The organism is Myxococcus sp. MxC21-1, assembly GCF_032612255.1.
Lineage (GTDB): Bacteria > Myxococcota > Myxococcia > Myxococcales > Myxococcaceae > Myxococcus > Myxococcus virescens.
Genome location: NZ_CP123278.1, coordinates 5,328,710 through 5,385,894, shown reverse-complemented (window position 1 = coordinate 5,385,894; position 57,185 = coordinate 5,328,710). Strand labels below are relative to the sequence as shown.

Genomic DNA, 57,185 nt, shown 5'->3' with positions numbered 1-57,185 from the left:
CTTCGAGAGAGTCGGGCCTAGAAGACGCCCATCCACCGGGCGAGCGCGGCGGTCGAGAGGCTGAAGGGCCTCAGGTCATTGTCGACGTAGACATTCCCCTGCCGCGTGGGCCGCACCTCCGTGCCGCGCACGTCCTCCACGTCCGTTGCGCCGATGACGACGCGCGCGAGGAAGACCCACGCGGGATCCCTCATCTTCAGGTCGGGTTGGGTCGGGTCCGTCAGCAGCGAGGCCGGGATGAAGGTGTCGCTCCACAGCTTCGCCAGCTCCTGCTCGCGGCTGCCTCGCCAGGCGCTGAAGATGGCCTGCCGAAGCTTGATGCGCCGCTGCACCGGGTCTGGCTCGTCCACGGGGTCCGGGAAGGGGCTCTTGGGGACCTCTGGAGGGGGATACGCCGTGGAGCGCGGCACCAGCCGCAGCTCGTAGCCGTCGCGAATGCGCGAGGCGACCACGGCGTCCATCGCGTCGAAGGGCCCCGTCGCGAAGGCAGGCGTCTTGCCGCGCTCGCACTGGAGGAAACGCAGGAAGAGGTCCGCCACCACTCCGGTGGGCGGAAATCCTGCGGCATCGGGGCTCAGCCGGTACTCGGCGGGCGTGAAGACGCCGAAGTCGGCCATCGCCAGCGGCTCCTGCCAGTACCAGCGGTCCAGCTTGAGACACGCGTCCGTGGGCACTTCCACCAACCGGCCGAAGGGGTCCAACGCGAGCCCGGCGGACACCCGGAGCTCCTCATGCTCCGGCTCGGTGCCTTCGTGGTGACTCACCTTGAGCCCGGCCACCGTTCCGACGCCGTGGAGGTACGCCAGGGCCCGGGTGAGCCGGCCTCGGTGATAGGTCTGCTCGGCGGTGAAGTCTCCCGCGTCCAGGAGCACGCCGGTGTCGTAGTGGAGCCGGTCTCGCGTCTCCGCGTCGAGCAAGGCGTCATTCGGGGGCGACATGGTCATCAACCTCCTTCCAATCTGGGGTCCAGGCTCGACGGACGTTCGATGACGTCCGCGAGCCCCAGCACGCTGTGGCCCACTCGCACCGAGGTGGGGGCGGGGGCGGGCCCGACGTAGGTGTCCACGCCCACCAGCGACGCGACGCCGACGAGCAGCGGACGGCTCGCGGTGATGACGGAGACCTGCACGTGCGCGGGGGCCTCCTGCTCCGCCACCTTCCGGATGAGGCCCAGAGTCCGCGTGTCCGTGCCCTGGTGCACCAGCACCGTGAGCCGGTGTGCCAGCCGCTCCAGGAGCTGCTCCACCGCCTCCGCCTCCGCCCGGCTCTGCAGCGTTTCGTCCCCGAAGACGGCCAGGAACTCCTTGCGCGTCTCATCCCCGAGGAAGAGCGTGTCGCCCACGTAGGAGTTCCCGCTCCGGGCCAGGCCCGGCAGCAACGGGTCCTCCGCGTCCGCGAGGTCCGCGCCGAGGATGGTCGCCAGCGTGCGCCGAAGCCGGAAGTCCTCCACCACCACCACGGCGCCTCGGTTCACCGCGCCGTCGGTGACGAGGTCCAGCGCCAGGCGCAGGCCCTCGACGCAGCCGCGCCGCCGGGCGAGCGCGGGCGCGGACCGGAGCATCGCGCGCCGCTGGCTCTCGCCCACCACGGGGTCGAAGGAGAGGCCTACCCAGCTCGCGAGCCACTCCAGCGAATCACCAGGCACGTGCCCCGGGTCGGTGAGCACGTGCGCATGGGCGATGCGGTCTTCGATGGGCGTCAGCACACCCTCGACGATGCCGAGGAAACGCTCCAGGAAGTCCGCGGGAGTCGCCCGGCCGGCGGCGTCCGCGTCCTCGCCGAAGAGCTCCTCGCGATAGAGGGACGGCAGGTAGTTGTCCACGTAGGAGAAGCGGGATGCATACGCGCGCAGCGCTCCCACTTCGGGCGTCCGGCGTCCGTCGCCGAACAGCTCCACCCGCACCCACAGGTACCGTCCGGAGAGCGCACGCACCTTCGCGTGGGCGCGCTGGATGAGGACGGTGAACAGGCCACTCTCGCCTGGGGCCGGCGGCGCGGGCAGCATCCCTGGCTGGAACGGCACCTCCGACGGCAGCGGTACCCAGCTCCCGTGCGGGACGTCTGGATGAACAGGGGCTTCCGGGATGAGGCCCAGGCGATGCTCGTGCCAGTGCGGCGAGGCGCTTGGCGGAGCCAGGGGTTCGTCGGTGGCGGCGAGCCAGACGCGCACCCCGGTGCGTGGGGGCAGCAGCGCTTCCACGTACAGGCGGTGCCACACCGTGCGCCCGTCGCCCGAGTCGAAGGGCCGGTTCGGCGGGTTGGCGGCGCGGCCCCGCTCGGCGCACCGGGGCAGCGACAGGGCTTGAAGCGGCACTGGCGCCATGTGGGCCAGCCCTGGGGTGACGGCGTGGTGCGGAGGCTGCGCCCCCTGGAGAAAGGGCCCCCGTCATGGCCGGGCAGGGGAAAGTAGTCTCCCTGGGGAATCGCCTCTGACGCACCGGCCGGGAGCGCGTAGGCCACCGCCTCCACCTTGCCGTCGTCGAGCAGTGACAGCACCGCGGCGCGGCCGTCCGGAAGGATGGCGAGACTGAAGGGCCGCAGCACGCCCGGGAGCGCGACGGGCGTGGAGAAGCGGCCCGTGTAGAAGCGCAGCCGCGCGTGCGCCGCATCTGGGGGCACACCCGCGAGCGCCGGGTCCATGACCCAGCTCAGCACCGCCAGCCGTCCCTCGGTGTCACAGGCGAGCGCCACCGGCACTTCGCCAGGCCACGCGAGCGTCTCCAGCACCCGGGTCCGAGGCGGGTCCGGGTTCTCTTCCATCGGGCGGAACAAGCCAGCACCGGAGGGAATGGACAGGACGTCCGGAAGCGGCTGCCCGTCCACCCTTCCGAGCACGGCGGGAGGCGCGTTGGGTGCGAAGGAAGGCGGACCGCTCAGGACGTAGGCGCCACCCCGCGGGTCCGCGGCGATGCGGTGCGCGGCGATGCCTTCGGCCGGGAACACCACGGCGGACCACACCTTGCGCAGGTGGAGCGCCACCACGCGCTGGGCCACCGCGAGGTAGAGGATGCCGCCAGATCCAGGCGACAGGTCTGTCACCGCGCCGGACAGCCCTACCTGGGCGGGCTCGAATCGCAGGGTGGTGCCTGCGCCTCCGCCCGCCGCGCGCACCTGCCCGGCCACGTCGTCCCACCAGGCCCACGTGCCGAAGGCGTCCACTGCGCCCGGCACGCGAGCGAGCCTGGGCTCCAGCACCGCGAGGTCGAGTGCTTCATCGAAGGTGCGGCTCTCTCCCAGGCTCCCCAGCCGGAGCGTCCTGCGCTTCGCGTCGTAGAGACACACCTCGCCCGCGGAGACCGAGCTCTCCGTGACCCAGTCCGGCGCGTCCGCCAGCATGTAGAACCGGAGGCGGTTGGCGTCCATCAGCAGACCTCGGGGACCATGGGCACCGCCACGCCCGCCTGCGAGGAGTCCATGCCGCCGCTTCCCTCATCGCCGATGCCGTGGAGCATCGTCGGCACCTCTCCGTCGGCATTCACCGCCACCTTGAGCAGCTCCGGGAGCTGCCAGTCCGCGATGGACAGCTCCACCGGTGTCGTCGCGGTGCTGCCCTTGAGCTGGAGCCAGCTCGGGTTGACCGGGCCCTCGGCCTGCCGGACGGACGGGGCAGGGGGCTCCACCGTGAAGCGCGCCACGTCGGCCGAGGCTCCGGCGCGGCGAGGGTCTCTCAGCACGCGCGTCACCGTTCCCCAGGCGAAGAGGCTCACCCCGGCGATGCTGGCCACCCCGGGGACCTGCGCCACCGCGACATAGAGCTCCCGGTCCTGGACGTCCCGGCCCAGCGGCCAGCCCTCTCCGGTGGGACCTCCCGCCGGCAGCGGGAAGATGAAGCGGCGCACGGCTTGCCGCACCGCCTGCACCACCGTCTCCCTGCCAAAGCCCTCGCGCACGGTGATGCCCACGCCGAGCCCCAGTGGGACGTACTCGCAGCCAATCACGTAGAGCTCGGTGGTGAGCGGCCGGCGCGCATCCAGGTAGGCATGGACGGCTTCCAGCAGCGGCCGGTCCGCCCGCGGGTAGGGCGGCTCCAGCCGCGTGGCCGTGGGCAACACCATGACGGAGACGACACCGGGAACACCGTCTCGCCGTCGCCTTGGCTCGAAGCGGGGCAGCACCTCCACGCGCCCCAGTTGCACGCCGGGGTGCTCGCCGCGAGCCGCCGGTAGTCCTCCTCCGTCACGGCCCGGTCTACGTGGCGCAGCAGCGCGGGGATGCGGCGCTCGGCCTCCGCCAGCGTCTCCGCGTCCCGGCCACCCAGCGTGGGCTCCGGCTGTTGCACCCGCAGCCCCGGCGCGGGGCTTCCATCGACCCGGAAGGCGCTGATGTCCTTCAAGCTGCCAGGCGGGAGGTTTCCCGCGGCGCCGCCGCCGCTGCGCATCCGGGCCACCAGCACCTGGGCACCCGCGGGAGGCACGCGTCCGCGCACGCCGTCTCCACAGCGGGCGGCGCCCGCCTCGGAGTCCAGGGCGTAGACGGGCTCGTCGCGGCGGGCCAGCGCGAGGTCTTCGATGAGCCGCCACTCGCGGTAGCCCGCCCCTGGCTCTTCGATGAAGAGCTGGAACGTTGCACGCTCCACGGAGCCGGAGGGCAGGCGAAACTCCTGCTCCGCGTTGCCGTCGCTCTGTCCAATCAGGCGTCCGCCGGTCGTCTCGCGTTGGTCCACTTCGACCGCGTTGATGTCCACCCAGCCCAGCGCGAAGCGCTCCGGTTTTCCGCTGGGACGCAGGCGCAGCCAGGTCACCAATCGCGCCGCTACCCTCGGGTCATCCAGGCGGGGCGGCCGGTCGCCCAGGCCGGCGCGCGCGTCCGCCCTCACGTCATTGACCGGCGCGCCCAGGTCGGATGGCAACAGCAGCCGCACGACGCCCCGGCGGGACAGCTCCTGCGTCGAGTCCGCCACGACGGTGAGCCGGTGGTACACCGGCAACCCGTCCGCGGCGGGCGTGCCCGTCACCTCCCAGACGTGCGGCAGCCGGCCGCGCGCCCCGAGCAGCTCGGACAGGGCGGGGACCTCCATGACGGGGGAGACGCCCACGCTCAGGACGCGAGGCCCTTGTCCGTTCCCCTTCGTCAGGTCCTCACGGAGGGCCGCCACGTGTTCCGCCTTGGGGGCGAGCAGCGCGAGCCACAGGCTTCCGTCCACCGTCTCCGTCACCAGGTCCAGCCCGCGCGGGTCAGCGGCGCCGAGGGGGAACACGGGCGTCGTCGCGTAGAAGCCGTGCTGGGCCTTGGGGTCCAGGCCGTAGACCTGCGCGAGCCGGGGCAACATCGACGCGTGCTGCTGACGCTCCGTCTCCGTGAGCGGGCGCTTTCGGTACGCCTCGGCGGTGAGGTGCACCACGGTCAGCTCATCCAGCGTTTCGAAGGGCACGGGCTTGCGCAGCGAGGCGAAGGCCCGCAGCGACACGGAAGGCTGGAGCACCTCGGAGTCGAAGTGCACGCTCACCACGCCGGTGGCGGCCTCGGCGGGGCGCAGGCTCGCGCCCAGCAGCCGAAGGAAGGCCAGTCGCTGGCGCTCGGGGATGAGGTTGGCGCGGTAGAGGATGGAGTCCGCCAGCCAGGCGAAGAGCTCCAGCAGGGTGCGCCCCGGGTCGCCCACGCGGGCATGGGTCCACTCCGGGGTATGGCCCGGGATGCGGGAGAGCAGCTCCTCGACGAGGTCCGGGAAGCTCCTGTCGTCGAGTCGGGGAGGAACGATGGGCATCTAGCCTCCGAGGTCCATGGCGAGCCCGAGCTGCTGCACGTCACCCGTGCGGCGCAGGCGGTAGACGATTTCCACGCGGACCTGGGCGGGCAGGTCCGCCATCTCCAGTACGTCCACGCGAATGAGTTCCAGGCGCGGCTCCCACTCGGTGAGCGCGCGCTGCACCAGCTCCTGGATGCGCCGGCGGGTGGACACGGTGTTGGGCTGCCCCACCATCCGCTCCAGCCCGGCGCCGAAGCCCTGCCGCATGAGCTGCTCGCCGGGGCGCGTGCGGAGGATGACCTCGATGGACTGACGCACGCTGGCTTCTAGCGAAGGAAACGCCAGCTCACCGCGTTCGTCCGGCACGAGCCGCAGCGGAAAGCCCACGGGAGGGCGCCTGTCGGGAGGCTTCGGGCTCATGGCGCGGTCAGTCCTCGAACCGCTCGCGCAGCGAGGCGGGAATGGGGATGCAGATCTTGATGAGGGCAATCCAGAAGAAGACGATGTTCAGCATCGACAGGAAGAGGTTGAGGACGATGAAGGCGCAGAGGGTGATGATGGGAATGTTGAACCCACAGAGCCACCCGATGCCCTGACCCGCGGGGGGACTGGCTGAGCCTTCGAGGAAGTCCTTCGGCGAGTTCTTGTTCAGCAGCTCGTTCATCCCCGGCGGCACCTGGAAGGTGACGTTGGGCTTGAAGGCGCTCAGGTCCTTGAGCGACGGAAGGGGGATGAGGACGGGCGGCCGTTTTCCGCGCTCGTGCCAGGCGGCGATGGTGAAGGGGGCGCTCTCCTCGCTCCAGACGATGGCGGGTGGGCAGCCATCCTCGCGGCGGACCCGGACGAAGGCCCTGGCCACATAGCGCGAGCCACGCCGCTCGAAGCGCCGCTCGGGAGGGATGAGGTCCCGCATCCTGGGCGCGGTGGCGGCCTTCGCCGCCTGGAGGAGCTGGGCCGCCTCCGAGGCACTGGGATGCGTCCACGAACGAGGCAACACCACCGTGCCCGTCTTCCCCTGGACGAGGACGTCCGCCAGCCCGGAGAGCGCCGTGCCAGCGGGCCGCTTCTGGCCATTGCCATAGTCGAGCTGCACGCGGTTCATCGCCGTCATGAGCGCGGGCACTTGGAAGGCGTCGAACACCGCGACCAGTCCACGCAGGAAGTCGATGAACAGGGCGAGCTTGTCGTGCTTCGCCTGCGGCAATCTGCGCTGGGCGACGTCCTGGTAGGTGACCGACAGGCCTTCGAGCCCTGTCCAGTCCACCGTCTTTCCCGCGGCGAAGTAAGGGGACAGCAGGCTTCGCACCTGCGCGTCATCGAAAGCGGGCGCTGTGCTGGATGCGCCCTCCGGTGCTTCACCGCTCGCCACCTGGAGGAGCCCGTACAGCACGGTGCGCTTCGCCGCGGCGCACGCGTCGGGTGGCGCGATGAAGAGCGATGTCACGGTCTCCTGGTCCCGGCTGGTGGCCCGCATGAGGCGCAGCAGCTCGCGCCGGACGTCCGCGGGACCGGGGCCCGCGGGCCCTTCGCGCCGTCCAGGGTCTGGGTCGCGCTCCTGTTCCTCACCGTCGAGCGTGACCCAGCCGGCGACCTTGCCGTCCCGCCGCACCCAGGCCTCGCGCGTATTGCCCGCGCCCACACGTCGGATGACGAGCCCCGCGCTGTCGATGCGGGTCGCCTCGACCCGAGGCTCACCGAACACGTCGCAGCAGGCCTCCAGCAAGGCCACGTTGAACACCCCGTGAACGGGCTGGAGCAGCTTGAGCCCCTGGGGGGAGGGCGTCCCATCGGAGATGAGGGTGCCCGCCAGCGCCTTGCGGCCTTCCTCGGACCTGAGCTCTCCGAAGATGGCTTGAACGAACTCCTGGTCCTGCCGCTCGATGAACGCGGGGGCGCCGCGCTGGGCCGCCAGCGGGGCTCCGGTGGCTCCGTCGAAAACGAGCCCGCGCAGCTTGACGGGGTGGCTCACCATACGTTGCCCGCCCCTGGCGTGTACGTCACGCCCATCACCGAGTTGGTCTGCAGCACGTCGCACTTCACGACGCCCGAGAAGGACGACATCGCCGAGTTGACCGTGACCTGCCCGGCGCTCACCTCCACCTGACTGGCGGTGACGGACACCGTGGTCGCGGCCCGGACGGTGACGCCCTGCTGGGCGAGCGTGACGGTGTTGCCCGCTGCCTCCAGCGTGAGCTCGCCTCCGTTGGCCTGCTTCAGCGTGGCGCTCACGCCACCGGGGACTTCCAGGGTGATTTGCGCGGTGCCCTCGCTCGCTTCGACGATGGCGATGCGGCTGCCATTCCGGGCCTTGATGACGTAGCGGTCCACGCGATTTCCACCGGGCGTCTCCGGCGGACGGGCGCGCCCGTTCCACAGGCCGCCTACGACCAGCGGCTGGCGCGGGTCCCCTCCGGCGAAGACCACGGCCACCTCGTCATCCTTGTCCGGGAGGAAGAGCGCGCCCCAGCCACTGCCGGAGAACGGAACGGCGACCCGCGCCCACAAGGCCACGTCCGCATCGGCCAGGCCCTCGGGCGCGGTGAGCAGGCGGACCTTGACGCGCGCCAGGTGGTCGGGGTCCTCCACGGACACGACCTTCGCCAGATAAGTGCCGAGCATGGCGCCCAGCAGGCGGTGCTCCTGAGCGTGTGCGGTGTCAGTCATGGCTCTCCCAGGAAGGCGCACTCGGCTTCGAAGTCCGTCTCGTAGCCGTGGAGGGTGTCGTAGCGGTGGCTGGCACGGACCACGTAGTAGGTGTTGTCGAAGCGAGCGCTCATGCCGCTGAGCCTCACGTGGGTCCCCACACGGAGCGCGGGGGTGCCCTCCGCGGTGGCGTCGATGCGGACGAAGCGCCGGGCGCGCGTATCGAAGGCGGCCCTGGCGATGGCGGTGGCCTCGTCGCTGGTGGACACGGGCAGCGAGCCGAGGTGCTCTGTCCGAGGGCCCAGCGTCTGCTGGAGCAGCTCCGCGCCGGTACGCCCCGCGCCCGGGCCGGGTCGCGAGCCGGAGCTCTGGCCGGAGACCCTGGCGCCCTGGATGGCGTTCCATCCGGCGCAAGTCACCTGAGTGGCCTGATGCGCCAGGTCCGCCGTGACGCGCACCCGGCGAAGCTCCGAGTAGAGGGTCAGCTCCAGGAGGCCCCGGCGCACCGCGCTCCGTGCGGAGACGTGGAGCTCGTCACCCGTCACCTGCAGGTCCGCATCCCGTGTGGCCAGCAATCGCCGCACGAAGGCCAGGTCGCTTTCGTTCCACTGGACCTGGAGGCCCAGGGACTCTCGAAGGCCAGTGATGATGGGCGTCAGGCCCAGGTCCCGGGCGAGCTTCTCCGCCAGCTCGGCCAGCTTGAGGTCGCTGTGGACGTGCGTGCGCCGCGCGAGCCTTGCTTTCTGCAGTGCGTCCTCTGCGAGCACGACGAACTCCGGCGCGGAGTCGTGCGAGAACACGGCTTCGATTCCGGTGATGACGCCGCGAAAAATCTCCTGAGGGGCGCTCTCGGGACCGGTGTAGATGCTGATGGGGGCCCCGAGCCTGAGCAGCTGCTCGTCCTCGAAGACCTGCTCGGCCACGGTGTCGGCGTAGCGGGCGATTGCCTCGAAGCGCAGCTCGAGCGAGCACAGGCCGCCTTCGGCTTCCTCGACCCGCATGCTGCTGACCAGACCGGTGACGCGTGCGTCGGCCTTGCCGAAGATGCGCACCGTGGGGCGGTGATGTTCTGGCTGTGACGTGGCGTCAGTCATGGAGAACGGGGAACGGATTCAGTCGGCGAGGAGTCGGGCCTTGCGTTGCGTGATGAGCCGGATGGCGCGGGCAATCGATGTCGGGTCCACGGGAGGCGGTGTGAGCGCTGGCTCCGCGGCCGGGCGTTGGCTCGCGTCTGGCGTGGAACTCGAGACGACGGACCCCTGGACCTCGTCGAAGACGATGGACATGGCTCAATCTCCCTCGAAGCGGAGGCGGCCCCGGGGCGGCAGGGTCGCGCCGAAGCGGGGCCTGGTGACTCGGGCACGTCCTCCGAGCTCGAAGAGGCCGTCTCCGGTGGTTTCGTAGGTGTAGGTGTCCACGTGCCCGGTGGAGCGCACGGTCTCCAGTCGGACGGAGGTGCGTGGAGGTCCTGCACGCAGTCCCACGAACGCTCCTGCTGTGGCCGAGACGCCCGCGGAGGCCTGCGCGCCAGCCCAGGCATTCGCGGTCCAGCCCGAGGCGGATGCCCCCGTGGTCGCGGGGAAGTTGGCTCCAGCGGAGAATGACGCTCCCGCGGAGAAGATGGGGCTCGATGCGGACGCACCCACGCCGAATGGGGCTGAGCCTCCCGCGACTGCCCCCGCGGTGAAGGTGGCGCTGCCTCCGAACGAGGCGCCGGCTGAAAAGGCGCCACCGGCGGAAACGCCCGCACCCGCTGAGAAGGCTCCGCCGGCCGAAAAGCCACCACCCGCTGAAAAGCCACCACCGGCCGAGAAGCCACCGCCGGTCGAGAATCCACCGCCGGCAGCGAATACGCCGCTCGCGCCGATTCCACCGCCAACGCCGAGCCCCGCCCCCGCGCTGAACCCACCTCCAACGCCAATTCCCACTCCCGCCCCGAACCCACCGCCAATGCCGAGTCCCGCCCCCGCGCTGAATCCACCTCCAACGCCGAACCCCGCCCCCGCTCCGATTCTCCCTCCTAGGCCAGCGCTCAGGGCTCCGCCTGTTGCAAACGCTGTGGGCGGGGCCAGTGGCACGGACGGGTCGACGGTCATCACGTCCTGGCTGGGGAAGCGCGGATTGTCTTCACTGTTCTGCTCCGCGACGGCGCGCGAGATGGGCTGGTTGCGCGCAGCGGCCATCTGCCGCGAACTTTCGCCTTCGGCTCCCCTGGAGAAGACGCGTTGCTGCCGCGTCAGGCCCACCGAGACGGTCGACCGCAGGGGGATGCCATCGGATGCGAAGAAGTCGATGGTCTCCCGATAGGTGTCCACGAGACCGGTGAATTCGAAGGCGCCCCACCGGAAGGTGACGTCCGGAGGAATCTGGCTCTTGGCGCCCATGAACTGCGCAATGCGTATCGTGTGGTCGCAAACGTTGGCGCCCGTGCCGGTGGTGTCGAAGACCAGCTCCATGGTGAGCTTCGCGCTGCTCTCCGAGACGAACTGCTGGTTCTCCTGGCCCTGGGCGTTCTGGAGCTTGTTGGTGACGGTGTACTGGAGCGAGCTCGGGTTGAAGTGCACCAGCACCTCTTCGCCGTTGCTCTCGTTGATGAAGCTCGCGCTCTCGGGAGTCGTGTCTGGCATGGCGCGCTAGTCCTCGAGGGACAGTCCTTCGTGCACGAGGTGCAGCTCTTCGATACCGACGTCCGTCGCGCGGGCGTTGAAGTCGGCCGCCTTGAACTTCACCGGCATGGCGCGCTCCAGCTTGTAGGTGAGCACCGTCTGGGTTCCTCCGTCCTCAGACGGGGCCTTGAGGCGGATTCGCACGGTGCACCGGTACCCGTAGTCGCCTCCCGTCACCCGCATGAACCAGCGAGCCAGTCGCTCGCCCGACGAGAGGCCTCGCTTGAGCACCACGGTGCCAAAGCTCACCGGCCCGGCGCGCTGCACGGCGCCCAGGTTGTGGCCGCCCACGCGAATGGCCTTGGGCTCCATGGTGGCTTCCAGGCCCGTGCACTCGGAGAAGGCCCCGTCCACGGGTGCCTCTTCCGGGCCACTGCCCGACAGCGGCTCGGGCTGGAAGGTGAGTTCGAAGCGGAAGGTGTGCAGCGGCCAGAGGTCTCCGCTCATGCGGCTTCCTCCTGCTGGAGCGACACGTCACCCTCCAACGCGGAAAGAAGGACCTGCACCCGTTCGATTGCCGCCGCGGGAGCCAATTCCACCAGCGCGATGAGCCGCCCGTTATCGAGGTCGTCCTGCGTCATGGTCGTCCGGTCACACCGCACGGAGAACGCCTCGCGCGGCGTCGCTCCTCGCAGTGCGCCCTCCGCGAAGAACCGGCCGAGCACGGACTCCATCCGGTAGCGCAGCGCCAACCACGTGTCCTCGTTGGAAGGTGAGAACGTCAGGTCCGCGCCGAGTTGCCTCGCCGCTCGCAGCACCGAGGAGATGAGCCGGCTCACCGGAGCCTGACGGTGGCCGACCCTCTGGCTGGACGTCACGTCGGACAACACCTGCATCCCGCGCGGCGTGGGCCCCAGCAGCGCGACGCGCTCGCCCAGTGCGCGCAGCGGCGAACCCTGCTCGCGCGGCTCCTGGTCCAGGCGTGTTGGGATGGGGAAGACCTCCCGTACCTCCGCGAGCCCCAGTCCCAGGGCGCTTCGGAAAGTGCCGCGAAGCAGTGCGTTGCGTGCCAGCACCCCCGCCAGCGCCCCGTCAGGGGCCGCCAGCCGCTCCGGAAGCCCCTCCGAGGACGCGGTCCTCAGCCACGGATAGGCGAGCTGGATGAACGAGCTCTGGAATGGGGTGAGCACTCCGCTGGCATGGAGGAACGCGCCCAGGTCCTGCGTCGCGGCGCGCTTGCCCGCGGGAGTGTCGGAGACCAGGCTTGTCGAGGGCAGCGGCAGCGCCGCGACCAGGTGCGTCTCTCGCAGGCGCCTGTCACGGAGGAGTTCGGCCAGCACGGCGAGAAAGGCCGCCCAGTCCAGGTAGGCGGTGAGTCCGCAGCGAGGCGCCGCGCGCTCTGGCGTCTTCCACTCGGGCCCGGTGGCCGCTCCATGCGTGGCGCATTCCACGAACCCCGGGGCACCTGCGGGTGGCAGGCGGGGGATGGGGAGTGGCTCGGGCGCATCCGCCACCAACTCGGGCAGGTCTGGAAGGCAGAGGAAGGACACATCCTGCAGGCCGAACAGGTGGGCCGCGCCGTGCCACGTCGTGCGGTCCGAGGCGGAGGCGGGGTGCTCCATGCCGGGAGGCGCCGGCAGTCTGCTGCCCGGCAGCAGCAGGTTCAGCCGCCCGAGCCGCGTGGCGCGCTCCGCCTCTGGAGTGAGCGGGTCCGCCATGCGCACCACGTAGCACTTGCGACCGCCCTGGACGAAGAAGGACTGCACCGCCGCCCCCAGGGCGGTGAACTCGTCGGGAGCGGTTCCGGTGCGGGCTCGCCAGTCGAAGAGTCGCTCGAAGGCGGCGAAGCTGCCGAAGGGCAGGGGAACGTCGGTGAGCGGGGCCTGCGGGTCGTTGGGGTCCACGCGGAGCGTGGGGGCGGTCATCCACCCCTGCTCGAACAGGTAGCGCGACAGCGCGGTGGGCACGGACGCGCCCGGCCGACGGCGGACGAAGCCCACGAAGAGGGCAACGTCCATCCGCTCGGGCGCGGTGGGCGCCACGCGTTCTGTGACTTCGAAGGTCAGTCGCCGCATGGCCCGGGAGCCCCCCAGATGCTCCGCTCAGTCCACGTCCGGGAAGCCCATCCGCACCGTTTCCGCGGCGAGGACGAGCTCTTCCATGGCCACGTCTCCGCCACCCTTGGCGGCCAGCGTGGGGCCGGTGAACTTCATGGGCGTGACGTTCACCAGCTTCCAGGACTGCACGGGGTTGCGCGCCTCGTCGAGCAAGCGGATGGTGACGGCGGCCTTGCGGCCCAGCGGGCCGTTGCGGCGGACGTCCTCCACCCACGTCCAGATGGCCCGCGAGTCGACGACGCCACGCTTGAGGGTGACGTCACCCGTCTTGAAGGCGCCGGGCACCTTGCGCACGTGGTTCTCCGGGTCGCTGCCCTCGCGGTACTCGGAGAGGGTGACTTCGGTGCTGAGTCCGGACACGTCGGAGAACCCACCGAAGGACGTGCCGTCGAAGCTGATTTCGAAATTGAAGGCGCCGTAGGGCGTGGGGCGGGTAGGCATGGCGGCGAGTCCTTTGCGTTAGGTCCGGGCATCCGCCGTCTTCTGGCCGATGCGGAAGATGACGAACTCAGCGGGCTTCACCACCGCCACGCCGATGAGGCAGACGAGCCGGCCGTTATCGAGGTCGTTCTGGTCCATGGTGGTGCGGTCACACCGGACGAAGAACGCCTGCTTCGGGTCCGTCCCCAACAGCGCGCCGGTGCGCCACTGGTTCTCCAGGAAGCTGCCAATCGTCTCGCGGATGTTGGCCCACAGGCGCTCGCCGTTGGGCTCGAACACGGCCCACTGAGTGCCCTCGTCCACGGAGCGCTCCAGGAAGTTGAAGTAGCGCCGCACGTTCACGTACTTCCATTCCGGGTCGGAGCTGACGGTGCGCGCGCCCCACACGCGGTAGCCGCGTCCCGGGAAGAAGCGCAGGCAGTTGACGCCCTGTGGGTTGAGCGTCTCCTGCTGCGCGAAGTGGATGTCGTGCTCGAAGCGCAGCGCGCCACGGACCACTTCATTCGCGGGCGCCTTGAACACGCCGCGTTCGATGTCGCTGCGGGCGTAGATGCCGCACAGGAAGGCGGACGGCGGCAGCGCGATTTCACGCGGGACATCGGCCGCCTCGGACCCAGCCAGCGGGTTGGCGACGACGACCCAGGGGTAGTAGAGCGCGGCCTTGGTCGAGTCCACCTGCGCGCGAAGTGCCAGCGCGTCCTGCGGCCCGTATCCGCGCGGCGTGTCCAGCACCGCGATGCGATAGGCACGGCGTCGCTCCGCGGCGCTGATGAGCCCGAGCCTCACGGCCTGCGCCGACGCATACGCCGAGGAGCCCGGCGCGGCGATGATGGAGATGTCCTCCACGCCGCCCAGTCGCTCGAACGCGTCTTCGTACGAGGCTGCGCTCGGCTCGCTCCCGTCGGAACCACCGGTGAGCGTGAAGGGGCCCGCGGCCAGCGCCGTGCGAAGGGCGAACGCGGACACGCCGTTGCCCGCCTCGAACGCGTACATCCGCTCCATCTGCTCGGAGAGCGTGGCGGGCGAAGGGGTGAGCACGTGGCCCAGGTAACGGGGATGGGCGCGGTCCACGCCCAGCCCTTCATACAGCCGCTCCTGCCCATCACCGTCCTGCGTGGTGACGGTGAGCGTGACGAACTGGCTGTCCCCGGGCAGCTGCTGGAACTGCGACGCGGTGTCGTTCGGTAGCGGCAACGTGTCACTGCCGTTGGACCAGGTGCCGTTCGCCTGCTTCAACCACCAGGTCACCCCCGCCGTGCCGTCCGTCCCGGGCTCCGAGGTGGCCGCGTCCAGGCCCAGCGCGCTGGAGCTCACCGAGGCCACCTCCAACGAATGGCTGGCACCGGGGAGCGGGTGGCTGATGACGAGCTTGTTGTCATCGACGGACGCCGTGGCGTTGGCACCCAGGAGTGCCTGGATGTCCGCGAGGGACACCGCGCCCAGGTCGCTCACGTTGCTCTGCGGGTCCGCCGCGTTGTCGACCGTCTGTGCAGCGAGCTTGAGCTGCGGGTTGGCCGAGACCTGGATGAGGGCCCCGGTACCGCGGGCATCGGTGCCCAGGAGGAGACGGCCGACGGGCGCGGCGTCATCGGCGCCGCTGAGCCGGGCGTAACCACCCCGAAGCTGCCGGTTGAGAGTGTCCACGACCTCCGCGGGCGTCAACGGCGCATCGGTGGGCAGGGTGAGGGTCTGCGCCTGTCCGCCCAGGGTGACGGTGAGCGTCTGGTTGGCTTCGAGGAACGTCGTCGAAGGGTCGAGCTCCGCCGTCGCCGCGGCTTCGGCATTGCGCCCGGAGAAGGTGACGGTGACGTCGGTGTTCCCGTCGAACGTCAGCGTGAGCGTGGTGCCATCGGGGACGCTGAAGGGCGGGGGCAGGGTGCCGACGACGCGCGCGGCCGAGGCGGCGGTCTGATTCAGCCGGACCAGGCTGCCCGTGGGCGCGCGCCGCATGGCGCCGACCGTGGCGGGCGCGAGCACCTCCCGGACGCTGATGCTCCCGTTGCCCGCACGGCCGGGGAACCTCGCGGTGAAGCGCGCGCGCAGGTTCGCGTCCGCGTTGGGGATGACGTCCGCGCCAGCGGTGGCATTGGCCGGCGTCCCCGAGAAGACGCGAGCCACGTAGAGGCGGGAGCCGCCCTCGTTGAAGTAGGCGCGGACCGAATGCGCCAGGTAGTTGGTCGTCTCCTGGGTGCCGGTGAGGTCCAGGTCCGCGAGGCCACCAAAGAGCCGGACGAATTCGGGGAAGCTCGTCACCAGCGACGGGGGGCCGGAAACGGGGCCCTTGCGTGCCGGGCCCGCGAAGCCGCTGGTGCTGGTGCTGACGCCCTCGATGGACCTGGCTCGGAAACTCGTCTCTTCGACGTAGACACCGGGTGCGAGATATTCAGGCACGCGAGCCCCCACTTTCTCGTTACGTGGCGCGCGGTCGCGCCGTCATTGGTCTGCGTTCAGAGCTCGACCCAATCGAGCTTGATGGTGGTGGTGACCTCTTCGCCGGCGGCGACGTCGAGGGTGCTGCTCAAGGGGTGGAAGTCCTGGGAGAGTGCGTCGGGGTCCGGAGGCTGCGGCAATGCCGCCCAGGCAGCGGCCAGGCTGAAGGTGAAGTGGACGGGGGCTTCGGGATTGCCCCAGTCCGCGATGGGAATGCCGGGCACGAGGATGAGCGCGTCACCCCGCTCGTTCGACAGGCCCCAGCGCGTGATTTCCGGGTCGGCCAGCGCGAGCGACACCAGCGCGCCGGGCAGGGGCGTGTCGTGGGCGTCCACGACACGGAGCCGCACCACGGCACTGCGCGCGGACGGGCGCATCAGCGGCGACGGGTAGAGCGTGACGTCGACCGGGCGAAAGACGGAGTCTGGCGGGAGCGGCTGGCCCGTGGGCGGAGCCGTCGCGTCTCGTGGCAATTCGAGCGTGAAGCTCCGGGCAAGATAGTGGCGTGTGGGGTCGCTCGCCACCAGGGTGAAGGCGGCTGCGGCGGGAAGCGGGTCCGGCAACTCGAAGCTCGCCGCGTAGTCGGAGAAGCCCGGCGCGTCCGTCACCACGTGCAGCCCGCGGACGTTGCGAGCGAAGCGGAGGCCATGCCCCGCGACGGTGATGGGCTCCGTGAGGGGGCGTTGCGTCTCCGCGTCGAGGAATCGGATGGCGGCCAGGGCGCGGCTCTCGGTGCGTTCAAGAATCATCGCCTGGGCACCTCGTCAGTGAAGTCGAAGCGCCGCGCGACGACGGGCCGTCCAGCGGGTTTGCCCTGCACGTCGATGCAGACGACACGGGCGACGTATGTGACGGAAGGGCGATAAGGGCGTCGCAAGGCGTCCCACATCCGCAAGATGTCTTCCTGAGGAATTTCCGCCGGGACGATTTGCACCAGCTCGTCCGGGCGCCAGACGCCCACGGGGGACAGGTCAGAGGCGCTCAACGCGTTGTGCGTGTGAAGCTGCAACATGACCCAGGCCATGATGCGGTGCTCGTCGTCGACGTTTTCAGCCCAGACCGTGAGCAGGTAATGCAGGTCCAGCGCGAGCGGCGGAGGCGCTTCCGCGCGTGGCTCATTGCGCAAGTGCTCGTTGACGGCGACGCGGTAGAGGAAGAGGGTGACGCCTGGGACTTCGACCGGAGGGGTGTTTGTCTCGCTTCCAGCCATCTTTCCGCTTGGGACGAGCTCGAAACGGCACGTGGGCAGGCCTTCGGGCTCGTGAGACAACTCGTAGGCGTGTCTCAGATATGAGACCAGCGAATCGCCTACCGAATAGATGGCGGAAAAGCCGGCCACGTTGGTCCCCCCAAGTGCACCGCGTGTATGTTCTAAAGGTGAATGAGATTCGCCTTCGAGTATGGATATGGTGTCGAAACATCCACCTTGAGTCAAGTCACCTCATGCGGTGGGTGAATTGTTTGAGACCTGTTGAGACGGTGGGAGATGCCTATCGAGGTGCCTGAAGCCGGGCGAGCAGCGCGCGGACGATGTCTTCGGCGCTCGCGTCACGCCCCTCGGTTCCCGTGGGGGTGAGCGCTTCGAGCAAGGCCTTCCATTCCTCGGGCGGCTCATCGCCACGCTGTTCCAGGGCGGAGAGCAGCGGTTGGACGCGTGCGGTCAGGTCCGGGAGTTCAACGCCACGGGCGCCGAGGTCCTGCTGCAGCGAGCCGAGGAGCTGTAACAACTCGGCGGGTGTCTCAGGGCCTCGTGTGGCTGCGCCGTGCACGCTGCCTGGCGCGGAGCGCAGCGCGTGCTCCATCAGGTTTCCGAGCCAGGTGGCCATCGCTGGGGCATCGAAGTTCTCGGGAGCGCTGGGCGGGATGCCCGTATCGCTGGGCTGGGAGCGCGGCGGGGTGGCGTCCTCCGCATCGAAGCGGGCGCCGGTGCGGTCGCACCCGATCCACTGCACGCCGTCCACGATGGCGCCTCGGAAGTCCGCGTGACGGAAGCTTCCGCCTGACACGTTGGCACCCGTCAGGTCGGCGCCGCGAAAGTCCGCCTCGTCCAGCCGCACGTCCACGAGTGACGCGCCTGTGAGGTCTGCGCCCCGTAACTCCACGCCGACGCCTTCCGCGCCGTCGAGCACGGCTTCGCGGAGGATGGCGCGTGAGAACGATGTCTCCGAGAGCCGAGCCTTTCGCAGGTCGGCTTGGGATAGGTCCGTGCCGCGCGCGGAGCTGTCCTCGAGGCGAGCCTCGAGGAGCCGAGCCCGTCGCAGGTCGGCGCCATCGAGCCGGCACTGCCGGAGCGTCGCACCTTCCAGTACAGCGCCTTCGAGCACTGCCCGTTCCAGCGAACAGGCGGTGAGCCGCGCACCGCGGAGGCTGGCGCCACGCAGGCTGGCCTGGCTCAGCTCGAGTTTGTCTCCGCGCAGGTCGTCGCACTGGGCGCCCGCGAGGTCGGCACCATGGAACAGAAGGTCACGCGCGCGGGCCTTTCTCTGTTGAAGGGCCTGAAGGGTGTCGCGCGCGTTGGAGGTCATGCCTGCCTCCGACCCATGAGGCCGAGCGCATGGAGCTTCTCATGGAGCCGGACGATGAGCGCCGCGGCGCCATCATCGCCAGGGGCGGCGGTGTCGAACGCTTCGACGAAGACACTGGCGACCTCGTGCGCTTCCTCCGGTGTCAGCGAAGGGGGAACGAGCCGTCGAGCGACGGGGCGGCTCTCATATTCGTCTCTCAGTCGAGTCGTCTCATGGGCCAGGGCCTTGCTGAGGAGGGGCGCCAAGGCGCTGGCGGCCTTCCCCCGGGACTCGTGCTTGGGGCGCCAGAACGACCAGTCGAAGAGCATTCCCTGCAGGGCCTCGACGAGGTGCTCCCATTCATAGCTCCGGACCTTGATGGGCCCTGGCAGGGCCGTAACGAGCCAGATTGCGAACCAGCTTGCGAAGCTCCGAGTGAGCTCCTCGGTTGTCATCGTCGGAGGACTTGGGCGCGTGAGCACGTTTTCACCCGCGACCAACTTCGGGTCGAATGGTCGCATGACATCGCTGCTCATCGCCTCAAACAGGTCGAGCGGCGTGAGTGTGTCATCGACGTCTACTGCTTGCCCTCGGTACCCTGGAGCCTTTCCGAGCGCTCTTCGGACCTCTGCCACGAGTGGCGTTGGGCCTTCGAACTGCAGGCGAGCACTCTGATCTCGATATTCGACCTCGAGCCAGACGGCGATTTCCTTCTTGAAGCGCGCGAACGGCGATGAGAGCGGGGTCATCAATCGGTAACGGAACATTGCTTAATTTCCAGGCGTGCTTGCGGTGGTGGGCATCGGGAGGCCGGCTCGGGCCCTCGTCCGCTGGACAACACCTAGCACGTAAAAGAAATGCTCCGGGTCTTGACGATAGAGTTGCGCCATTTCCATTGGATTGTTGAAGCGCTCAAGGCCCATCGTGACGACCTCGGTCGCCGGGCTGTCGTAGACCTTCCCAACGTACTTGTCGATGAACCCGCCTTCGTAGGCATGTTCGTAGGGTTTGTAGGATTCGATGCCGGTGAGCGTACTCAACGGTTTCGTCTCGATGGGTTGCCCCGGTTGGACGAACCGCCGGGCGCGGGCTTCGACGAAGGACTTGGATGCGGAAGAGATCTCGGGATCGACGTGCTCGATGCGGTGGGAGAGTTCGTGATGCATCGTCGTCGATGAGGGCTTGTTTCCGACGTTGATGTATCGCGCGGCATGAAAGTACTCCGCACGGTTGTCGTCAGTCCTGGGCCCCTTGGTCAAGAAGAATCCTTCTGGCGGCGCATTGCCCGTCATCCGGTAGTGCTCGGCAATGTCTGCGCGAACCTCCGCCTCTGTTCGGTGATGGGAATGGATGGCCTTCAGGCCCTCCGGTGTGATGGCCGGAGCATCTGCAATCGCCGCTGCAGGCGGGGTTGCTTCTCCCAGGAGGGCATTGCGCAATTCGGTCATGATCTCCGCGGCCTTCGCCTTGTTTGCGGAGGAGCGACTCTCCATTGACGTCAGCAGCCAGTCTCGGGCGTTCTTGTACCGGTTGTACTCATGAGTGAGGTCCGCTTGTTGGGCCTCGATACGTTCGATTTCTGCCTTGTTCGCCACGTAGTCCTTCCGGAGGTCTCCGAGGCCTTTCTGCATGATCGGATCGTTGGAGATCTCCTGCATTCGAGTGTTGAACTCTGCCAACGCGGCGGTGTCGCCCGGATAGACTTTATGGACCAATTCGTCCAGTCGGCTCCGCATTCCCTTGGAGATGCTCTCCATGAAGTCGATGCCGTTCTTGATGAATTCGAGGTGAGGCGCGCTCGCGGACGGAGCGTCGATGTTGCCAGACCAGCCCACCGTCTGACGTGCTCGCCCATCTGGATTGATCTCAATGTCGTCAAAAGTGCCGGGCTTGTCCTTGGGCTTCGTGCCGGTGGTGCTGGACGCGGCTGCCCGGCCGTCCAACTCCGCCTCTGCGTTGGCGCGCGGATTCTTACCAACAAGGGATTCGGGACTTAGGGCGGGCTCTGTCTCGGTCTTCGAGTGAAGCGTTGCGGTGGGGGCCGACTGGGCTTCGGGGCGCGGAGTCGCGGTGCTCGCTACTTCTGCCTCAGGCCGTGGGGGCGTGGAGACGTCTGCCTCCACCTGGGGGCGTGGGGGCGTGGCGACGTCTGTTTCCGCCGTGGGACGTGGCGTCGTGACGTCGGCCTCGGCCTCGGGACGTGGCGTCGTCGTGACGTCGGCCTCGGCCTCGGGGCGGGGGCTTACGGTCGTCACGGCCTCGCTCTCCGCTGGAGGCCGGGGAGCGATGGACTCGCGGAAGGCACGGGCCCTCGAGCCGGGCACGACACCCGCGCCGCGAGCCATCCACCGTTGCTGGACGCGCTTGATGCGAGGGACTTCGCCGAAGCCGCCGGTGACGACAGACATCAGCACCGACATTCCCAGCGCGTGCCAGGAGAACTCACCCGTGATGAGCTGGGTGGCGACTTCAAGCACCGCATCGGCGGCGATATTGGCCACGAACTGAAGGGCCACGCTCTTGACGGCGTTCTGGATGAGGGCGCCCGCGCCCGCGCCGAACACGCCGCCAATCGCACCCATCAGCGCGGCCTTGCCCACGCCCGCCATGAATCGCTCGCCCGATGCCCAGTTGTTGAGGACCTGGATGGCGGCCGACGTCGCCGCGCCGACAATGGCACCGCCCACGATGGTGCCAATGGTCGCGGCTGCCGCTCCGGCGCCCAGCGCGCTCGCCGCCGCGCCTACCGCGCCGATGACCGCCGGGCCAGCGACCAGTGCCACCACGATGACGATGGCGATGATGAGCACCACCGCCAGCACGCCCTTCCAGGCGGGCTGTTCCTTCGACGCCGCCTCTTGGGCCTGGATGGGAATGTCACAGTCGAGCTGCGCCTTGGAGGCGCGGAGGCTCTGTTCCAGCGCGTCCGCGGAGTCCACCAGTGCACTCTCGACATGGGTGAGAATCGTCGTGCAGGTCGTCTGGAAGCCGGTGGCCACGGTCTCCAGGCCGGTGGCTCCGTCCGAAGCCACCTGTTGTGCTTGCGTGGTGAACGCGTCGCGCTGCTGGCCGAAGCTTGTGGTCGCTCCTGCCGCCAATGCGCCCATGGAAGCCGTGAAGGAATCAACCAGGGCCGCTGTCGCTTCCTCGGAGGACTGGCCCAGCCGCAGCATGGCCTCCAGCCCTTGGTTCCCCACGCCGTCCACGCGCTCCAGGGCGCCGGCGGCTCCATGCTCCACCTGGGAGACGAGGCCATCCAGCCCGCCTTCGAGCCCGCCCATGGCTTGCCCGAGGATGCGCTCCAGTTGTTCGCCCTCTGGAGCGGACTGCGTGGAGAACAGGTCGCGCACGCCCGTGAGCGCCTGCACCAGGGTGTCGATGGCGCCCGTCACGGCATTCTGGATGGACGTCGCAGAGGCGAAGGCCGCCAGCTCGATGAGGACCTGTTGTAGGTAGCCCGTGTCGTTGACGGACTGGCGCTGGTCGTGCTCGTGGCGGTCCAGCCGGGCCAACTCGGCGATGAATGCCGAGTCGACGGAGGCCATCATCGAGTCGCGCGTGGTCTCCGCCTGCGTCAGGGCTTGTGTCCGGCTGCTTTCGAGCGCGGCGGCGAGTTGCTCGTACTGCGTGTCGAGCGTCTCGCGGGCACGGCGGGCCGCGGCGATGACGCCGCAGCGGTCCCGCTGGCGCCCCTTCATCGCCTCGCCGGCCTGCTTCGTGGCCGTGTCCACCAGGCTCTTGCGATAGCCCTTGGCCGTCTCGCGCGCGGCCTTCATCTGGGCCTCGGCGCGGCGGTCGGTCAGGTAGCCCGCGAAGAAGCTGTCCTTCTTGTTGATCTTGCAGCCTTCGTATTCCTCCGCGTACTCCTCGCCGAGCTGGACGCACTCATCGCCCACTGTCGGGCCGAGTGCTTCGTGGGCAATGCGGGCCTGGGCGTAGAGGGAGTTGACGCTGTCCAGCGTGCCGGACTCCTGCTCGTCAACGAGCATCAGGCTGGAGTCGTAGACGGCCCGGAGCGACTCGATCGCACTGTCGGTCTCCGAGTGGATGGTGGAGACGGTGGTGGAATGCTCGGACAGGACTTGCTGGCGGGCTCCTTCGGCCTGGGCGGTGGCGGCGACGCGTGCCTGCTCCACGCTGGCGCTGATGGCCGCCTTCTGTTCCTCCATGGAGGCGGAGATCGCGCTCTTGTACGTCTCGGCGAGCGCGCCGATGCGGGCTGGAACATCATCCAACGTCAGGAGAACCGCGTCCTCGATTCGATTGGCCGCCTGAAGGAAGAACGCGTCCGCGCGTGAGTTCGCGTCAACACGTCGCGCGTCGTCCGCCGACGTCGCACCTGGCGCCGGGACGAACTGCACGCCGCCCCGGAGCGAAATGGCACCGGCCCCGGCATTGGCGAGCGAGGCGGACGCACTGCCATGTGCTGCCACGGCATCCCACCGCTGGACTTCGGTCGTGTCGATGGCTTCGTCCAGCGGCGTACGAGCGGCCTCATTCGCGGCGTCTTCCGCCGGGGCTCCGCCGTTGCCCCCAGATGCCTCCGAGGACGGTGCGGCCGCAGCGTCACCCGTGGGGGCCCCTTCCGCGGAAGCTCCAGCGGCTTCAGGGGTGGAAGCGTTGCTGTCCAGCGTGGACTGCGCGGGCGCCGCGGCTTCCGTGGAGGAGGGCGCCTGCTCGGAGATGGCTTCCTCAATGGGGCAGTTGTCTCGCTCCTCGGCATCGGGACTGACGCTGGACGCGGCTTCCTGTGACTCCGTGGGCGCTGGCTCGGGAGGCTCTTGTTCGGGCTCCTCCTCGGGCTCTTCAATGGCCTCCGTGTAGCAGGTTGCGTTCTGGGGGCCGCCGCCCGCGCAGGTCTGTGCGCCCTCGGTGCCGCCAGGAGGGGCGGCCGTGTCGCTCGTGGGCTCTGCTGGACCGGAAGTCAGTGCATCCGTCGCGGGGCCCGCCGCGGCGCCAAGCGCGCTTCCAGCGGCCCCCGAGCCGCTGTCAGTAGACTCTCCATCCTCGGCCGAGCGGGCTTCGGTCGATTCGCGCGAACCTCCGTTGGTGGTGCCTCCGCCACCTCGTGGCCTGGGCATTCGGGAGGGGGCCGCGGGCGGTTCGAAGAGGCGGTGGACGTTGGCTGCGAGGAAGGGCTGGACGGGCGCTGCGCTCGGAGACGTTCCCGTCACCGGAGGACCGGAGGGGCCCACCGCGCGGTCGAGGATGGGCTCGGCGGTTTCGCCTCGGACCACGGCGTCAGCGGCCTCATCCGCTTGGCGCTCGTAGGGGTCTCCTGGGTGGCCGACGCCGTCATGGAGTTGTACGCCGGAGCGCTGCTGAACAGCATGCGCCGCTTCGTGTGCTGCCAGTCTCAGGTCAGGTGGGCCACGAAAGGCGATGCGATTGCCCATTGTGAATGCATGGGCCCCCATCCGGTCGCTCGCGAGCGCGGCCTCACCGCCCACACGGGCCGTGACGTTCGACAGGTCATGGCGGCCGAACGCCTGTTGAACCTGTGCGAAGTGGGGAAGGGGAGCGCTGGCATCCTTCACACCTGCATGGGCCTCGCGCCGGATGGCCGCGGGCCGTGACTCCACGGTGCCTCCGGCTGCCTGAGGCTGCACCGCGTCCTTCTCCCCGCACGCCGCGCACGGGCCACCTCCGGATTCACATGCCGCGCACTTCGCCTGGACCGGAGTCCCGAGGGGGGACGCCAATCCACCTCGCATGTAACGCGGGACACCCGATGCGGAGTTGGGGCGGGCGCGTGCGCCAGGGCCGCTCTCGCCGGACCGCCCGCGCAGGAAGGCGGGAACGCCAGGAGCAGATCGCTCCGACGGCGCGCTCTCAGGACGTCTGGATGAATCCGAAGGCCGGGTCGACTCACTCCGGCGTACCGACTTTGACGTCGCTCGGCTCACGGATGCGCGCCCCCTGGTGATTCATACCGGAGGAGTCCACGTGTTCACTGTCAGTGTCAATGGGCGGCACTGTGGTGAACTGAAGCCGACTGTGAGAGCCCGGTGGGGCCGGAGATTTCGCCGGCGCGAATCCCAATCCGACCTGGGAGGTTTGGAATTGACGCAGCCGGGTCAAGCTGAGGCGCGGGTGGGACGTGTTCAAGCAGACGCGGTTTGGAGCATGTCTCAGGAAGGCCGAGCCGGCGGTCGTGGACGCGCATCGAGGCTCACGACCGCCGCCCGCCCTGGGGGCTCCAGCGGCGGGCCGCCGTCGGGTCAGCTCAGTCGTTCCAGGCCCGGTAGTGACCCCTGAGGATGGCGGGGGTGCGGCGTCAGTCGCGCCCCCGTTGTCGTTACGGCTCGTCGAGCGCGTCTAGCTGAACCTGGGCAAGCTCGCGGTAGAACGGGACGACTTCAACATTGAGCAGTTCCAGGAAGGGCGTGCGTGCGGCGTCAAGGTCGCCTGCCTCCTGGTGCTTGATTGCTTCGGTGATGGCACGCGACAGGCGCCGCGAGCCCACCCGGATACGCTTCGCAATCTCTTTGAGCAGCGCGGCGGCGCTCACATCGTCCTGGAGTGCCTCGGTGACTTCCTGTGGCGCTATGGCTACTTCGGAAGCGGTATTGGTCAGGAGCGCGCGGTTTTCATCCGTGAGAACGAGCGGTTCTACAAGGTCGGTAACGCGGCGGTTCAACTCCCTGATTTCGTGCCAAGTGCGGTGTTCCGGCATCGAAAGCCCCTATCGACTTCTACGGCTTCAAAGGGTCAAGTCCCGAATCGTGTGTAGGAGGGGGGGCGGGGGAGGAATGCGCCTCGGAGGCATCAAGCAGCGGCGGGGGCAGGGGGGATCTCAGCAGGAACATGTCGAGGTAGCGGCGGTCATCCCAGATGCCGGCGACCTCAAGCGCGACGACGTCTACCTGGCTCGCCTGGCCAGCGCCGAGGGGGGGCCTCCGATGCGGGCTACTCCGGATCAAGTGCCCAGGTTCCGTTCTCCCAGTGCCTCAGGGTCATGATTGCGTCGAGGGCGCCGATGCCCCCTTCCTTCGCCGCAGCCTCCAACACGGCCTTGGCTTCCGCCGTCCGGTAGCGGAGCAAGAATCCAGCCGCCATGGCGCGAATGTCCGTACGGGGATGTGTTAGCAGCACGGCGAGGGCTTCCCGGCCTGCATCCCCGTACGCCCGGAGTTGCTGAAGCGCCGCGATGTACTGCTTGGCGTGGCGATTCCCCGTCTTGGCATCTCCTCGCCGGATGGCATCGGTCTGGGCCGCGACGTTCCGCGCGAATTGATCGACCAGTTCCTCCAGCGTCATCACCAGAACCCCTTCGTCACGTTCTCAATGGCCAGCAGCCCAAACTCGCGTTGGGCCTCGTAGGACTGCGTGCTCAACCACTGCCTCACGGTCTGTGTATACGACTGCGTGATGGAATGGCGAATCGATGAGTAGAAGGCACTGACATCCGTGTGCAGGCGCTTGTCCAGCGAGATGATGTTGGCGGTGTTGTGGAGGGCCTGGGGGCCGAAGCGCTTCACGTTGCCCGGGGTCTGCTCGACGATGTGGTGCCACTCCTTGTTCTTGCCCGCCGGGCCCATGGCCTTCTTGAAGCCACTGAACGAGCCCCAGGCCCTGTAACCCGTGGGACGCGCCTTGGCGGAGGCGCCGCCGCCCGTGCCCCTGGCCGCCATGGCCACCGCGCCGGGCGCAAGGGCGATGGTGACGTTCTCCGCGCTCACGGCCACCGTTCCCACGCCCGCGACCGCCGCGAGCCTGATGCCCACCTGCGCTTCGGCCTGCACCGCCGCCTGCGCGGCACCGGGAAGCCTTGGCACCTTCGACCCCAGCCCTGCCGCCGTGTTCCCAATGGCGGCCGTGGCCAACATGGCGAACGCGCGCGCCGCGTTGCGGCCCATGACCTTGCCGTAGCGCTCCCCCGCCTCGCGCAGCTCGTCAAACGTGGTGGCCCGTTCCGCCTCCTCCACCAGCCGCTTGAAGCCCAAGATGAGGCTCCAGAACGTATCGACCCCCACGTAGGCAATGAGGGAGGCGGTCATCACGGCGGCCACGCCCTTCGAGAAAGGCTCGGGCACCGCGAGCAAGATGCAGTACGTGGTCCACGTCCAAAGAACCGCCGCCATCATGGCCTGGGGGTCGGCCATGTCCTTGAAGGCGTCCATCATCTCGTCCAACACGACGCCCTGGGCCAGGGCCATGGCCAGGGCGTAACGGCCATCCCCGGTGACCGTGGGGTTCTCCACCAGGAGGCGCAGGCAATCGCCGGGCCTGTCCGTGCGCTCGCACCAGCGCAGGTAGGCGCGCGTCAACTCCACCTCTGTCGCGGGTGGTTCGCCCGCCAGGTGTTCGCCCGGTCCCAGCGGGATGACACGGTGGCCGCGCGGCTCATACAGGTACGAGCCGCTGCGCGAATCCACCTCGAACAACCGCCGGGCCGTTTCCTGGGGACGAGTGGACGGCCGCACGCTCTGTGCGAGCGCTTCTACGGCTTCAACGAAGTCGTCTTCGTCGAGCTCCACCGGCGCGGCATCGCCGCTGCGTGGGGTGAGGACGATGGGCTCGCCGTGGCCCGTGTGCAGGCGCACGGACTTCGTGGTGCCGCTGCATCCGACCAGCATCGCGAGCAGTAGGGGAATCGACCATCGCGGCAGCATGCGGAGCCCTCCTGGCGCTGGCCCCCGTTCGCTGGGAGCCCAGTGTCGAGGCGAGGTCTTGCAATACCAGATAGACCTGACAGGTGCTTCGGGCTGGAGCGGCGCTGGGTCGCGTGCGTAAGGCTGTGGGCGTGCCTACGGGAACGTCACGCCGGAGAGCATGATGGCGCGCAGCCCGCCCGGCCCCCACAGCTTCAGGGTGTACGTGCCTCGGGCCGCATCCGGCGTCGCTTCCGCCTCCACCACGACGCGCCCGCGCGGATCACGAGAGATGGGGGCCTTCTGCCAGACCGTCAATATCTTCAGCGATGCGCCCGTCCTGCTCACCAGCGATGCGCCTTCCGCAGACCAGGGATTGGCAGCATCCAGGTTCTCAAACTCGATCGAGATGGCCACGCGGGCAGGGGCGCGATAGCTCCATGCACGCAATGTCCGGGCCGCATTGCCTGGATGTTGGTGGAGCTCCTTGTTGACCAGGAGGAACTTCGCATCGACGCCTTCCTCCTTGATGATGCCGGTGGCGAGGAGACCCGCGATGCCGCCTGGACCTTCGTGCTCCACGCGTAGCCGCGCGTTCTCCTCGTGGCATTGCTGGGTCTCCGCGCGGGCCGCCATCGCCTCCTGCTGGTAGGACTCCGCCGTACGTGGCTGACGCCACACCTCGATGAGTCGCTCGGCACGCGCGGGGTGGGTGACGAGGACAAAGGCGGCACCGCGGGGGACCGAACCGTCCTGGAAGAGCACCGTCAGCCGCAGGCGCTCGCCGGGCAAGACTTGCTCCGAGGGCACCAGCCGGAGCGTGCTCCGCCCGAGGTCCACGAGCGAGAATCGCTTTTCGCCCTCGAGTACGACCTTCGCCGGATCGAGGGCGGCATCGAACTCGAAGGTGGTGGACACCCGCGGACTTATCTGGACCTCGGTGGGCGGCATCGCCTCGGATGGCTCCGCCAAGAGTTCGACACGGCGCACCTCGGGGCTCGCGGCCGTGGAAGACGGTTGGGCGGTCGCGGCTCCAGATAGGAGCATGAGCACCGCGAGAAGGGCGACAGGTGACGCGGGCACGGTCGGTCCTCACTCGAAGCGGCGCACGGCCTTCAAGTCCAGGCTGAAGTAGACGATGGCGCTGCTGGGGTCACTTACGGGCTCTCGCTTCAGGAGCCCGATGCGGGCGTCCTGTGCCTCGACGAACTGCACACAGACGGGGATGCGCTCATTCTCGGGAGTACGCGCCTCGGTGAGCCGTCCGTAGACCCGCTCCGGGCCGACGAGGAGCTGCCCGGAGAACAGGGTCTGCGAAGGCATGCGTCCCCAAGGGGCTACCATGCGAACCGTCGTCACGCCCTCGCGGACCTTGACGAACCCCGCGTCTTTGCCGGGGCTCAGGGCGAAGGTGGTCAAAGGACGCTCAAGTCCGGGGGCGAAAAGTCCGAGCTGTTCCATGGCCTCAACGGCCCCGGGAGGACAGTCCTCGGGAGGCGGCGTCGGGCGCACCTGGGAACCAGGACACGCCATCGAAAGGCAGGCCGCGACACCCAGGCCAATCGCCTTGCCAGCGGCTGTGCCCCGGAGGCGCTGCGGCTCGGGCTGGGGGAGCATGCCGGTGTCCTTCTTCATCTTCACGGAGGCCTTCTCCTTGGAATACGTCGCGGGAACGGCGACGGCCGCAAGGGTGGATGCTCCATTGAGCGGGCCTGCGGCCTCGTCAGCTTCCAGTGGCCTCCAGGGTGCCGCCACTTCCTGACCGGGACTCCAGGACGTGGGAACGAACGCGGAACCGCCGGGGCCCGAGCCCACGGTGACATGGGAATGGGGCGCCATCCCGTGACGTGCGGCAGGAGGGGAGGAGGGCATCAGTCCGCGCGCGAGCACCAGCCCGCCCACAATCAAGACCACCACGAGCGCCATCCAGGCCGCCACGCGCAGGGCCTTGGAATGGCCGGCGAGTGCCGCGGGCGGCGGCTCGAACGGGATGGCCACTGCGTTTGCATCGGGTTCGTACGCGTCCCCGGCTTGTGGCGGACGAGGCCCGCGACGAGGCCGGGCCTTGCGCCGCTTCAGCCACTGCGCCAACTCGTCTTCGACCGCTTGCGGCGCCTCCGCGAGCGTGGTGGCGGTGTCCGCGCCATGGGCGTCACAGAGCTTCACGTCCCAGGCTTCGTCCGCCTGGGCCAGCAGGGCCTCCAGCTCCGCGCACAGCGTGTCGGCGTCGGGGTGCCGCTCCTCGGGCGTCTTGGCCAGCAGGCGCATGCACACGTCGCCGAGGGCCCCGGGGACGCGCGGGTTGAGCGCCTGGGGCGGTCTGGGGGCGCGGTTGAGCACGGCCTCCACGCCCTCGGCCTCGTCCGGCAGGAAGGGCTGCCTGCCCGTCAGGAGCCAATAGAGCACGACGCCCAGCGCGTACAGGTCATCCGAGGGGCCGGGCTGGTAGGAGCGGCCACGCTCGTCGCCGTGCTCCTGCTGGAAGCGCCAGGCCTCGGGCGCGCGGTACTCCAGGGTGCCCGGCGGGAGCACGCCGCCGGTGATGCTGGGGGCGCTCTCGTACCCGCCCGCGCCGAAGTCCACCACCACCGCCTCGCCGTCCGAGTCGCGCACGACGACGTTGCTCTCCTTCAAGTCCCGGTGCACCACCTTCGCCCGGTGCGCGGCGCCCAGCCCGCGTGCCACGCCGAGCACCTTGCGCACCACCTCACGGGCCGAGGGGTTCTCCTCCGTGGCCCACACGTCCAGGCGGCGCCCCTCCACGTAGTCCATGACGATGAAGAAGGACTGGGGCGCCTCGTCCGGCCACTGGCCGTGTCCACGGATGCGCACCAGGTTGGCGTGCTTGAGCCGCAGGAGGATGGCCACCTCGCGCTCCGCCCACTCGGCCAGCCCCCAGAGCGGGATGAGCTTGAGCGCGGAGCTCCGCTCTCCACGCCGGGCGCGGTACACGGCGCCGAAGCCCCCGGCCCCCAGCCGCTCCTCCACCAGGTACCCGCCAATGTCCGTGCCCGGGGGCACGACGGGATGCAGACGCGGGCTCACGAGTCCTCTCCTTCAGCGGGGCGTACGGGCTCGGCGTTCCTGGACATGCGCTCAACGGGCAATGGAACTCGTGAGAGTTCCCCCCGCGAAGCAGCGCGGGAGGAGCATAGACCTTGGACGGATACCATGGTTGAACCTGTTGAGGTATATGCTCGGAGTGCTGTCCCCGCGGCATTCTCCTCTTTTCCCAGGTCTCTTCATGTACGCGAAGCTCTCCCAGCGGATTGGAACCCAGGTCCGCGCTGCCCGGCATCGAGCGGGCCTGTCGCAGGCCCAGGTGGCCGAGGCCATCCACGTGCCGACGCTGGTGCTCAGTCGCCTGGAGCGCGGCAGGTTGTTGCCCAGCCTCCCCACGCTGGTGGACTTGTGCGGCGTCCTTCGTGTCTCCGTGGACCTCCTCCTGAGCGGCGAGGGCCGGCGTTTCCCGCGCCCGAGGGGGCCGGCCGGTAGGTGGGGCGGCGCCGTGTGACAGGGGGCTCGTCGCGCATCGACACGGCCGCCAAGATGCGGCAGGAAGGGCGTTCCCGAGTCGCGGGCCTCCTGCCCGCGGCAGACGGGGTCCTCGGTGTTCCTGGTACCTCGACGCATGAACGAAGAACTGGCGACCCGCATTGGAAGTGCCGCCCGAGAGGCCCGGACGCAACTCGGGCTCACGCAGGCGGAAGTGGCCGAGAAGCTGGGCCTGGCGCACATGGTCTACAGCCGCCTGGAGCGCGGGAAGATGCTGCCCAGCGTGCAGACGCTGCTGCGGATGTGCGCGGTGCTGCGCATCGGCTCGGACGAGTTGCTGGGGCTCGCGGACGCGGAGGAGGGGAAGGGGCGCGAGGGCCGGGCGGAGCGCCCAGGCTGCGGCAGCTCACCGGCCTCGCGCGAAAGATGGACGAGGAGCAGCTCGACGCCCTCGTGAAGGTGGCCCAGGTGTTGCTGCGTTGAAGCGGCACCCGGCCGCCCGTGCTCACTTCGCGTTCGGCGCGGGCGTGGCTTCGTCGGCGTCCAGGCCCTCGGGGAAGATGCCCGCTTCGTCCAGCTCCACCCGGTCGCGCAGGACGGAGGCGTCCGACAGCATCCGCGCGAGTTCCTCGCTCGCCTCCTTTCGTCCGAAGGGCTGGGACAGTGCCGCGAGCGCCGCCCGCAGGGCATCACGCAGCTCTGCGGCCGAGGTGTAGCGCTCGGAGGGCTTGCGCTGGAGGGCCTTGTGGATGATGGCCTTGAGCGCGTCCGGCAGGCCCGCCATCGCGTGCTCCACGTCCTCGGGGCGGTAGCGGCCGACGAGCGCGATCATCTGCGTGAGGGGCACGGAGGGTGCCTCCTCCGTCTTCACGTCCAGGGCGGCGGTGGGGGCCTGCGCGTCCTCCAGGTCGAAGAGGTGCTTGCACGTCAGCATCTCCATGAGGACGAGGCCCAGCGAGAAGATATCGGACCGGCCATCCATGGGCTTGCGGTGCAGGTACTCGGGCGAGGCGTACGCCACGTCGCCCTTGAGCAGAAGGCCCGGGGTCTCCTCCCGGCCCACCATGAGCGAGTAGGCGGCGCCGAAGTCCGTCACCTTCACCTCGCCGCTCCGGGCCACGCGGATGTTCCGGGGGGCGACGTCGCGGTGGATGATGCCCAGCGGCCGGTTCTCCGAATCCCTCAGCGTGTGCGCGTGGTGGAGGGCGTCGGCAATCTCGGCGGCGATGTAGAGGGCAAAGGCTGCGGAGAGCGGCCGCTCGCGCATGGTGGCGAGGCTGATGACGGTGTCCAGCGTGGGGCCGTCCACGTACTCCGCGATGATGTGCGGCCTGTCGGCGTGGATTTTCAGGTGATGGACATGGGCGATGGCCGGGTGGTGGAGGCGGAAGGCGAGCTGGACCTCCTCGATGAGCCGCTGGCAGCGCTCGAAGGAGGCGGGGTTGCGCAGGCGTTTGATGGTGACGTGCCCGGCGAGCCCATGGGGGAGGTGACGCTCGGCCAGGAGCACCACCTCCCCATTGCCCCGCCGCTCCAGCGTGCGGAGGGCCGCATAGGTGGTGGTGTCGATGGTGAACCGGAGCCCGGGTCGGGCGCGCTCCAGGTCGGAGCTGTTCTCCGGCGTCGGGTCCGCGAACTTCGTTTCGTGGGTCGGCGTGCGGTCATCGGTCATGGGCGGCCTCCTGATGGGATTGAGACGCGCGGCGGGCGCTGGCACGGGCGTCCCGGCGCTCTGATTGGTCATGGCTGCGGGAGACGGGCTCGGTGGCTGTCGCAGTCATGGGTCTACTATTTATAGACCCTTCAGGTATTTCAATCGCTCCCAGGGACTCGGCGCTACGCCAATGGGCCGAAGACGGTGCCGAGGGGCGCCAGGGCCCTTCACGCTCGGCTGCCGAAAGGACACGGAGGAGATACTCCCTGCCGAAGGGGCTACATTCTGACTTTTCTTGGATGTCGGGGATGAGTGGTAGTCAGGAGGCTCCTGTTCCAGAGGTCTCCATGACATCCAGGCTGCTGTTCCCGGAGGGCATAGGTGCGCTGTTCCCGGGGGCGTTCGCCTCTGTGGGCCTGGGATGGACCATGCGCGCTGACTCGCTCCGGGCCCTTTGGGTGGGTCTGCTGCTCGTTCTTGCCCTGCTGTCCACAGGCTGCCTGTCACTGACACCACCGCCCGGCCGGGGGATGAACCTCCGTCACGCGCCGCACGAGGCGGCGGCGCCTACCTCGGCTGAGGGGCCAAGCGTTGAGGCTCCGGGTGTCTTCGCCTCAATGCCTGAGTCCGAAACGCCGGAGCGGCTGCATCGGCGACAGGCCTCCCGGGTGGAAGTGACAGGGGTGGGCCTGGACCGCGCGGAGAGGGATGCGCACCAGGGCGCCCTCGCGGCCCAGTTGGCATTTCGCAGCGCCCTTCTCGACGTTTCGGACCCCACCCGCCGCATCGCCGGCGAGTTCTCCAGGCTGAAGGCCCGTTGGCGGGGGATTCGCGTCGGAGACGGCGTTTTCGTCCGCTACGTCGATTTCGGCACCCAGCAGTTGCGGTGGATTGACGCCCACCTCGCCGCCGTCACCCGGCTGGCCAACGCCGCCTCGGAGGTGAAGGACCCGGACATGCAGCTCGCCCTGTTGCGCCTCGCTGGCCCACGGCTCGAGGCCGCCATGACGGGCTCGCTCCTGCTCGCCGTTTGGCTCGACTTTCTCCTCCTCGCTGAAGCCGTGCTCGCCCAGCAGCTCTACAGCGTGGAGAGGATGTTCGCGGATCTGTGGCGCTGGCAGGAGATGCTCAAGCCCGCCATGGCGGCGCTCTCCTCTCTGGAGCCCGGGCAGATGGAGGCCGCGGCGCAAGACGTCCCCGCGCTTGTAGGCCAGCTCTCGGGCGAGCTCGCCGCGACCATCGCGACCGTGCGCAAGGGAGCCGAGAACGTCGCGAAGATGCTGGTGCTCAAGGATGCCATCGAGGCGCTTACCCTGCTTTCGGCGTTGAAGTTCTCGCTGCCCCCGGTGTCTCCGTCCGCTCCCGCCCTGCTCGGCATTGGACTCTCGGTGGGAGGCGACGGCGTGATGATGGGCACGCGAACTGTCGTGTCTGCCGAGTGGGTGGAGATGATGCGCCAGTTGGTGCGCGCAGGCGTCCTCTCCCTGCCCGTCGTCAGTGCCGCCGTGCGGATTCAGGCGGGCCAGGGGATGCTGGCGCAGGCGCATGGCGAGCTGCCGCAGGGCGTGCGCGAGGCATTGGGCGACGGACCTGAAGTGCGTGCCATGCGCGTGACGGGCAGGGCGGGGGCTGGCATGGCCGAGCCACCGCGGCACCACGTCCTGCCAAAAGAGTTCCGCGAATGGTTCGAGAGGCGCGGCTTCACTGGCGACATGGACATTGACCAGTTCTGCGTCAAGCTGGAGCAGGCTCACCACGAGGCCATCCACGGCGGGGGCGACTGGAAGCTGGGACGCACATGGCCCGGCGAATGGAACCGGATGATCATGAGCCGATTGCGTGAGGCCGAGGTGTTGGCCGGACGGATGTTGACGCGAAACGAGAGCCTGGAGATCGTCGCGAAGAATATGAGGGACTATAAGATCCCGATGAACTTCACCCGCTGGAGAGGACGATGAGCGACGAGCGTGCCTGGCAGGGCAACGTGAAGGCGCGCCTGTATGAGCGGGTCCGCGAGCACGGCTACGATTCGCTCACCGCCTTTGCCAAGGCGCGTCCTGCCGTCCCGTTGTACTCGCTGGCCGAAGAGCTTGGAAAGGATGACGTTGCAGCCGTGCAAGTATTGAGCGGATTGCTTGGCGAGGCGGAGCAGCGCAAGCAGGTCACACGCTTTGTTCGAGACGTGCTTGTGCGCGAGCTGTCCGAAGGTCTCCCCAACGGCTGGCCGGCCGTTTTGAATGACGCCAACCGTTTCGAAGTCGCCAAGGCGCTCAGCTCGTGGATTGCCTACACCCCAGAAACTCATCAGGACAGAGCAAGACAGGTCAGCGCAGCGCTCCTCGCCAAGCCACCACCGCCCGGCTGGCGTCCGCTCGTCCCCGACGACGAGCTGCTGCTCACGCTCCTTCCTGACGAGTAAGCTTGACCGTCAGCGGCCCCCATACAAGCCGAACTGGAGGTTTCACGGGTCCAGCAGGGCTGTCATGGTGCTGTCGGCAAAAATGAGCGCTGCGGACGCCGGCTGAACCTCGGGCCCGGCGAGCGCCCACTGCGCGAACGTCGCCATGGCGGGCTCCTTCCGTTGGCCGGACGGATACAGAAAGCGCCCGGCTGACCTGACGCGAGAGGAGCTGGTTGCCGCACTTGCCCAGAATGAATGGGGGCTTGAGAGAACTGCGAAGCAGTTCGGCATTGCGGTGAACACGCTGAAATCGAAAATGGAGCGATTTGACATTCCGCGTCCTTCGGCACGGGGGCATCGATGAAGGCGAGCGCGATGGCTTGATGGAGTTGCCCCCGTCAAATCGGACAGCTCAGGGTTGGGAATTAGCAGTACGGAATTCGCGGGGCTTCCACCACCACGTCACCCTCTGTGCCGTCGCCCACGGATTCCTCGCGCTCCGTCGGGCGCTTTTCCCCCCGGAGCCGAGTGCACTGGACGCTACCGATGGTGCGGCGCGCGCTTCAGCCGCTCTTGCTACGCCAGATTGGCACCTGCCCGCTCTGCAACAGGGCCATCAGTCTCAGAGCTCCGCCTGAGTTACCCTCTCGAATGTGACCAAGTCGTATTAGGAGTTGGCTATTTCCAGTTGGGGGGACGCTGAAGTTTTTTATCCAAAAATCGACTGAACTCTTCGAATTCAAAAGTGAGGTCCCCGTTGTCAGAAATGATCCGACAGTTCCAGAGACGCAAGTCGCTAGTCTGAATGTGGAAATATTTCTCGCTATAGCCAGTACCAAGCAGATCGCGAAGATCTGCGGCGACATAGTCGGCGATCTTCCCTTCCTTTTTTTCCGAATCAAAGGTGAATCCATAGGCTGAAATTACTCCGATGGGTTTTGCGATGTTGGAGGTGACTGCTTCTCCGTCGGGGCTGATTTCGATCTGTGGCTCTAGAATTTCGAGGTAATTCAATGTCACGTCTCCTTGGAGGATGAATTGACGCATGGCGTATAGTCCGCCTGTGCTGATGTTGGAAGGGCTTGATGTATTGGTTCTCGAATCTGCTTTAGGGGTGCGTGGGCTTTGGTGGTTGTGGTCTGCCCCCCGATTTTCGGACCAGTAGAAGCGTGAGAGAATCCTCGCGGCCAGGAGGTAGGTCGGATCGTGACCAAGACGGTGTCCTCGGACCCGAGGAACGCGCTACATCCCTTCAAAGTGCATAGCTACCGCTCGACGGGGCGTGTGGCACTTGAAGTATTGCTGGGGGAACTGAGAGGAGAGCGGCCGTGGGCTGCAATAGGGGCTGCACTTCGCCGTTCCCCTGGAACGGATTTGCAAGTTGTGGGAGGCCGATGGGGCGCGCACGGTGACGATTAGCAACGTGACCTTCCCTGATAGGTGGGAGGGTTGTCCGGCGTGCATCGCTACGGGATTCATGCAGGGCGCGGGGCAGATGCGCCCCGGGGCGATCGAGTTTGCTGGGGCAAGTGCTCCACGCTTCGGGCAATTGGTCGGCACGGATGGGACTGGCGGATGCTCTGTCGTAACGCACAGGTAACGCAGTCCCGTGGACGCGCCTGAACGTAGCTAGACAGTTCAGGTACGGTCCAAGTGGGTTGGGTGGGACGCAACCCCTCGGACGTATTGGCGGTAGGGCACGGGAATCGAACTCGCCAGGGACGCCTCTCAGCGCCCCTCACCGGTTTTGAAGCCCCGCCACCCCGATCCGCGAGGTGCCCGGAGGGATTGAAGTCGGCCGGTTCCCCTCTGGTGCAGGGCGGGCGGAGCGTCCATGGAGGTCCACCCCGGCCGTTCCTCTTGGGTACAGCTTGGGTACGAGGGTGGAGACGGCAAGGGGTCAGGGGCCATTGGCTGCACCGGGGCCGGTGACGTCCGTGAACTTCGCGCCGGTGATGCCCGCGCGCTCCAGGGCCTCCTTGATCTCCTCGGACACAATCAGGGCCACGGTCCAGCCCCAGGTGCGGAACACCTTGGCGCCTTCCACCTTCGCCGGGTCGATGCGCATCCCGGACACCGAGGAGTAGGTACCCACCTTTTCCGGCATCCCGTCCTCCGGGGTCCAGTAACGCACCTCCTCGCACGCAGCGTCGTCGATGCACTTCACCAGCCGGGTGGCGTTGAGGATGAAGTGCTGAGCGGGCTGGGAGTCGATCTCCACCGGGAAGAGCTGCACGTCGTCGGGCGCCACCTCGGTGAAGAGGGAGGCCACCCGGGCGTGGACGACGGGGATGCTGAATGCCGCGTGGGAGTAGTCGAGCGGCTTGCCGGAGATCTTGATGGGCATCTTGATGCGCTCGTCCGATTGAGTCCGTTGCCCGATCCTGAACTGCCACGGGTCATCGAGCTTCCGGCCCTCGTGATCGAGAGGATGCCCCAGCTCCCACCGGCCGGAGAGGTACACATCATCGGTCAACTTGAAGAACCGCTTCGGCATGAGGTCATTCTTCCGTCATTCGGTTCGGGTCACCAGCCGATTGAGCTTGGTCCCCTGTTTCGAGATCTCGCGCGCCAACACACCGAGGATCTTCGTCAGCGCCTCGCGGCAACGCTCGATGCTCTTGCAGCTAGATGTTGCTTCGTCCAGCCGCTCGTAGACCTCCTCATGGTACTCCCTCGGGTGTGGCCCCTTGTGGCCCGGGACGCGGACCTGGTTCGCCGCATCATCGAGCGACATACCCGCCCGGTCGAAGATCTCCTGGTACCTTGGCGTCCAGGGCCCCCCGCTGTTGGTGGACGTGCTGAACTTGTCGGAGGCGATGTGGTGCCAGGGGCCTTTCGCGTCCACCGGTGCCGTGCTACCGGCGCTCGTCCCGCGTGCCGCCATGGCCAGCGCACCAGGAGCGAGTGTGATGGTGACAGCCCCCTCAGCAGGGACAGCCACCGAGCCCACCTCCGCGATCGCCGTGAGCCGGAAGCCTCCCTGGACTTCGGCCAGCCGCACCGCCTGTACCGAGCCCGGAAGCCCCGGTGCCTTGACCGCCAGCCCTGCGGTGCTCCCAATGGCGGCGGTCGCGAGCATGACGAAGACGCGCGCCGCGTTCTCGCCCATGACCTTGCCGTACTTGTCGCCAGCCGTGCGGACCTCGTCGAAGCTCGTGGCGACCGCTACGTCCTCGGCAAGCTGCCGCCACCCCGCGATCAGGTTCCAAACGGTGTCCACCCCCAAGTAGGCGATGAGGCAGACCGTCAGGGTGGCGGCCACGCCCTTACTCACCGGCTCGGGCAGCAACCAGAGGCCGAGGTACACGGCCATGGCCGTGATGATGGTGTTCCGCACTGCGACCGGATCCACCATCTTTCCCAGCGCCTCATGGGTCTCGTCCATGACCGAGCCCATGGCGAACTGGAGGGCCAGGGTGCGCTTGCCTTCTTCGCCAAGAGTGGGGCCGTCTTCCAGTAGATGCAGACAATCTCGGGTGCGCTGCGTCCGATCGCACCAGCGGACGTAGGCGCGCGTGAGTTCTGAATCCGCCTCCGGCCTCCATGCCTCAATCGGTGGGAGGCGGTTGCTGTACGAGCCGAGTTCCGAGCCAACAGACACGAGACCGATGCGCCCTCGTGCGCCTGCGTACGCATCATTCGCGGGGAACCAGAACAGCCGCCGAGCGTCCGATCGAGGCTGCGCGGACCCGGGCACGTCTCGGCCCAACTTCGCCACGGCCTCCTCGAAGTCGTCTTCGTCCAGTTCCACCGGTCCCGCGTCACCGGAGCGTGGAGTGAAGGTGATGGGCTTGCCCCGACCCGTGTCCAGACGCACCGATCTTGTCGCGCTACTGCACCCGGCCAGCATCACGAACAGCACGAGAATCGACCATCGTGGCAGCATGCGGAGCCCTCCTGGCGCTGGCCCCCATCGCTCGGGAGCACATCGGCAGCGCAAGGTCGGGTAATACCAGATAGAGCTGACAGGTGCTCCGGGCTGACACTGCCTGTGATGGAGCGGGTGGGGCCGACAGCGTGCCTACTGGACCGTCACGCCCGGGAGCGAGACCGTGCGCAGTCAGCCCGGTCCCCATTGCTTGAGCGCGAACGTCCCTCGGGTTGCATCACCGGCGTCGCCTCTGCTTTCATCACGAAGCGATCAGACGGCTTGAGAGTGATGGGAGCCTTTGGCCGGACGGTCAGGGGCTTCACGGGCGTGCATTTTTTGGGCAGTGTTGAATCTGTTGTGAATTATTCCAATCCAAGGTCCAGCCGGGTTGGATGGCGATAATCCAGGTTTAACCCAAAGTATGGCGTTCCTTTGATAGGTTCAAATCCGAGGCGCCCCCAATACTGCTGAAGCTTTTTACGTGCGACAGGCTGCTGGATCTTCGAAAAGCTGGAGAGCGAGGGGTCGGTCTTTCTGTTGATGTCGAACTGAAGCGGGAAGGGTTTGCAAATAACAAGTCCGCAGCCCCTTCCAAAGGTTTCAATAAGGCGAGAGGCAACTGCAAGCCCAAGGTTATATCCCCGGTGTTTTGGTTCGCTCTCGATAACATCAATGGTCAGCACATTCTGGAAGACGATGCCGCCGAATTGCTTATCTATCTCCTCTTTGAGTTCATGGGTGGAAGGGTCGAGAATCGCTGATACGTAGTCAATCAGCGTCTGGCTCTTGGCGTCGCATTCATCAAAGACGTTCTCGCCTCGATCGAACATGCGGCCTCGCTGGATGACGTGCCCAGCGAGCACTCCGGTGGCGATTTCTGCGTCTGCCTCCTCCTCAATGGAAACATAAATGACTTTTCCGTCTACGCTGATGATGCTGTCTTGTTCGTCTGCGCCCAGCGCGCTTGCACCTGAGCTGAACTCGATCCGGTACTGCCCTGGCAGGTCGCGCCAGTCGGCTCTCGGTGGTCGGGAACTCTGTTGGCGTCGCTTGGGTTGTTTGTTCGTGGGCATTGTTGTTATTGGGCGAGCTTGGGTACTGCATATGTGGAATTTTTATTCGGATTGTCCCATGGTCGATTCAAGGCTGCGTCAGAGAACTCAAGGGATACATGGCGGTAGAGCATGAGAATCGAACTCACCAAGGACAGCTCTCACTGCCCTTCACCGGTTTTGAAGACCGGGCCGGCCACCAGGTCCGGAGGCCCTACCGTCTGCGATTACGCCGGACCCTCCGGGCCCCGTCAACCCAGGGCCACGGACTCACCGCGCCTTCTTCTGCGCCCGTCCTGCCTTCAATCCCGGCAAGCCTTTCACCAATGTCGTCACCAGCACCTGCGTCAGCTCCTCCGCGGGCGTGCCCGGAAACCCCGTGCACGTGAGCCTCAAGCTCACGATGCCGTGCACCCCCGCCCACAGCACCTCCGCGAGCTGGTTCGGCTTCGTGCCTTCCTCCAGCCTCCCGGCCGCCAGCAGGTCCGCGAACACCTGCACCAGCACCCCGAAGGACCTCGGGCCCGGGCCTTCCGGGTGGTCCCCAAACAGCGCGGTGGAGAGCTTCGGGTCCTCCATGAAGATCAGCCGGTACGTCTCCGGGTGCTCGAGGCCGAAGCGGACGTAGGCCTCCGCCAGCTTGGGCAACCGCTCCAGCGGGTCTTCCACCTGGGCCGCGGGCTCCAGCATGGCCAGCAGGTCCTGGAAGCCGCGCACGCACAGCTCCTTCGCGATGGCCTCCCGGTTCTCGAAGTGGAGGTAGAGCGTCGCCGGCGCGTACTCCACCGCGTCCGCCAGCTTTCGCATCGAGAGGGCAGGGAAGCCCTCCTTCACCACGATGTCCCGGGCGACTCGCAGAATCTGCTCGCGCAGCTCCGCTCGCTGTCGCTCCTTCCGCTCCGCAATCCCCATGCTCCCAGTGTAGGCCTTGACCCACTGAACGCCCAGCAGTAGATGAACGGCGTTCATGAACGGTGTTCACAAACCACTCGCCGTTCGGAAAAGGGAGCAGGACATGGGCACGGTTGCGTTGTTCGGCGCCACGGGCGTCGTCGGACACAGCATCGCGCAGGCGCTGCGGGGGCAGGGGCGGGGCTACCGCGTGGTGGGGCGCTCCCGGGAGGGACTCCAGCGGGAGTTCGGGGCGGACCCTCAGGCGGAGATCGTCACCTGGAATCCCGACGACATGGCCTCCATCCAGGCTGCGGCCCGGGGCGTCCAAACGCTCGTCTATCTGGTCGGGGTGCCCTATTGGCAGTTCCACCTCCACCCGGAGCTGATGAAGCGCACGCTCGACGCCGCCATCGCCGAGGGCGTGGAGCGCATCGTCTTCATCGCCAGCGTGTACCCCTACGGCCGGCCGCGCACGGACGTCGTCAACGAGTCCCACCCCCGCGTGCCGCACACCAACAAGGGCCGCTTGCGAAAGGCTCAGGAGGACCTGTTGCTCGCGGCGGACAAGGCGGGCTCCATCAAAGTCACCATCCTCCGCCTGCCGGACTTCTACGGCCCGGGCGTGGAGAACAGCTTCCTCCACCGCGCCTTCGTCGCCGCCTCACAGGGCAAGCGCGCGCAGCTCATCGGCCCCATCGACACGCCCCATGAGTTCGTCTACGTGCCCGACGTGGGGCCCACGGTGACGGCGCTCATGGACCATCCGGGTGCCTACGGCCGCTTCTGGAACCTCGGGGGCGCGGGCGTCACCTCCCAGGCGGCCCTGGTGGAGGACATCTACGCCCAGGCCGGCCACCCCGCGAAGTACTCGGTGCTGGGGCCGGGGATGGTGCGCCTCATCGGCCTCTTCAGCCCGTTCATGCGCGAGCTGGGGGAGATGCACTACCTGCACACCTCGCCCGTCATCATGGACGACTCGGCGCTGCGGGCGCTGCTCGGCGACATCCGGAAGACGCCGTACCGCGACGGCATCCGCCAGACGCTCGCGGCGCTCAGTCCAGCCCCCGCTGCCACAGGTCATCCTCATCCAGTCCCATGAGGTGACCGACCTCGTGCATCACGGTGATGCCAATCTGCTCGATGAGCTCCTCGCGGGTACGGGCGAAGCGCTCCAGGTTCTTCTGGTACAGCACGATGGATGCGGGGACGTGGTCGAACGCGTTCGTCACGCTGCGCTCGCCCACCGCCAGGCCGCGGAACACCCCGAGGATGCTCGGTGACAGGGGAGGGTCCTCACCCAGCAGGTCCTCATCCGCCGGCAGGTCCTCCACCGCGATGGTGACGTTGTCCAGGTACTGCTTCGCGTGGCCGGGCAGGGACTGCACCGCGGCCTCCACCGCACGGTCGAACTCGGCCTCGCCCAGCTCCACCGGCGGGAAGAACTCCGTCGGCACCAGCGCCTGGGCCTTGGCGAAGCGGCGCTGGGCCTCCTTCTCGTCGCCCCGGCGCTCCGCCATCAGCCCCAGGTACTGGTGGGCCCAGGCCTCGTCGGGCGTGTCCTTCAGCACCTTGTCGAAGGCGCCCTTCGCGTCGTCGAAGCGGCACAGCTCGAACAGGGCGATGCCCCGCTCCAACTGCGCGTCCACCGAGTGCGGCATGTGCCCCAGTGCCGCGTCCAGGCTCGCCAGGGCCGCGCGGCACTCGCCCACCTGGTTCAGGCCCATGCCCTCCAGGAGGAGGAACTCGTAGAGCAGCTCCACGTCGCCGGCCTTCTGCGCCGGCGCTTGCCCTTCGCGCAGAAGCCCAGGCCTTCCTCCACGGCCTCCCGGTCCTCGCCCGCGCGGCAGATGAGGCAGTCCACGGTGCCCAGGAGCACCTCCAGGTCGTCCGGGGATACCCTCAGCGCTGCGCCGAAGGCCCGGCCGGCTTCCTCCAGGCGGCCCAGCTCCACCAGGGCGGCGGCGCGCAGGTGCAGGGCGTCCACCGAGTCCGGGGCCTGGGCCAGGCTGCGGTCGGCGGCGGCCAGGGCCGCCTCGAAGTCGCCCGTCTCGAAGGCCTCTGCTGCCGCGTCCAGCGCCTCCATCCCGCTCACCCCCGTTCGCTTCGACGTCCGCATCCCCATGGGGCCGCGACATATGAAGCCGCGCACTTCGTTGTCAACGCCGCGCACGGCTGCTACGTTCCTTCGCCCGTCCTGGTGCGGCGCTCAGTCCCGTGAACATCCTTGTCGTCGACGACGATCTCGAACTCTGCACGATGCTCTCTCGCTTCTTGGAGATGCATGGGTTCACGGTCTACTCGGCGTCCGACGCGCTCCAGGCGCTCGACGTGCTGGAGCGCAACCAGGTCAGCATGGTCATCACCGACTACGTGATGCCCCATATGGACGGCATCCAGTTCACGGAGATGCTCAAGGCGGACCCCCGCTTCCAGAGCGTCCCGGTGCTGCTGATGACGGGCAGCGAGGACGGCTCGGTGACGGACCGTGGCCTGCGCAAGGGCGTGGCCCTGACGCTCCACAAGCCCCTGGACATGGGTCAACTGCTCACCCTGGTCCGCTTCGCGCAATAGCCCACGGCACCCCTCCCGACAGGGTGCATCGGGCCGTCCGCTCGCCTACACGCCCACCCTTCCTGGTTGACATCGTTCAGGCGGCCCTTATGTTGGCGCTCGCCATGGCCGAGTGCTAACGGCCCGTGTCGTACCAGTAAAATCCCCCAGTAAATTCAGGAGGTTGCGATGGCAGCGAAGGAAATTTTCTTCCATCAGTCCGCGCGTGAGGCCATCCTGCGCGGCGTCCGCACCCTGTCGGACGCGGTCGCGGTGACCCTCGGCCCCAAGGGCCGCAACGTGGTCATCGAGAAGAGCTTCGGCTCCCCCACGATCACCAAGGACGGCGTCACCGTCGCCAAGGAGATCGACCTCGAGAACAAGTTCGAGAACATGGGCGCGCAGATGGTGAAGGAGGTTGCGTCCAAGACCTCCGACAAGGCCGGCGACGGCACCACCACCGCCACGGTGCTGGCGCGCGCCATCTATGAGGAGGGCCTCAAGCTGGTGGCCGCCGGCCACAGCCCGATGGACCTCAAGCGCGGCATCGACAAGGCCGTCGAGGTCGTCGTGGGCGAGCTGAAGAGCCTGTCCAAGCCCACCGCCGACAAGAAGGCCATCACCCAGGTGGGGACCATCTCCGCCAACGGGGATGAGACCATCGGCGCCATCATCGCGGACGCGATGGAGAAGGTCGGCAAGGAGGGCGTCATCACCGTCGAGGAGGCGAAGGGCCTCGAGACGACGCTCGACGTGGTCGAGGGCATGCAGTTCGACCGCGGCTACGTGTCCCCGTACTTCGTGACCAACCGCGAGCGGATGGAGGCCGTCCTGGACGACCCCTACATCCTCATCAGCGAGAAGAAGGTCTCGTCGATGCAGGACATGATTCCGCTGCTCGAGCAGGTGGCCCGCTCCGGCAAGCCGCTGCTCATCATCGCCGACGACATCGAGGGCGAGGCCCTGGCCACCTTGGTGGTCAACAAGATCCGCGGCGTGCTGAACGTGTGCGCGGTGAAGGCCCCCGGCTTTGGTGACCGCCGCAAGGAGATGCTGCAGGACATCGCCGTCCTCACCGGCGGCACGGTGGTCAGCGAGGACCTGGGCCACAAGTTCGAGACGCTGACGCTGACCGACCTGGGCCGCTCCAAGCGCGCCACGGTGGACAAGGACAACACCACCATCGTGGACGGCGTGGGCACGAAGGCGGCCATCGAGGGCCGCATCAAGCTCATCCGCACGCAGATTGACTCCGTCACCAGCGACTACGACCGCGAGAAGCTCCAGGAGCGTCTGGCGAAGCTGGTGGGCGGCGTGGCCGTCATCAACGTCGGCGCGGCCACCGAGACGGAGATGAAGGAGAAGAAGGCCCGCGTGGAGGACGCCCTGCACGCGACCCGCGCGGCCGTCGAAGAGGGCATCGTCCCCGGCGGCGGCGTGGCCTACCTCCGCGCGCTGCCCGCGCTGGAGAAGCTGAAGCCGGGCGGTGAGCAGGACTTCGGCGTGGCCATCATCCGCCGTGCGCTCCAGGAGCCGCTGCGGAAGATCGCCAGCAACGCCGGCGTCGAGGGCGCCGTGGTCATCAACAAGGTCCGCGAGGGCACCGGCGCGTTCGGCTACAACGCCCGCACGGAGGTCTACGAGGACCTGGAGAAGGCCGGCGTCATCGACCCGACGAAGGTGGAGCGCACCGCGCTGCAGAACGCCGCCTCCGTCGCCTCGCTGCTGCTGACCACCGAGGCCATGGTCGCCGAGCGCCCGAAGGGCAAGGCCAAGGGCGGCGGCGCTGGCGCCGGCATGCCGGACTACGGCGGCGACGACATGGACTACTGAGCCGCTCCGGAGGGCTCGGGACGTGAGTCCCGGGCCGTCTGGGCCTCGGCAGTCAACGGCCCCGGATGCCTCGTCAGGAGGCGCCGGGGCCGTTGTCGTTCCAGCGGGGACTGCCGGCGGTCAGGGCACGCGGCCCACGAAGCCGCCGGTGCCGCTCTCCTGCGACGTGTAGAGCAGGGTGTCGCCGTCCACCAGCAGGCCACCGGGCCCCACGCCCTCTGGGCCCACGGGCTCCAGGGCGCCGGGCGTGCAGGTGCTCACGCGGCGGAGGAAGCCCGTGCCGCCGGTGCTGACGTCCTTGAAGTAGAGTGTCCCATTCAGCTCCACCGGGAAGGCGGGCCCCTGGAGGCCCGTGGCCACGACTTCCGCCGCGCCGCCCTCGCGTGGCAGGCGCAGCACGCGGCCGTTTCCGCCGCCTCCTTCGGTGACGAGGAAGTGCGTGGGCGTGACTTCCAACGAGGTGCCGGCGGTGATGGTGCCGTCGCGCAGCGTGGCCGGGGCACTGCCGTCCAGCGGCACGCTGTAGAGACCGGGGCTCTCTCCCGCGGCGACCAGGAACCACACGTCCTGGCCCACCACGCGTGCTCCCCGCACCTGCGTGTAGCCCGTGCCGGCGTAGAGCTCCTGGCGGTTGCCGCCCGAAGCATCCACGCGCACCAGCCGGCGGTGCGACGTCGCGATGACCACCACGTCCCGGTCGCCCATCCGCGTGGGCAGGACGTCCGTGCCGCCAATGGTGACGTTGTTCACCGTGGCATCGAGCGGCCGTGCGTCCTTCGCGCCCGTCGCCTTGTCCACCCGCCACAGCCCGTCCAGGTCGAGCACGTAGACGGAGTCCGCCACCACGGCGATGGCATCCGGCGCCCGGAAGCCCGTGGCCACGGACACCGCGTCACCGCCCGCGCGTGGCAGCCGGAGGAGCCGCCCGGGGCCCGGCTGGGGCTGCTGCGGATTCAGGGAGTGGGACTCGGCGATGTAGAGGTCCGTTTCGTCCGCCGCGAGCCTGCGGGGCGTGTTCAACCCGGTGAGCAGTAGGGTGCCCGGACCCGAGGCCAGCGGCTCGCAACCCGCGTCGCCGCTGCCCGCATCGTCTGTCCCGGTGCCCGCGTCGTCTGTACGAGTGCCCGCGTCGCCACGGCCCGCGTCCGGCCCGTCCTGCATCGGAGGCTTGTCGGAGGAGCAAGCAACACCCAGCAGCAGGACGGACAGGAGCGCGAGTCTCATGGGGCCTCTCGTTTGAATGCGCGGTTCAACTCTCGGCTGAGCGCCGACGCGTCGGACATCAGCTTGGGAAGGCACGCGGCGGCGCCCGCACGCAGGGACTCCAGCGCCGTCTCCATGGTGAGGTGCTCGGCCAGCACCACGAAGGGTGCGCCCTGGGCCAGCGCCTTGCCCAGCTCCAGCGCCTTGCGCCCGTAGGCGGGCGTGAAGTCCCAGCTCACCACCACGCCCGCGGGCGGCTCCAGCGCGGCCAATTCCGTCGTCGTCAGGATGCGCGCCTCCAGTCCCACCAGGGACAGGGCGTGGGTGATTTGCGCCGCCGCCGCCGGGTTGTCCTCCAGCACGTCCACCCGGCGCATCGCGGGGTCCGTCTCCAGCGGCGCGGGGGCGGGCTTCCGGGCCAGCGTGGAGCGCAGCAGGGCGCGCACCTCGCGGATGTCGTCGAAGGGCTTGAGCAGGTAGTCCACCACGCCCAGCTCCAGCGCCTGCTGCGTCGTCACCAGCGACGGGTAGCCCGTCATCAGGATGACGCGCGAGTCCGTGTGCAGCCGCCGCGCCTGCTGCGCCAGCTCCAGGCCGGACATGCCGGGCAGGTTCTTGTCGGTGACGATGAGGTCCACCGGCGCCTGTTGCAGCAGGTCCAGGGCCTCCTCGCCGCTCGCCGCTTCGATGATCTCGCACTCCTTGCCCATCAGGTCGCGGAAGACCATGCGGATGATGATTTCGTCATCCACCACCAGGACCCGGTGCTTCTGCGTGGGCGGCGCGTCCGTCGCGGGGAAGAGCACGCGGAACACGGTGGCCGGGGGCGGGACGTCGCGGATGACGCCCTGCGGGGCCAGCTCGAGGCGCGCGTGGTGCTCGCGGGCGATGCGCTGGCACACCGACAAGCCCAGTCCGGTGCCTCGCTTGTTGGCGGTGATGTAGGGCTCGAAGATGCGCGCTCGCAGCTCCTCGGGGATGCCCGGCCCCCAGTCCGCCACGTAGAGGGCAGGGGAGGGGCCCTCCATCGAGAGCACCACCTTCACCCGGCCGCGCCCCGCCATGGCGTCGCGTGCGTTGTTGAGCAGGTTCAGGGTGAGCTGCTCGATGAGGCGCGCGTTGCCCTGGATGGTGATGCCCTCCGGGGCCTCCACCTCCAGGGAGATGCGCGAGGAGTCCGGGTTGATGCTGAAGTGCTTCGCCGCCGCCCAGATGGGGGCCGCCAGGGAGAGGCGCTGTTGAGACGCCGGTCGTTCGCTCGACAGGCGGATGAAGTCGGAGACGATCTGCTCCATCCGCTCCACCTGGGCCAGCAGCAGGCGCAGGGGCCCGGGGGCGGCGCCGTCCTCCGCGAGCAGTTGGGCGTAGGCCTTCACGCCGAGCAGCGGTTGTCGCAGCTCGTGCAGCACCTCCGCCGCCAGCTGTGACGTTTGCGCTCCCGCACGTTGCAGTGCCGCCGCCGCTGTTCGCGCGGCCGTCAGGTCCCCTGCCTCCAGGGCCTGGAGCAGTTGGGCGAGCGGCACGGGTGTTTCCATGTGACGAGCATGGCGGAGGCAACCGCTTGTACGCAACGCACCTGGAGGGAATCCGTTGACCCGGACCGTGCCGGCGCGGATGCTGGCCGCGTTCTCATCGCACCGTCCGGAAATCCGGATATCGCGACACCGGCCTCGGGAGGGCCTTCATGCCGCAGACCAACCCGTTCCACTCGCTGGTCCCCCGCAAGATGACGGACACCGAGTTGGCCCGCTCCATCCGTCTCAACATCGAGGCGGAGCTGGACGCCATCAACCTCTACGCGGCCCATATCGACGCGACGGACAACGAGGACGCCAAGGCCATCCTCCGGCACGTCATGGACGAGGAGCGCGAGCACGCAGCCCTCTTCTGGGAGCTCATCGCCCGGTTGGATCCAGAGCAGGCCGCGCACGCGAAGGAGGCCGTGGAGAAGTACCGGCTCATCACCTCCGGCGCGTCGCACGAGGCCGTGGAGGCCGTGGGCAAGGAGGGCGAGGCGCCGGCTCCGGCGGACGTCACCCCGGAGAAGCGCCTCACCGTGGGCAGCCTGCGCCGGTAGCCGTCAGGACGCGGAGTGGGCCTGCCGGCGCTCGGCCGGAGGGGCCTCCAGGTCCTTCGCCGCCATGTAGACGACGTTCCGCGAGCCCCGCTTGCCGCGGTACATGGCCCGGTCCGACAGGTCCAACAGCGTGGCCTTGTCCTGGGCGTGCTCGGGGAAGCTGGCCACGCCGATGCACGTGGTGAGCTTGAGCGACAGGCCTTCGCGCGCCAGGAAGTTGTGCGTCTCCATGGTGCGCCGGATGCGCTCGGCCACCTTGAGCGCGCCGCCGGAGTCGGTATTGCGCAGCACCACCACGTATTCGTCTCCGCCGTAGCGCGCGACGACGTCGTGGTCTCTCACGCAGCCCTTCACCACGCGCGCCGCCTCCACCAGCACCTTGGAGCCCACGAGGTGGCCATGGGTGTCGTTGATGGACTTGAAGTGGTCCAGGTCCAGGAACAACAGGCTGAAGGTGCGCTGCGACTGGAGCGCGTCCTGGACCTCGCGGTCCACCACCAGGTGCAGGTAGCGGGTGTTGAACAGGCGCGTGAGGTCGTCGACGTACGCCAGGTCCTCCACCGCGGCGAAGCGGCCGAGGTTGCGCAGCGCGAGCGCCCAGTTGCGCACCAGGAAGCTGGCCGTCTCGCCCGCCCACTCCGCGCCCGTGCCGCCGAAGAAGAGCACCGCGTGTCCCAGCACGGCGTCGCCCTCCAGCGCGGGGAAGGAGACGGCGCGAGGGAAGGGCGCGTCCAGGCCGTCCAGCTCGCGCGGACCGCGTTCGTTGCTCAGGCGTTCGATGAGCTCGGCGATGAGCGGCTCTTCCAGCGCGGTGGACAGGCCGCTGGTGCCGTGGCGCCGCAGCGCGAAGGCGGAGTCGCGCTCCAGCAGGACCACGGCGCTGGCGGAGGCCATGCTCTGCAGCGCGCTGGCGGTGGCCGCGGCCAGCTTCTCGCGGTCGAGGGTGGTGGCGATGCGTTGCCCCGCCTCCAGCATGGCCACGTGACGGCGCAGCGACGCGTTCTCCTGCATCAGGTCGCGCGTGGTGAGCGCGCGGCGCACGGCGTGCTGCAGGGCCTCCGGGGCCACCGGCTTGACGAGGTACTCCGCGGCGCCGCTCTTGATGGCGCGCACGGCGGGGTCCACCTTCTCCAGGCCCGTGATGACCACCACCTCCACGCCCGGGTGGTGTTCCCGCACGTGCCGCAGGACCTCCATGCCGTCGCCGCCGGGGAGGATGAGGTCCGTCACCACCGCGTCGAAGCGGTCGCCTGCGAGCGCTTCCTTTGCCTCTTGTAGCGTGCCCACCGCCGTGACGGCGTGTCCCACGGCGGTGAGGTAGTCGCCGTACAGGGTGCGGGCGATCTTTTCGTCGTCGACGAGGAGGATTCGCGCCATCTCCCATCGGCTTAGCACCAACCGATGGAAGGCTGCTAGGGTCGGCCCCCGTGTCCCCCTTCGAAAGCGGCCGTCGGCTCTGCCTTCTCGTTGAGGCCGGGGAAACCCGTTACGCCGTGGAAGCAACGTCTGTCATGGAAGTAGCGATGCCGGGCGCCAACGGCAGCAGCCTGCGGGGTGTGCTGGAGGTGAAGGACCTCTGCGCGCTGCTGGGCGGGCCGCCCGAGGAAGGCCCGGGCATGGTGGTGGTGCTCGACGTGAGTCCCACCCTGGCGGTGCGCGTGCGCTCCGTGGTGGAGGTGGCGGACGTGGCCCGCGCGCCGTTCTTCCTGCTGCCACCGGGACTGGCGGACTCGCTGGCGCCGCTGAGCCGGGGCGCGGTGCTGCACAAGTCGCGGCTGTACCTGGAGCTCATCGCGGAGGCGCTGCCGCACCGGGTGGGTTCGATGTCACCGGCGGTTGCCGCCCGGCCCGTGCACTGGGCGGAGGCGGCTCCGGACCGCGCGCTCGTCTTCGAGTCTCAGAGTCGACTCTTCGGAGTCCCCCTGGGCCTGGTGTCGCAGGTCATCAGCCGGGGAGAGGCCTTCTGCGTCCTGCCCGTGCCGAGTGGACCGGTGGCCGGTATTTTTCCGCATGATCAGGTGCTGTGGCCTGTCTGCTCGGTCCCCGCGTTGCTGGGGGACGCGCCCGTCCCGGAGTCCTTCATCGTCCTCACGGAGCTGGCCGGGCGGAACGTGGGGCTGACGGCCACGCGGGTGCTCGGCGTCATGCAACGCTTCGAGCCGGACGACACCGCGGGGAGCTTCCGTGCTCCCGGGTTGAGCGAGCCTGTGGCGTTCCTGGACCTGCAACGCATGTTTTCTTGATCGTCCCAGAGGGCAACTCGTAAGCTGCCCCGCTTGTCAGACTGCCGCGAGTCAACCCTCGCGGCGGGAATCACCAACGAATTCAGGGGAGTGGATGCTCCCCGAGGCCCGAACCGATGCCCAAGAATCTGCTGGTCGCCGATGACTCGCTCACCATCCGCAAGGTGATCGGGATGATCTTCGCGACCGAGGACTTTCAGGTGACCGCGGTGGACAACGGGCTGGACGCCATCTCCCGCACCCGCGAGCTGCGTCCGGACGTCGTCCTCGCGGACGTCATGATGCCGGGCAAGAGCGGCTATGAGGTCTGCGAGGCGCTGAAGAACGACCCGGCCACCCAGGGCATCCCGGTGGTGCTGCTGGCCGGCACGTTCGAGGCGTTCGACGAGAACCGCGCTCGCGCCGCCCGCGCTGATGACCACGTCACCAAGCCCTTCGAGAGCCAGGTGCTGCTCGACAAGGTGAAGGCGCTGGTCGGCCAGAAGTCCAACACGATGCCCGCGTCGGCCGCCACGCAGGTGCGCCACGCGGCGCCTCAGCCCGCCGCGGCGCCCGCGCCTGTCGCCGCCGCTGCTCCGCCGGGGGCCCGTCCCGCGCCTCCGCCGGGGGCCCGTCCGGGTGTTCCTCCGGGGCCGGGCGTGCCGCGTCCTCCGGGGCCTGGGATGCCGCCGGGTGCGCGTCCTCCGGGACCTGGGATGCCGCCGGGCATGGCGCGTCCCCCGGGCCCGGGCATGCCGCCGCCGGGTGCGCCGGGCGCGCCGCGTCCTCCGGGACCTGGGATGCCGCCGGGCATGGCGCGTCCTCCCGGCCCGGGCATGCCTCCGGGCGCGCGTCCTCCGGGACCTGGGATGCCGCCGGGCGCCCGTCCGGGTGTGCCGCCTCCGCCGGGTGGTCCCGCGCCGGGCCTTCCGCCGCGTCCGGGAATGCCGCCGGGCGCCGTGGCGCGTCCGGGCGTGCCGCCTCCGCCGGGTGGTCCCGCGCCGGGTGGCTTCGCGCGTCCGCCGGTTGGCGCGCCGCAGCCTCCTCCTGGGGCGGCGCCGCAGCCCGCCGCGCGGGGCAGGGATCCGTTCGGTCTGGGTGCGCCCGCGCCCGCCGCGGCCCAGCCGTCCATCAGCATCGAGGACTCGCTGCCCGACCAGGGTGACGCCGAGGAGATCTCGCTGGACATCGCCACCCCCGCGCCCGTCGCGGCCGGCCGGCGAGTGCCCGCGCGCCTGCCGCGGATGGGGGCGAGGCCCTGCTGCGCGAGGCGCTTTCGAAGGCTTCCCGCGAGGTCATCGAGAAGATTGCCTGGGAGGTGGTACCGCAGCTGGCGGAGACCATCATCCGTGAGGAGCTCGAGCGGCTCATCAAGGACCGAGAGACCCAGCACTGAGGCGCCTGGCGCCGTAACCTCCTGACCTTTGCCGGCCCCGGTCTCCGGGGCCGGCCGTTTTCAATGACCGATACCACTGAACTTTCGAAGGCCTACGAGCCCACCGAGGTCGAGGCTCGCCGCTACGCGTTCTGGCTGGAGCGCAACTACTTCCGCGCCGAGGCGCCTTCCGACAAGCCGCCGTTCTCCATGGTGCTGCCGCCGCCCAACGTCACGGGCAGCCTGCACATCGGTCATGCGCTGACGGCCACCATCCAGGACATCCTCATCCGCTGGAAGCGGATGAGCGGCTTCAACGCCCTGTGGCTCCCCGGTACGGACCACGCCGGCATCGCCACGCAGATGGTGGTGGAGCGGGAGCTGAAGCAGACGGAGGGCAAGAGCCGCCACGACCTGGGCCGCGAGGCCTTCCTCGAGCGCGTCTGGGAGTGGAAGGGCAAGTTCGGCGCTCGTATCGGCGAGCAGCACCGCTACCTGGGCGCGTCCCTGGACTGGAGCCGCGAGCGCTTCACCATGGACGAGCAGTCCTCCGCCGCGGTGCGCGAGGTCTTCGTCCGGCTGTACGAAGAGGGCCTGATGTACCGGGCCCAGAAGCTCATCAACTGGTGTCCTTCGTGCCACACGGCGCTCAGCGACCTGGAAGTGGAGCACCAGGAGAAGAACGGCTCCATCTGGCACATCCGCTACCCGGTGAAGGACAGCGACCGCACGCTCACCGTGGCCACCACGCGCCCGGAGACGATGCTGGGCGACACCGCCGTGGCCGTCCACCCGGAGGACGAGCGTTACCAGGACCTGATTGGCAAGCACGTGGTGCTGCCACTCAGCGGCCGTGAGATTCCCATCATCGCGGACGCTGAACTGGTGGATCCGAAGTTCGGCACCGGCGTGGTGAAGGTCACGCCCGCGCACGACTTCAACGACTACCAGACGGGCCTGCGTCACCAGCTGCCGATGCTGTCCATTCTGGACGAATCGGCCCGGATGACGAAGGAGACCGGCAAGTACGCCGGCTTGGATCGCTTCGAGGCGCGCAAGCAGGTGTTGGCGGACCTCCAGGAGCAGGGCCTGCTGGAGAAGGAGGAGCCGCACAAGCTGTCCGTCGGCACGTGCCAGCGCAGCACCACGGTGGTGGAGCCGCGCCTGTCGCCGCAGTGGTTCGTGAAGATTGAACCGCTGGCGAAGCCGGCCATCGAGGCGGTGGAGCAGGGCCGCACGAAGTTCGTCCCGGAATCGTGGACGAACACCTACTTCCACTGGATGCGCAACATCCACGACTGGTGCGTCAGCCGCCAGCTCTGGTGGGGCCACCAGATTCCCGCGTACTACTGCACCGCGTGCAGCCCTCGACTGGGGGACGACACCGACCTGCCGCTTGACGCCGCGACGGTGAAGGTGGGCGGCGTGGACTTCGCGCGCGCGGAGCCGATTGTCGCGCGTGAGCAGCCCTCGTCCTGCCCGAAGTGCGGCGGCGCCACGTTCATCCAGGACCCGGACGTGCTGGACACGTGGTTCTCGTCCGCGCTGTGGCCCTTCTCCACGCTGGGCTGGCCGCGCAACACGCCGGACCTTCAGACGTTCTACCCGACGTCCGTCATGGAGACGGGCCACGACATCATCTTCTTCTGGGTCGCCCGGATGATGATGATGGGCCTGCACTTCATGGGGGATGTGCCCTTCCGCACCGTGTACCTGCACGCGATGGTGCGCGACGAGAAGGGCGAGAAGATGTCCAAGACGAAGGGGAACGTCATCGACCCCTTGGACGTCATCCTCGGCGCCAGCTCGGACAAGCTCGCTCCGACGCTGAAGAACAAGTTCCCTCAGGGCATGCCGGCGTTCGGCGCGGACGCGCTGCGCTTCACGCTCGCGTCGCTCACCCAGCAGGGCCGGGACATCAAGCTGTCCATGGACCGGCTGGCTGGCTACAAGGCCTTCTGCAACAAGCTGTGGAACGCCAGCCGCTTCGCCCTGATGAACATGGGCGAGTTCACGCTGGATGAGCGTCCGCTGAAGGAGCGTCCGTTGACGCTGGCGGACCGCTGGATTCTCTCGCGGCTCCAGCGCGCCACCACCGAGGCCCGCGCCTCGCTGGAGACGTACGGCTTCGCCGAGGCGGCGTCCACGCTGTACCAGTTCCTGTGGGCCGAGTTCTGCGACTGGTACATCGAGCTGGCGAAGGGCTCGCTCTACGGCACCGATGAGCAGGCGAAGGACTCCGCGCGCGCGGTGCTGGTGTACTCGCTGGATCGCATCCTGCGGCTGCTCCACCCGTTCATGCCGTTCATCACCGAGGAGATCTGGCAGAAGCTGCCGATGTCCCGGTCGGTAGACAGCATCATGATCGCGTCGTACCCGGAGCCCGACGCGGACCTGGTGGACGAGGCCGCCGAGGCGGAGATGGCCCCGGTCATCGCCTCCATCGAGGGCCTGCGCACCATCCGCGGCGAGAGCAACCTGTCGCCCGCGACGAAGGTGAAGGCGGTGGTGCAGAGCCCGGACGCTCGCACGCGCGAGCTGCTGGAGCGCTGGCGCGCGTACCTGATGCCGCTGGCCGGCCTGTCCGACGTGGAGATTGGCGCGCCCGGCACCAAGCCGCCGCAGGCCGCCGCCTTCGTGGGCACGAACCTGGAAATCTACGTGCCGCTGGCGGGTCTCATCGACCTGGACGCGGAACGCGACCGCCTCCGCAAGGAGATTGCGCGCACCGAGCAGGAGGCCGCCGGTGTGCTGCGCAAGCTGGAGAACCCCAACTTCGTGGCCAAAGCGCCCCCGGACGTGGTCGAGAAGGACCGCGCCCGCGTGGAGGAGTTGAAGGAGCGCAAGGCCAAGCTTCAGGACCATCTGCAGCGCATTGCCCCGGAGCCCGCCATGCCCGCAGCGCCGCCGTCCGAGAGCAGCACGCCGACCCGAAGCGTTGAGCCGGCCGAGGCCGACATCGCGACCGAAGCCGACGTCGCGACGGAGCCCAGCACGCCGCCCGGGAGCGTTGCTCCATTAGAGACGCCGCCTCCGGCCGAAGGGGGCGCTGAATACGAGACGCTCGCCGAGTCCACCGAGGAGGAGGAGCCTGCCGCTGCTCCGGCCGAGGTGAAGGCCGCGCCGGATGCGGAAGCAGAGGGGAACGTCGACCTGGCGGAGGAGTTGAAGGACGAGCTCGAGGCCGTGGGCGGCGTGCCCGAAGCCGCGGACCCCCAGGTGCAGGATGCCCTGGAGAAGCTGCGCGCGGGGACGAAGGAAGGCCTGTCTCCGGCCGACCATCATGACCTCGGCGTTGCGTACATGAGCATGGGCCTCGTCGACGACGCGATGCGGGAGTTCAACACGGCGCGCGCCGGTGGTGACGCCCGTGAGGTGCCCGCCGCCGCCGAGCAGACGGTGGCCTCCACCGCGAAGGCCGTGGTGAAGGCCACCCTGGCTGCCGTGAAGAAGGCGTCGTCCATCGCGAAGGACACGGTGGTGGAGGCTGTCTCCGCTTCCGGCGAGGACGAGGCGCCTGCCGCTCCGGTGAAGGCGCGTCCCGCGAAGAAGGCCGCGGGCAAGAAGGCGCCTGCCGCCGCGAAGAAGGCGCCGGCCCAGAAGGCCACGGGCGCGAAGGGCGCTGCCAAGAAGGTCGCTGCGAAGAAGGCTCCGGCCAAGGTCGCGAAGGGCGCTGCCAAGAAGGGCGCTGCGAAGAAGGCTCCGGCCAAGGTCGCGAAGGGCTCGGCAAATAAGGCCGCTGCGAAGAAGGCTCCGGCCAAGGTCGCCGCGAAGAAGGCTGCCACGAAGAAGTCCGCCGCGAAGAAGGCGCCTGCCAAGGGCGCGGCGAAGAAGGCCGCTGCGAAGAAGGCTCCGGCCAAGGTCGCCGCGAAGAAGGCTGCCACGAAGAAGGGGGCCGCGAAGAAGGTCGCTGCCGCCAGCAAGAAGCCGGTGAAGAAGGCGGCGGGCCGCAAGGCTCCCGCGAAGAAGGGCACCGGGGCGAAACCCAAGGCGCGGGCAAAGGCCCGGCGGTAGCAGGAGGAGACGTGCAGCAGCAGGATTACCTCGACCGGCTCATCGCGCTCGCACTCGATGAGGACCTGGGGGCGGCGGGTGACGTCACCTCGCAGGCCCTCATCCCTCCTGACTACGAGGGCAGCGCGGAACTGGTCGCCAAGGAGCAGTTGGTGCTCGCGGGACTGGATGCCTTCGTCCGTGTCTTCAAGACGGTCGACCCGAACGTCGAGGTGGAGCTGTTGCGCCGCGACGGTCAGGAGATCAAACCGAAGATGGTCGCCGCGCGGTGTTACGGCCGGATGCGCTCGCTGCTCGCGGCGGAGCGCACCGCGCTCAACATCGTGCAGCGGGCCGCGGGCATCGCGACGCTGGCGCAGCAGGCCGTCACGTCCGTGCGTGGCTCCAATCTGCGCGTCCTGGACACGCGGAAGACGCCGCCGGGAATGCGCACGGTGGCCAAGGAGGCCGTCCGCATGGGCGGTGCCTCCAACCACCGCTTCGGCCTCTTCGACGGCGTCCTCATCAAGGACAACCACATCGCCGCCGTGGGTGGTTCCATCGCGGAGGCGCTGCGCCGCGCGAAGCTCAACGGGCCTCGGCTGACGAAGGTCGAAATCGAGGTCACCAACCTCAAGCAGCTCGCGGAGGCCATCGAGCACGGCGCCGACGTGGTGATGCTCGACAACATGGACGACGCGCAGATTCGCGAGGCCGTGAAGCTGGCGGCGGGCCGCGTGCCGCTCGAGGTGTCGGGCGGCGTCACGCTGGACCGGCTGCCTCGGTTGGCGAAGCTGGGCATCGACTTCGTGTCCATGGGCGCGCTGACGCACTCCGCGCGGGCCATGGACCTGTCGCTGGAAATCACCGCCGCGGCGAAGCGGCCCGCGCGCAGCAAGCAGCCGAAGCCGGCATAGCGCGCGGACACGGAGGCGCTCCTGGCTCCAGCGCCTCCGCGTCGAAGGGCGTCCCGGCATCTCGCCTGGACGCGCGGAGCCTGTTCTTCACGGAACGCGGACCGCGGCGGACGGCGCCGTCAGCGCGCGTGTCCGCCACGCTGACGCGTTCGCTCACTTGCCCGTGAGGACCTCCGAGCGGGGCTTGCCCTCCGCCGAAGCGGGCATGCCCATCTCCATCAGCGCCGACAGGGTGGGGGCGAAGTCCACGGGGTCGATCTCCTCCAGGTACATGCCCGGTTTCACGCCCTTGCCCGCGAAGAGGACGGGCACTTGTGAATCATAGGAATGCGGCGTGCCGTGGCTGGTGCCGGTGGGGATGTAGTGGAGCATGTGGAAGGGCCGGAGCATGAAGAGCACGTCGCCGCTGCGCTCGGGGTAGTAGCTCTTGCGCATGAGCGTCAGGTAGCCCTCGGTGTCCGGCGCGGTGAACAGGTCCTCATGGGTCACGGCCGTGATGACCGACGGGTGCTTCGCCAGCCACGCCGCCGCCGCGCGCCGCACCGCCGCGTCCACCGCGCCCCCTGGTGCGTCTTGCCGCCCAGGTACACGTCCAGTTGTTCGAGCGTGGCCGTCACGTCGCCG

The 57,185-nt window shown here is 68.6% G+C and carries 46 protein-coding genes, 1 tRNA gene and 3 pseudogenes (1 of these 50 cut by a window edge); 13 read left to right on the top strand and 37 right to left on the bottom strand.

Going from position 1 to position 57,185, the window contains the following annotated elements; translation table 11 throughout:
* Nucleotides 1-17 precede the first annotated feature (17 nt).
* The 25 genes from QEG98_RS23935 to QEG98_RS23815 all read right to left on the bottom strand — a co-directional run bounded on the left by QEG98_RS23935 (nt 18) and on the right by QEG98_RS23815 (nt 30,066).
* Complete coding sequence (locus tag QEG98_RS23935; RefSeq protein WP_316562956.1) at nt 18-938, bottom strand: hypothetical protein; 921 nt, start codon at nt 936-938, stop codon at nt 18-20.
* A gap of 5 nt (nt 939-943) precedes the next feature.
* Complete coding sequence (locus QEG98_RS23930) at nt 944-1,705, bottom strand: phage tail protein (RefSeq protein ID WP_316567954.1); 762 nt, start codon at nt 1,703-1,705, stop codon at nt 944-946.
* On the bottom strand, nt 1,699-3,363 hold the full coding sequence (locus QEG98_RS23925; RefSeq protein ID WP_316562955.1) for a hypothetical protein: 1,665 nt from the start codon (nt 3,361-3,363) through the stop codon (nt 1,699-1,701). Before QEG98_RS23925 ends, QEG98_RS23930 begins: the two co-directional genes overlap by 7 nt.
* The gene (locus QEG98_RS23920; protein WP_316567953.1) at nt 3,363-4,052 is read right to left on the bottom strand and encodes a baseplate J/gp47 family protein; all 690 of its coding nucleotides are present in this window, start codon (nt 4,050-4,052) and stop codon (nt 3,363-3,365) included. The genes QEG98_RS23925 and QEG98_RS23920 overlap by 1 nt, the downstream gene beginning before the upstream one ends.
* Nucleotides 3,935-5,704 (bottom strand): putative baseplate assembly protein, encoded by a 1,770-nt coding sequence (locus QEG98_RS23915; protein ID WP_316562954.1) that lies wholly within the window; start codon nt 5,702-5,704, stop codon nt 3,935-3,937. Before QEG98_RS23915 ends, QEG98_RS23920 begins: the two co-directional genes overlap by 118 nt.
* A complete protein-coding gene (locus tag QEG98_RS23910; protein ID WP_316562953.1) occupies nt 5,705-6,106 on the bottom strand; it encodes a GPW/gp25 family protein in 402 nt (133 codons plus the stop codon).
* A gap of 7 nt (nt 6,107-6,113) precedes the next feature.
* Nucleotides 6,114-7,658 (bottom strand): hypothetical protein, encoded by a 1,545-nt coding sequence (locus QEG98_RS23905; protein WP_316562952.1) that lies wholly within the window; start codon nt 7,656-7,658, stop codon nt 6,114-6,116.
* A complete protein-coding gene (locus tag QEG98_RS23900) occupies nt 7,652-8,350 on the bottom strand; it encodes a phage baseplate assembly protein V (RefSeq protein WP_316562951.1) in 699 nt (232 codons plus the stop codon). Before QEG98_RS23900 ends, QEG98_RS23905 begins: the two co-directional genes overlap by 7 nt.
* Nucleotides 8,347-9,423, bottom strand: coding sequence for a phage late control D family protein (locus QEG98_RS23895; RefSeq protein WP_316562950.1), 1,077 nt, complete (start codon nt 9,421-9,423; stop codon nt 8,347-8,349). The genes QEG98_RS23900 and QEG98_RS23895 overlap by 4 nt, the downstream gene beginning before the upstream one ends.
* Before the next feature lie 18 nt (nt 9,424-9,441).
* Nucleotides 9,442-9,615: a hypothetical protein gene (locus QEG98_RS23890; RefSeq protein ID WP_316562949.1), complete on the bottom strand. Its 174-nt coding sequence runs from the start codon at nt 9,613-9,615 to the stop codon at nt 9,442-9,444.
* Nucleotides 9,616-9,618: 3 nt separating this feature from the next.
* Nucleotides 9,619-10,956, bottom strand: coding sequence for a hypothetical protein (locus QEG98_RS23885; RefSeq protein ID WP_316562948.1), 1,338 nt, complete (start codon nt 10,954-10,956; stop codon nt 9,619-9,621).
* A gap of 6 nt (nt 10,957-10,962) precedes the next feature.
* On the bottom strand, nt 10,963-11,442 hold the full coding sequence (locus tag QEG98_RS23880) for a phage tail protein (protein WP_140793178.1): 480 nt from the start codon (nt 11,440-11,442) through the stop codon (nt 10,963-10,965).
* Nucleotides 11,439-13,010 (bottom strand): phage tail sheath protein, encoded by a 1,572-nt coding sequence (locus QEG98_RS23875; protein WP_316562947.1) that lies wholly within the window; start codon nt 13,008-13,010, stop codon nt 11,439-11,441. The genes QEG98_RS23880 and QEG98_RS23875 overlap by 4 nt, the downstream gene beginning before the upstream one ends.
* Before the next feature lie 27 nt (nt 13,011-13,037).
* Nucleotides 13,038-13,493 carry a phage tail protein gene (locus QEG98_RS23870; RefSeq protein ID WP_011554491.1) on the bottom strand — a complete coding sequence of 152 codons (456 nt, stop codon included), beginning with the start codon at nt 13,491-13,493 and terminating at the stop codon, nt 13,038-13,040.
* Nucleotides 13,494-13,511: 18 nt separating this feature from the next.
* Nucleotides 13,512-15,884 (bottom strand): phage tail sheath family protein, encoded by a 2,373-nt coding sequence (locus tag QEG98_RS23865; RefSeq protein ID WP_316562946.1) that lies wholly within the window; start codon nt 15,882-15,884, stop codon nt 13,512-13,514.
* 56 nt (nt 15,885-15,940) lie between these two features.
* Nucleotides 15,941-16,672, bottom strand: coding sequence for a hypothetical protein (locus QEG98_RS23860; RefSeq protein WP_316562945.1), 732 nt, complete (start codon nt 16,670-16,672; stop codon nt 15,941-15,943).
* Entirely contained in the window at nt 16,669-17,262 is a 594-nt protein-coding gene (locus QEG98_RS23855) for a DUF4255 domain-containing protein (RefSeq protein WP_074960177.1), read from the bottom strand. Before QEG98_RS23855 ends, QEG98_RS23860 begins: the two co-directional genes overlap by 4 nt.
* A 151-nt stretch (nt 17,263-17,413) precedes the next feature.
* Complete coding sequence (locus tag QEG98_RS23850) at nt 17,414-18,448, bottom strand: pentapeptide repeat-containing protein (protein WP_316562944.1); 1,035 nt, start codon at nt 18,446-18,448, stop codon at nt 17,414-17,416.
* Nucleotides 18,445-18,882: a hypothetical protein gene (locus QEG98_RS23845; protein WP_316562943.1), complete on the bottom strand. Its 438-nt coding sequence runs from the start codon at nt 18,880-18,882 to the stop codon at nt 18,445-18,447. Before QEG98_RS23845 ends, QEG98_RS23850 begins: the two co-directional genes overlap by 4 nt.
* A gap of 315 nt (nt 18,883-19,197) precedes the next feature.
* Nucleotides 19,198-24,141, bottom strand: coding sequence for a DUF4157 domain-containing protein (locus tag QEG98_RS23840; protein WP_316562942.1), 4,944 nt, complete (start codon nt 24,139-24,141; stop codon nt 19,198-19,200).
* A 584-nt stretch (nt 24,142-24,725) separates the two neighbouring features.
* A complete protein-coding gene (locus QEG98_RS23835; protein WP_316562941.1) occupies nt 24,726-25,103 on the bottom strand; it encodes a DUSAM domain-containing protein in 378 nt (125 codons plus the stop codon).
* A gap of 233 nt (nt 25,104-25,336) precedes the next feature.
* Nucleotides 25,337-25,687, bottom strand: a complete 351-nt coding sequence (locus QEG98_RS23830; RefSeq protein ID WP_316567952.1) for a DUF2019 domain-containing protein — start codon at nt 25,685-25,687, stop codon at nt 25,337-25,339.
* Nucleotides 25,687-27,042, bottom strand: coding sequence for a hypothetical protein (locus tag QEG98_RS23825; RefSeq protein ID WP_316562940.1), 1,356 nt, complete (start codon nt 27,040-27,042; stop codon nt 25,687-25,689). The genes QEG98_RS23830 and QEG98_RS23825 overlap by 1 nt, the downstream gene beginning before the upstream one ends.
* Before the next feature lie 135 nt (nt 27,043-27,177).
* Nucleotides 27,178-28,074: a DUF2381 family protein gene (locus QEG98_RS23820; protein WP_316567951.1), complete on the bottom strand. Its 897-nt coding sequence runs from the start codon at nt 28,072-28,074 to the stop codon at nt 27,178-27,180.
* A 39-nt stretch (nt 28,075-28,113) separates the two neighbouring features.
* Nucleotides 28,114-30,066 (bottom strand): serine/threonine-protein kinase, encoded by a 1,953-nt coding sequence (locus QEG98_RS23815; RefSeq protein WP_316562939.1) that lies wholly within the window; start codon nt 30,064-30,066, stop codon nt 28,114-28,116.
* 199 nt (nt 30,067-30,265) lie between these two features.
* Between QEG98_RS23815 and QEG98_RS23810 the strand changes: the two genes are divergently transcribed.
* Together QEG98_RS23810 and QEG98_RS23805 are read left to right on the top strand one after the other, a co-directional pair.
* Complete coding sequence (locus QEG98_RS23810; RefSeq protein WP_316562938.1) at nt 30,266-30,535, top strand: helix-turn-helix transcriptional regulator; 270 nt, start codon at nt 30,266-30,268, stop codon at nt 30,533-30,535.
* Between the two features lie 117 nt (nt 30,536-30,652).
* The gene (locus QEG98_RS23805; RefSeq protein WP_316562937.1) at nt 30,653-30,973 is read left to right on the top strand and encodes a helix-turn-helix transcriptional regulator; all 321 of its coding nucleotides are present in this window, start codon (nt 30,653-30,655) and stop codon (nt 30,971-30,973) included.
* A gap of 48 nt (nt 30,974-31,021) precedes the next feature.
* On the opposite strand, the gene QEG98_RS23800 is transcribed toward QEG98_RS23805, so the two are convergent.
* On the bottom strand, nt 31,022-32,188 hold the full coding sequence (locus QEG98_RS23800) for a serine/threonine-protein kinase (RefSeq protein ID WP_316562936.1): 1,167 nt from the start codon (nt 32,186-32,188) through the stop codon (nt 31,022-31,024).
* Between the two features lie 665 nt (nt 32,189-32,853).
* Here QEG98_RS23800 and QEG98_RS23795 point away from each other — a divergent pair.
* The 3 genes from QEG98_RS23795 (at nt 32,854) to QEG98_RS23785 (ending at nt 34,935) form a co-directional block, all read left to right on the top strand.
* The gene (locus QEG98_RS23795) at nt 32,854-34,128 is read left to right on the top strand and encodes a DUF2380 domain-containing protein (RefSeq protein ID WP_316562935.1); all 1,275 of its coding nucleotides are present in this window, start codon (nt 32,854-32,856) and stop codon (nt 34,126-34,128) included.
* Nucleotides 34,125-34,589 carry an NUDIX hydrolase gene (locus tag QEG98_RS23790; RefSeq protein ID WP_316562934.1) on the top strand — a complete coding sequence of 155 codons (465 nt, stop codon included), beginning with the start codon at nt 34,125-34,127 and terminating at the stop codon, nt 34,587-34,589. Before QEG98_RS23795 ends, QEG98_RS23790 begins: the two co-directional genes overlap by 4 nt.
* Nucleotides 34,590-34,734: 145 nt before the next feature.
* Nucleotides 34,735-34,935, top strand: a complete 201-nt coding sequence (locus QEG98_RS23785) for a helix-turn-helix domain-containing protein (RefSeq protein ID WP_316562933.1) — start codon at nt 34,735-34,737, stop codon at nt 34,933-34,935.
* A 314-nt stretch (nt 34,936-35,249) separates the two neighbouring features.
* On the opposite strand, the gene QEG98_RS23780 is transcribed toward QEG98_RS23785, so the two are convergent.
* The 6 genes from QEG98_RS23780 to QEG98_RS23755 all read right to left on the bottom strand — a co-directional run bounded on the left by QEG98_RS23780 (nt 35,250) and on the right by QEG98_RS23755 (nt 40,466).
* Complete coding sequence (locus QEG98_RS23780) at nt 35,250-35,618, bottom strand: hypothetical protein (protein ID WP_316562932.1); 369 nt, start codon at nt 35,616-35,618, stop codon at nt 35,250-35,252.
* A gap of 853 nt (nt 35,619-36,471) precedes the next feature.
* A complete protein-coding gene (locus QEG98_RS23775; protein WP_316562931.1) occupies nt 36,472-37,068 on the bottom strand; it encodes an imm11 family protein in 597 nt (198 codons plus the stop codon).
* A gap of 15 nt (nt 37,069-37,083) precedes the next feature.
* Nucleotides 37,084-38,460, bottom strand: coding sequence for an AHH domain-containing protein (locus QEG98_RS23770; protein ID WP_316562930.1), 1,377 nt, complete (start codon nt 38,458-38,460; stop codon nt 37,084-37,086).
* 347 nt (nt 38,461-38,807) lie between these two features.
* On the bottom strand, nt 38,808-39,518 hold the full coding sequence (locus tag QEG98_RS23765) for a hypothetical protein (protein WP_316562929.1): 711 nt from the start codon (nt 39,516-39,518) through the stop codon (nt 38,808-38,810).
* A 99-nt stretch (nt 39,519-39,617) separates the two neighbouring features.
* A tRNA-Sec gene (locus tag QEG98_RS23760) sits at nt 39,618-39,716 on the bottom strand.
* A 51-nt stretch (nt 39,717-39,767) separates the two neighbouring features.
* Entirely contained in the window at nt 39,768-40,466 is a 699-nt protein-coding gene (locus tag QEG98_RS23755) for a TetR/AcrR family transcriptional regulator (RefSeq protein WP_316562928.1), read from the bottom strand.
* Nucleotides 40,467-40,512: 46 nt separating this feature from the next.
* On the opposite strand from QEG98_RS23755, the gene QEG98_RS23750 reads away from it, so the two are divergent.
* Entirely contained in the window at nt 40,513-41,490 is a 978-nt protein-coding gene (locus QEG98_RS23750; protein ID WP_316562927.1) for an NAD-dependent epimerase/dehydratase family protein, read from the top strand.
* Here the strand turns inward: QEG98_RS23750 and QEG98_RS23745 are convergent.
* A pseudogene (locus QEG98_RS23745) lies at nt 41,444-42,513 on the bottom strand (metallopeptidase family protein). The gene QEG98_RS23750 and the pseudogene QEG98_RS23745 overlap by 47 nt on opposite strands.
* 92 nt (nt 42,514-42,605) lie before the next feature.
* Here QEG98_RS23745 and QEG98_RS23740 point away from each other — a divergent pair.
* Nucleotides 42,606-42,962, top strand: a complete 357-nt coding sequence (locus tag QEG98_RS23740; RefSeq protein WP_002639463.1) for a response regulator — start codon at nt 42,606-42,608, stop codon at nt 42,960-42,962.
* A 168-nt stretch (nt 42,963-43,130) separates the two neighbouring features.
* Nucleotides 43,131-44,774: a chaperonin GroEL gene (groL, locus tag QEG98_RS23735; RefSeq protein ID WP_316562926.1), complete on the top strand. Its 1,644-nt coding sequence runs from the start codon at nt 43,131-43,133 to the stop codon at nt 44,772-44,774.
* A 120-nt stretch (nt 44,775-44,894) separates the two neighbouring features.
* Here the strand turns inward: groL and sinM are convergent, their stop codons facing one another.
* Both sinM and sinK read right to left on the bottom strand, forming a co-directional pair.
* Nucleotides 44,895-45,998 (bottom strand): signal integration modulator SinM, encoded by a 1,104-nt coding sequence (sinM, locus tag QEG98_RS23730; protein WP_316562925.1) that lies wholly within the window; start codon nt 45,996-45,998, stop codon nt 44,895-44,897.
* Complete coding sequence (gene sinK, locus QEG98_RS23725) at nt 45,995-47,512, bottom strand: hybrid histidine protein kinase/response regulator SinK (RefSeq protein ID WP_316562924.1); 1,518 nt, start codon at nt 47,510-47,512, stop codon at nt 45,995-45,997. The genes sinM and sinK overlap by 4 nt, the downstream gene beginning before the upstream one ends.
* A gap of 149 nt (nt 47,513-47,661) precedes the next feature.
* Here sinK and encC point away from each other — a divergent pair, with 149 nt between their 5' ends.
* A complete protein-coding gene (gene encC, locus QEG98_RS23720) occupies nt 47,662-48,054 on the top strand; it encodes an encapsulin nanocompartment cargo protein EncC (protein ID WP_316562923.1) in 393 nt (130 codons plus the stop codon).
* Nucleotides 48,055-48,057: 3 nt separating this feature from the next.
* On the opposite strand, the gene QEG98_RS23715 is transcribed toward encC, so the two are convergent.
* On the bottom strand, nt 48,058-49,431 hold the full coding sequence (locus tag QEG98_RS23715; RefSeq protein WP_090490860.1) for a diguanylate cyclase: 1,374 nt from the start codon (nt 49,429-49,431) through the stop codon (nt 48,058-48,060).
* A gap of 50 nt (nt 49,432-49,481) precedes the next feature.
* Here QEG98_RS23715 and QEG98_RS23710 point away from each other — a divergent pair, with 50 nt between their 5' ends.
* The 4 genes and pseudogenes from QEG98_RS23710 (at nt 49,482) to nadC (ending at nt 56,561) form a co-directional block, all read left to right on the top strand.
* Nucleotides 49,482-50,297 carry a chemotaxis protein CheW gene (locus QEG98_RS23710; protein ID WP_316562922.1) on the top strand — a complete coding sequence of 272 codons (816 nt, stop codon included), beginning with the start codon at nt 49,482-49,484 and terminating at the stop codon, nt 50,295-50,297.
* Between the two features lie 116 nt (nt 50,298-50,413).
* A pseudogene (gene romR / locus QEG98_RS23705) lies at nt 50,414-51,672 on the top strand (motility regulator RomR).
* A 63-nt stretch (nt 51,673-51,735) separates the two neighbouring features.
* A complete protein-coding gene (locus QEG98_RS23700; protein ID WP_316562921.1) occupies nt 51,736-55,665 on the top strand; it encodes a valine--tRNA ligase in 3,930 nt (1,309 codons plus the stop codon).
* A gap of 11 nt (nt 55,666-55,676) precedes the next feature.
* Nucleotides 55,677-56,561 carry a carboxylating nicotinate-nucleotide diphosphorylase gene (gene nadC / locus QEG98_RS23695; RefSeq protein ID WP_090490856.1) on the top strand — a complete coding sequence of 295 codons (885 nt, stop codon included), beginning with the start codon at nt 55,677-55,679 and terminating at the stop codon, nt 56,559-56,561.
* A gap of 153 nt (nt 56,562-56,714) precedes the next feature.
* On the opposite strand, the pseudogene QEG98_RS23690 reads toward nadC, so the two are convergent.
* Nucleotides 56,715-57,185: pseudogene (locus QEG98_RS23690) on the bottom strand (alkaline phosphatase family protein) (it continues 1,142 nt past the right edge of the window).

What these genes read in the sequence shown, in the direction of transcription:
- sinK (WP_316562924.1), bottom strand. Translation starts at nt 47,512, where the DNA reads ATGGAAACACCCGTGCCGCTCGCCCAACTGCTCCAGGCCCTGGAGGCA.
- QEG98_RS23895 (WP_316562950.1), bottom strand. Translation starts at nt 9,423, where the DNA reads ATGACTGACGCCACGTCACAGCCAGAACATCACCGCCCCACGGTGCGC.
- QEG98_RS23880 (WP_140793178.1), bottom strand. Translation starts at nt 11,442, where the DNA reads ATGAGCGGAGACCTCTGGCCGCTGCACACCTTCCGCTTCGAACTCACC.
- QEG98_RS23830 (WP_316567952.1), bottom strand. Translation starts at nt 25,687, where the DNA reads ATGACGCTGGAGGAACTGGTCGATCAATTCGCGCGGAACGTCGCGGCC.
- QEG98_RS23810 (WP_316562938.1), top strand. Translation starts at nt 30,266, where the DNA reads ATGTACGCGAAGCTCTCCCAGCGGATTGGAACCCAGGTCCGCGCTGCC.
- QEG98_RS23850 (WP_316562944.1), bottom strand. Translation starts at nt 18,448, where the DNA reads ATGACCTCCAACGCGCGCGACACCCTTCAGGCCCTTCAACAGAGAAAG.
- QEG98_RS23800 (WP_316562936.1), bottom strand. Translation starts at nt 32,188, where the DNA reads ATGACCGATGACCGCACGCCGACCCACGAAACGAAGTTCGCGGACCCG.
- QEG98_RS23785 (WP_316562933.1), top strand. Translation starts at nt 34,735, where the DNA reads ATGGCGGGCTCCTTCCGTTGGCCGGACGGATACAGAAAGCGCCCGGCT.
- QEG98_RS23700 (WP_316562921.1), top strand. Translation starts at nt 51,736, where the DNA reads ATGACCGATACCACTGAACTTTCGAAGGCCTACGAGCCCACCGAGGTC.
- QEG98_RS23715 (WP_090490860.1), bottom strand. Translation starts at nt 49,431, where the DNA reads ATGGCGCGAATCCTCCTCGTCGACGACGAAAAGATCGCCCGCACCCTG.
- QEG98_RS23755 (WP_316562928.1), bottom strand. Translation starts at nt 40,466, where the DNA reads ATGAACGCCGTTCATCTACTGCTGGGCGTTCAGTGGGTCAAGGCCTAC.
- QEG98_RS23910 (WP_316562953.1), bottom strand. Translation starts at nt 6,106, where the DNA reads ATGAGCCCGAAGCCTCCCGACAGGCGCCCTCCCGTGGGCTTTCCGCTG.
- QEG98_RS23925 (WP_316562955.1), bottom strand. Translation starts at nt 3,363, where the DNA reads ATGGACGCCAACCGCCTCCGGTTCTACATGCTGGCGGACGCGCCGGAC.
- QEG98_RS23870 (WP_011554491.1), bottom strand. Translation starts at nt 13,493, where the DNA reads ATGCCTACCCGCCCCACGCCCTACGGCGCCTTCAATTTCGAAATCAGC.
- QEG98_RS23805 (WP_316562937.1), top strand. Translation starts at nt 30,653, where the DNA reads ATGAACGAAGAACTGGCGACCCGCATTGGAAGTGCCGCCCGAGAGGCC.
- QEG98_RS23750 (WP_316562927.1), top strand. Translation starts at nt 40,513, where the DNA reads ATGGGCACGGTTGCGTTGTTCGGCGCCACGGGCGTCGTCGGACACAGC.
- QEG98_RS23835 (WP_316562941.1), bottom strand. Translation starts at nt 25,103, where the DNA reads ATGCCGGAACACCGCACTTGGCACGAAATCAGGGAGTTGAACCGCCGC.
- QEG98_RS23935 (WP_316562956.1), bottom strand. Translation starts at nt 938, where the DNA reads ATGTCGCCCCCGAATGACGCCTTGCTCGACGCGGAGACGCGAGACCGG.
- QEG98_RS23780 (WP_316562932.1), bottom strand. Translation starts at nt 35,618, where the DNA reads ATGCGTCAATTCATCCTCCAAGGAGACGTGACATTGAATTACCTCGAA.
- encC (WP_316562923.1), top strand. Translation starts at nt 47,662, where the DNA reads ATGCCGCAGACCAACCCGTTCCACTCGCTGGTCCCCCGCAAGATGACG.
- QEG98_RS23825 (WP_316562940.1), bottom strand. Translation starts at nt 27,042, where the DNA reads ATGCTGCCGCGATGGTCGATTCCCCTACTGCTCGCGATGCTGGTCGGA.
- groL (WP_316562926.1), top strand. Translation starts at nt 43,131, where the DNA reads ATGGCAGCGAAGGAAATTTTCTTCCATCAGTCCGCGCGTGAGGCCATC.
- QEG98_RS23840 (WP_316562942.1), bottom strand. Translation starts at nt 24,141, where the DNA reads ATGCGAGGTGGATTGGCGTCCCCCCTCGGGACTCCGGTCCAGGCGAAG.
- QEG98_RS23905 (WP_316562952.1), bottom strand. Translation starts at nt 7,658, where the DNA reads ATGGTGAGCCACCCCGTCAAGCTGCGCGGGCTCGTTTTCGACGGAGCC.
- QEG98_RS23770 (WP_316562930.1), bottom strand. Translation starts at nt 38,460, where the DNA reads ATGCTGCCACGATGGTCGATTCTCGTGCTGTTCGTGATGCTGGCCGGG.
- sinM (WP_316562925.1), bottom strand. Translation starts at nt 45,998, where the DNA reads ATGAGACTCGCGCTCCTGTCCGTCCTGCTGCTGGGTGTTGCTTGCTCC.
- QEG98_RS23900 (WP_316562951.1), bottom strand. Translation starts at nt 8,350, where the DNA reads ATGACTGACACCGCACACGCTCAGGAGCACCGCCTGCTGGGCGCCATG.
- QEG98_RS23790 (WP_316562934.1), top strand. Translation starts at nt 34,125, where the DNA reads ATGAGCGACGAGCGTGCCTGGCAGGGCAACGTGAAGGCGCGCCTGTAT.
- QEG98_RS23860 (WP_316562945.1), bottom strand. Translation starts at nt 16,672, where the DNA reads ATGATTCTTGAACGCACCGAGAGCCGCGCCCTGGCCGCCATCCGATTC.
- QEG98_RS23775 (WP_316562931.1), bottom strand. Translation starts at nt 37,068, where the DNA reads ATGCCGAAGCGGTTCTTCAAGTTGACCGATGATGTGTACCTCTCCGGC.
- QEG98_RS23890 (WP_316562949.1), bottom strand. Translation starts at nt 9,615, where the DNA reads ATGTCCATCGTCTTCGACGAGGTCCAGGGGTCCGTCGTCTCGAGTTCC.
- QEG98_RS23885 (WP_316562948.1), bottom strand. Translation starts at nt 10,956, where the DNA reads ATGCCAGACACGACTCCCGAGAGCGCGAGCTTCATCAACGAGAGCAAC.
- QEG98_RS23915 (WP_316562954.1), bottom strand. Translation starts at nt 5,704, where the DNA reads ATGCCCATCGTTCCTCCCCGACTCGACGACAGGAGCTTCCCGGACCTC.
- QEG98_RS23845 (WP_316562943.1), bottom strand. Translation starts at nt 18,882, where the DNA reads ATGACAACCGAGGAGCTCACTCGGAGCTTCGCAAGCTGGTTCGCAATC.
- QEG98_RS23765 (WP_316562929.1), bottom strand. Translation starts at nt 39,518, where the DNA reads ATGCCCACGAACAAACAACCCAAGCGACGCCAACAGAGTTCCCGACCA.
- QEG98_RS23875 (WP_316562947.1), bottom strand. Translation starts at nt 13,010, where the DNA reads ATGCGGCGACTGACCTTCGAAGTCACAGAACGCGTGGCGCCCACCGCG.